Raw genomic sequence first — 57,671 nt, 5'->3', positions numbered from 1 at the left:
GTACTACTGCTGATTGAATCTGTGCTGCCTTTTGTTTAGAAACAGCGTAGATAACTGCTAAAACAATCAGCGCTAGACTTAAAACAACCCATAAGCTGCTTGACATTTTATTTAAAAATGCCGCTTGGTAAAATACTGCCCCGATTGATCCGCCTACTAAAGGACCCACTACTGGCACCCAAGCATATTTCCAGTTCGAGTTGCCTTTGCCAGGTATGGGCAAGATAGCATGAGCAATACGAGGTCCTAAATCACGAGCAGGGTTGATGGCATAGCCTGTTGTTCCTCCTAATGATAAACCAATACTTACGATTAAAAATCCTACTACTAAAGGATTTAATCCATCTGTAAATTTATTTGCTCCAATTGCTAAGATTCCTACTACTAATACAAACGTTCCAATCGCCTCACTTAAAACGTTTGCAAATGGGTTAGCAATTGCTGGCCCCGTTGCGAATACGCCTAATTTTGTACCAGCATCTTTTGTTTCTTTCCAGTGTGGAAGATAGTGTAAATAAACAACTGTTGCACCAAGAATGGCTCCAATAAACTGAGCTAAGATGTACATCGGTACTTGTGACCATGGAAAATCACCTGTAATAGCAAGCGCTACGGTTAACGCTGGATTTAAGTGTGCCCCACTCATATTACCAACCGCATATGCTGCCATCGCTACTGCCATTCCCCATCCCATTGTGATAACGATCCATCCCGAATTAGCAGCAAACGATTTTTTTAAATTGACGCCCGCACATACACCAGCGCCAAGGATAATTAAAATCATTGTTCCAATTATTTCTCCTAAGAATGCTTGCATATAAATAACCTCCCCTTTGTATGAAAACGATTAAAATGACAAGAAAATAAGAAAATCCACAATACATCCCCCTAATAAAATCATTAAAAGGCTATACCGTGGATCTCCTATTCTCCCTCACATCTATTAACTTATCTAGAAGTTTACTAGATGATGAAAGCGTTGTCAAACAGTTTTTTTAAGTTGAAATACTCCACAGTTCTCTATTTGATGTTGTAACAGCAGAAGCCCCGGCTTCTAAAGCATTATGAACTTCTTCTGCCGTTCGTATTAAGCCTCCAGCTAACACCGGAATGCCCGTTTCAGCTTTAACTTCTTGGATTAAAGTGGGCACAATTCCAGGAAGAAGCTCAATATAATCCGGTTTTACTTTCTTCATTAACTCATAGCTTTTCTTCAAAGCTGTGCTGTCCAATAAAAAGACCCGTTGAATGGCATAAATCCCTCTTTGTTTAGCTTTTAAAATAACGTTTGTTCTTGTCGAAATAATTCCCGCAGGCTTAAACTCCTGACACAAAAAATCAACCGCATACTCATCGTGCTTTAAGCCATGAATTAAATCTAAATGAATGATTAGCTTCTTTTCATGCTTATGGACCTCTTTCATAATTCCTTTTAGCATGCCCACTTGATTGTCTAAAAGAACTCCGTACTCATAATTACTTACTAAAAATTTTTCCAATTGCTTCATATCTCGAACAGCGGGTAATACCGATTGTCCATGAAAACTCATGTTTTCCCCTCTTTTCCATGGTTAGTCCACAAAATTCATTGTAATAGTTTTTATTATGGCAAAAGTTGAAATAAAAAACACCATGCATTTGCATGATGTTTTTAGAAACTGCGTTATTTTTTATATTTAATATTGTAAACGTCATGGCGTCGGTCTTTTAATTGACGAACCGTTCCCGATTGACGCTGGCGACGAAGAATTTCTAAATCTACATCTCCAATAACTACCATTTCAATATTAGGATTACATTCTCCTACAATACCGTCTCGTGCAAATTCAAAGTCAGACGGTGCAAAAATAGCAGACTGAGCATACTGAATATCCATGTTTTCTGTTTCAGGCAAGTTTCCAACTGTACCTGCGATAACCGTATAAATTTGGTTTTCGATCGCGCGCGCCTGAGAGCAGTATCTTACGCGCAGATAACCTTGACGGTCTTCCGTACAGAATGGTGTAAAAATAATATTTGCACCTTTATCGGTAGCAATACGGGCAAGCTCCGGAAATTCAATGTCATAGCAAATTTGGATCGCAATTTTACCGCAATCTGTATCAAACACTTCAACTTTATCTCCTGGGCTAATTCCCCACCATTTTCTTTCATTAGGTGTAATATGCACTTTGTACTGCTTTTCAATTGTTCCATCTCGGCGGAATAGATAGGCAATATTAAAGATATCTCCATTATCTTCTTCGACAAAGTGGGATCCTCCAATAATATTTACGTTATATTTAACCGCTAAGTTAGTAAATAGCTCAATGTACTCTTCCGTATATTCTGCTACGCGCTGAACCGCTTTGCTTGGGATCTTTTCATTCAAGAAAGACATTAGCTGAGTTGTGAAAATTTCCGGGAATACGCAGAAGTCGGCTTTTGCATCATAAGCAACATCTGTATAATATTCTACCTGTGTTGCAAACTCTTCAAATGAATTGATCTGTTTCATCATATACTGAACAACACAAATACGCACTGGGAATGATGTTTTAAAATGGCGTTTTGAACGGCGAACGTAATCTACGTTGTTCCATTCCATCAACGTTGCATACTTATTAGAAGCTAGATCATCCGGAAGATAACCAGGGTTTATACGCATAAGCGTAAATCCGTTCATTAGCTGAAAAGATAGCACTGGATCATAAATTTTATGATGAATAACTTGCTCTACATATTCTCTAGGCGACATTTCAGCTGAATGCTTATGGTAATTAGGAATTCTTCCTCCAATGATGATACTTTTCAGGTTCAATTCACGTGCTAAATCTTTACGCGCTTCATATAAGCGGCGTCCTATTTTCATGCCGCGATACTTTGGATGAACCATTACTTCAATTCCATACAGATTGTAGCCTTCCGGGTTATGATTTGTAATGTATCCTTCGTCTGTAATATCGTCCCACGTATGCTGATCATCGTACTCATCAAAGTTCACAATCAAGCTTGAACAAGATCCGATAATTTCCCCGTCGTACTCTGCACATATTTGTCCTTCTGGAAAAATGGCCAGGTGACTTTCAAGCTGTTCTTTTTTCCACGGATCCATTCCCGGGAATGATAGCTTTTGAAGTGCTAAAATTTCATCTATATCGTCCGGTTTGATGTTACGAATAATCATTTTTTTCTCGAATTTTGATAAATCTATTGTAGACATACGCTCAAACAACCCTTTCTCTCTCTTCATTAGGCAATTAGTTTCCCTGTTTTTTATTATAATAAACATTATTAAAAATTCAAAAAATACCGTTCATATAGTCAGCTATATGAACGGTATTTTCTATTTGCAAATATCTAATTTTATGGATGTTTTTTTATTAGGATAATTTTCAATAAATCCTGGCCCTAAAGAGACTTTAATGCCATCTATTTTATATACATTATAGCGTTCACCGCGATTTAACGTACGAATCTTTACCCATTTTCCTTTTTCTTCCTTCAATAAAATCATCGGTGATTGAATCGTTACAAAACCAATTTGGCCTTTTGAGAGCTTTTTCGTTTTACAAAGATTCTGGGCGACTGAAGCACTGCTTACTTTGTATTTGTTTTTAACAGCGATTGAATCAAAACTTTGAGAATGGAATTGACCAATAACCACTTTTGTACCGGTTTGAACACGGTCAAACAGCCAGCGTACCTCTTCATCATACATACGAATGCACCCAGAACTTGCGTAAGTCCCGATAGAACTTGGATTATTATTTCCATGAATAGCATACGTCGTTCCATATGTTCCGCGCGCATTTAATCCTAGCCAGCGATCACCTAGCGGATTCCTAGGATCTCCTCCCCGAATGTTGTCTTTATAATAAGGCCGGTTTTTAATTTTATTCACAATGCTAAAGGTACCCTCTGGTGTATAACTCATCTGCCTCCCCGTCGCAACTTTGAACGTCCTTACTAATTTTCCTCTATCATAAAAAGCAAGGGTGTTAGTAGATTTGTTAATAATAATAAGTTGATTTGACGCCGCAGACGCATTGCCTGTCAGACCCATCCCCGCGAGTAAAAAAACAAGCCCAACAAAAAAAACAGCCACCTTTTTCATTTATCGACTCCCCCAATTTCTCTTATATCTATATAAGAAAAGTATAGGATGAAAGGCAAACCATCAGAACACTTTTTACCTTATAAGTCAAAATACAATAAAATCTTTCACGCACCCCTTTTTACTGACAAGAAACAATAAATGTACATAACAAAAAAACGGCCCTTTAAAGAGCCGTTTCATTTGTATTTAAAGCTTCACTTCAACTTTTGCATTTTTCTTAAGTTCTTCAACTTTTTTCTCCAATGCTTCTTGTTTCTTTTGTTGTTCAAGCTGCTGCTTAATTTGTGGCTTTACGTCTTCAAGCTTTGGCATTTGAGATTGTTCTTTACCGCCGCTTGCTTGACTTTGGCTTTGTTTTGCAAATTGATCGTAATAATCTTGAATTTCTTTATCTGTTACTTCTGGTGTTTGGATGTCTTTATCTACGTACTGCTGATATTTAATGCTGTCAGCCAGCTCAGACTTTAATTGTGATTGAGTTAGTCCTGCATCTTTTAAAGCCGCTTTAAACTGTTTATCTGTTTTGAACTGCTTTTTCGTTTCTTTTAACTTTTTATTTACTTCTTCATCAGTTGCTTTATAGCCTTTGTTTTCAGCTTCTTGCAATAGCAGCGTTTGACCCACTAAATTGTCAATTGTTTGCTGCTTTACTTGTTTAGCTGCTTCTTTAGATGTTGGGTCTTGTCCCATTTGTTGATATTGGGCTTGTGATGAAGATAATGCAGCATTATATTCTTCACCAGAAACTTTTTTACCGTTTACAACCGCTACGGTTTTCTTCTCATCTACTTTTTGTTTATCTAATTTCTTCTGCATTTCTTTTGCTTGCTTTTCCTGCTTTTCCTGAGCCTCTTTTTGCTTCTCAGTTTGTGCAGTTTTCTGATCATCACTTTTTGATTGCTTTGCATCATCGTTTGAACCGCATGCTGTTAAAGCTGCAGCAATTAACCCAATGAGCAATGTATACATCAGTTTTTTCATGATTAATCTCCTTTCATAATCCCAAACGATTATTAGCTATTCGAAAAAATCATCTAGGGGGCATTGTATATGATATAGGCGTAAAAAGAAACCATTTAGGCTAATTTTAAACATATGTAATAAGATTGAAACGTTTTGTAATCTTATGAAAGATAAATGCTCTTCTTTATACGGCCTGTCTAATCATAACATTATTTAGTATGATTTACATAATTTACAGTTCGTTATACATCTGTATTATTTCAATTTATTTGTTATATGAAAAACGATAGTATTTGATTTCATATTTCTATAAGAACTTTATACGAGCTTAACGATATCACAAGTTCTTTTTTTATCCAATTGAAAGCCGAAATTCATAAAAAAAAAAGAAAAAAGCATGGGATAATCATGCTTTTTTCTTTTCAATTTATGTATGAATTATAAAACGATTCATACGAATACGTAATCAAATTGTTTTCTTTTGCAAAACACTCAATGGAAACAGGAAATAAGAACCCGTATTTTTTTAAAATTGAAATATTTTTTTCGAATTGCTCGCAGTCGCTTTCTTCAATCGGCCGATGTTGAATCGCTTCAATCACGGCAATTATTGTCTGAAGGCTACTAATGACTTGCAATGCTTCATCGAGTAAGCCATTATATAAATGGTCTGTACAATAATCTGGGTTTAATAATTCATCAGGATTAAGCTTATCTACAGATACATACCGAGGTAACAAGTCATAGCGAAGCTGTTCAGTCAACTCTTCTATGTAATTCTCCATTTCTGGCGGAGCTGCTTGGGCAATTTTCATGGTTACCCCCCCTTTTTTCTCTTAACTTATGTCTCTTTATTTAGCATAACATAAACATAAAACGAGAACTTCAGGTAGTTATTTCCTCCTAATTATTTACAAGTTCTTTTAAAAGATTAAAGGATATTTACTAGTATGTAAGGAAGGGATTAAATATGAGTATACACGGCCAATGGCTAGAAGATAAAATCGCAAAAAATGATGCAGGGCAAACAATTGAAGATTATTTAAAAACGAAATGGCGTATTCCTAAAAAAACGTTGCATCAGTTTCGGATGAATAAAAATGTCCTTATAAACGGTGAGCCTTTACCATGGAGAAACACGCTTAAGGAACATGATAAAATGTCACTCCCTTTTTTTGAAGCAGAGCCTAATGAAATAACACCTTACAATGTTGATATAGAGATTTTGTTTGAAGATGAGCACGTACTAATCGTAAACAAACCAATAAACCTAGATACTCATCCTTCATCAGAGCAAGACCAAAAAACTCTTTTAAATGCTGTAGCTGCTTATTTTCAAAAAATAGGCCTCAAAACAAAGCCTAGACACGTTCACCGTTTGGACAGCGATACATCAGGTGCTATCTTATTCACGAAGCATTTTGTAGCAAGCTCTGTGTTTGATCAGCTGCTGGCTGAACGTAAAATTAATCGGACTTATATTGCCCTCGTCCAAGGAATCATAAAAAAAGAGGACGGCATCATCAATGAACCCGTTGGACGCGATCGTCATCACGCTACAAGAAGAAGAGTATCTAGAACGGGACAAGCTGCCAAAACACGTTATCGGGTGTTAAAACGAAATACGGCAAAAAACGAAACGCTTATTGAACTTTCGCTCGAAACCGGACGCACTCACCAAATTCGTGTTCATATGAGTCACATCGGCTATCCATTACTTGGCGATACGCTTTATGGAGGAAAGAGATTAAAAGAGCAGCAGCAAGCTTTACATGCCATTAAGCTTTCTTTTATACACCCGTTTACACATCAGCGTGTGTCAGCTGTTGCACATCCAACTCAGCAAGTCTTTTTGCCTTACAGCAAGTTGTTTTCCTATTAAACATAAAAGAGAGATTAAGACACAACCAGCTAAAGGCAAACAAATAGGAGAAATATGCTCATATGGATCGCTTGAGACACCGCTGCTGATTTCCGTGCAAGACTTCGCTTTCCGCGGGCGGCCGGAGTCTTCGTCTTGCCCTCCAATCACCAGCTAGAAGCAGCAACATACATGAAACCTGCGTTCACCATATCAATAAAAAAATCCGAACGAGTTGAATTCTTTATCAAGAATCTCAATTCACCGTTCGGATTTTCCTTTAACTAAAATACTTTTGTCCTAGCCTCTTTTTTTCTATTGAATTTTAAATTGACGAATCAAGTTAGCTAATTCTTCACTAATCTCTTGCAGATGTTCAGCTGATTGAGAAACAGTAGAAATAGCTCTAATTTGTTCTTCTGTAGAAGCGGTAATTTCTTCAGTTCCCGCTGCTGATTGCTGTGCAATAGCTGCTATGCTTTGAATTGCCGCTACCACGTCTTCCTTATGCTCATCGATACTGTCCATGCTGCTTGTCACATGTTCGACAGCCGCTGCTACTTGTTCAATCGTAGTTGCAATTTCATGAAAAGCTCGTTCTGTATCTCCTACCACAAAGTCTTGAGACTTTGAAAGCTCTTCTGTACGGTTGCATTCTTCACGCGCAGCAGCGACTTCCCCTTGAATCGCTCCGATCGTATGGCGAACTTGTTCAGTGGCCTGAGAGGACTGTTCAGCAAGTTTCCGCACTTCTTCAGCTACTACCGCAAATCCTTTGCCATGTTCTCCTGCACGAGCTGCTTCAATACTAGCATTTAATGCAAGTAAATTTGTCTGATCTGAAATACTATTAATCGTGAAAATAATAGATTCAATTTTTTTCATCTTATTTGTTAATTCTTCCATTACAGCTTGAACAGCGTGAATCGTTTGAGACGATTCAGTGGTTTGGTTGCGAAGGAGCTGCATCTGTTTTAAACCTTTTTCATTGATGCTTACAGCTTCAATCGTCATTTTATTAATCTGTGCGTTTTGTTCAATGACTTCTTCAATTTGCGAAGATAAACTCATCGTTTTATGATTAGTAGAGTCAGCATCCGAAGCTTGCTGCGTGGCACCGCTCGCAATCTCATGGATAGCCCGGCCAATTTCCTCACTGGATGCAGTTGCTTCTTCAGATACGGCGCTCAAGTCTTCAACAGACGTTTTCACTGTCTCAACAGACGTCTGAACCGTGCCGATCAATGTTTTCATTTTGGCTACCATATCATTAAATAAATGAGTAAGCTCACCAATTTCATCTTTTGACTTCGTCTTCACCTGAACCGTTAAATCGCCAGCTGTTACTTTGGCTACTTCATTTTTCAAGCGACGAATCGGATTAGTAATGATTCTTGAGAAAAAGATGGTCAACACCACTGATAATAAGATGCCAATTAACGCAATCCAGACAATAACAGTCAGTAAATGATGAGCGCTTGAGAGCATTTCATTATAAATAAAGGCATTTCCTATCTTCCAATTCGTCCCTTCGAGAGTATCATATGCCATCACTCTCTCTTCACCTTGAAAGGTATACTTCATGAAATCTCTATTCCGGTCTGCTTCGTACATTTTTTTCATAAATGGCTGATTCATTAAATTTTTCCCAGCTTCTGTTGGATGAACGAGCGCTGTGCCATTTTGATCAAATAAAAATGCATACCCACCGTGATTTACTTCTGCTTTACCTACAATGTTTTTTAATGCATCTAAGTCTAAATCAGTAGCTATAACGCCCAGCACATTTTTAGTATCTGGATCTAAAATAGCCTTTGCAATTGTCACGACCGTCTTTTTTGTTGCTGCATCTTCATATGGATCCGTATAAATAACCTCTTCAGGTGATTCTACTGCTTGTTTGTACCATACCCTTGAAGTCGGATCATAGTTTGAACCAAACTCTTGTTTAGGAACAGAATACATTCCTTTATTTTTAGTGCCTATGTATTCAAGTGCTAGGTTTGGATACTTTTCTTTAAACTGTGTAAACTCTTTTTGAACTGTGTTCCATGTAAAATACGGATTTTTCTCTTGGTTTGTTTGATCTCCTTCCTGCTTAACAAAATTAACAATTACATCGTTTTCACTATACGTCAGCAAAGAACGACTATACATGTCTAAGTACGTATGAATCGTTTCTTTTAACTCTTTCACTTGACTTTGAGACTGTACTTCTACATCTTTTTCTATTTGCGTTTTGGTAAATTGATAAACAGCCCCTGAAACAACTAATAATAAAATAGCTATAAAAATACTAAAAAATACTACGAGCTTTGCACTTAACCTCTTCATTCCCTCACCCTTCTACAAAAATCTTTATATTACTAATAACGGCTTTTCATTTTCATTTTTGAAGAAGTTTTTGTGATTTATTTCAAATTCCCGCAAAATAAAACCAGCGCATCCTTTCATAACGAAAGAACGTGCTGGTCTTATTTTTGCTTTTCGTATGCATCAGGTTCAATATGAACAAGCGTATCTTTAATTTGATGCTCATCGTTCATCATATGTTCAATTTGATCAGCAATTTCATGGCTTTTGATAACATTTAAATGGGGATCTACTTTAACAGTTACATCAATCACGACTTGATTACCAAGCTTGCGCGCTTTCACATCTTCTACTTCTTTTACACCTTCTACAAGCTCGATGCTTTCTTTGTAGTGCCCTAACTTCTCTTCGTCGAATCCGTCTGTTAAGGAATGAGCCGCTTCTTTAAAAATCTCGATGGCTGTTTTACAAATAATAATTCCCACAGCAAAAGCAGCTACCACGTCCAGCCAGGGCAGGCCGAACTGTGAGCCGAAAATTCCCACAACAGCCCCTATACTCACAAGTGCATCGGACAAATTATCTTTAGCAACCGCATATAAGGACTGGCTATCAAGTTTTTTAGCAAGCTTAATATTATATCGGTAGACACCACCCATAACAGCAGCCGCTCCAAGACCTACCCAAGCAGCCAGTAAATTAGGCGCTTCAGATTTGTCCATAAATAATGACTGACCCGCATCGACCAATACTTCTAGTCCGATGACCATCATGATAAAAGAAGCAATAAGTGAAGAGATATGTTCCGCTCTGGAATGTCCATAGGGATGATCATTATCACGAGGTTTTTTAGAGATTTTTAAGCCGACTAAGACGGCAATTGATGCAATAATATCTGTAACATTATTAAGACCGTCGGCTTTTAATGCAGAGGAAGCGGTGACACCCGCAATGATAAGTTTACATGCTGATAAAAAGATATATGATAAGATACTAACCCAAGCACCTTTTTGGGCTTGCTCATAGTAGTTCTCCATCCTTTCCACTCCTTTATTCAAAATAAGCAAACTTAGTGTAACAAATGGATTTCGTGTGGGTCTATAGAAACATTATTGGCTGCTAACATACAAATAGAGAATGTTAAACTCTTTAGCTTTCTGCAAAACAAGTTGCCTTTACTCAACACTTTAAACGTTTAAGATCTTTCTAAATGTGGCACTTCATGTAGAAGGACATTTTTTTAAATCACCCTGTAAAATTGTTTACTATTTTTTAAAGGGTGTGATTTTTATCACAGCTGAAGCTATTTATTCTTGTTACACTAACATTGTGAAAAACATCACAAAATAAAATTCAAAGGATGATACAAATGAAAACACAATTTACACCAAAAACACGAAAAGTTGCCGTTATCGGAACTGGTTTTGTTGGCTCAAGCTACGCTTTTTCAATGGTGAATCAAGGTATTGCCAATGAATTAGTGTTAATCGATATGAACAAAGAAAAAGCAGAAGGTGAAGCACGTGATATCAATCATGGAATGCCATTTGCCACACCGATGAAAATCTGGGCTGGAGATTATAAAGACTGTGCTGACGCTGATTTAGCAGTTATTACAGCGGGCGCTAATCAAGCTCCAGGGGAAACACGCTTAGATCTAGTTGAAAAAAACGTTAAAATTTTCGAATGCATTGTAAAAGATATTATGAACAGCGGATTTGACGGCATCATTTTAGTGGCAACAAATCCAGTTGATATTCTCGCACACGTTACACAAAAAGTATCAGGATTACCAAACGAACGGGTAATTGGTTCAGGAACGATTCTTGACACAGCTCGCTTCCGCTACTTGTTAAGCGACTATTTCGAAGTAGATTCTCGCAACGTCCACGCTTATATTATGGGGGAACATGGAGATACGGAATTTCCTGTTTGGAGCCACGCGCAAATTGGCGGTGTGAAGCTCGAACATTTTATCAATACTGCCGCTATTGAAAAAGAACCGGATATGCAGCATCTATTCGAACAAACCCGCGATGCGGCTTACCATATTATTAATCGAAAAGGAGCGACTTATTACGGAATTGCAATGGGGCTTGTACGCATTACCAAGGCTATTTTAGATGATGAAAACTCTATTTTAACAGTATCTGCTTTATTAGAAGGACAATACGGTATTTCTGATGTGTATATCGGCGTACCAGCTATCATTAATAAAAACGGCGTGCGTCAAATTATTGAATTGAATTTAACTCCTCACGAACAGCAGCAGCTCGAGCACTCTGCTAGCATTCTTAAACAAACTCGCGACAGAGCTTTTGTGTAACATCTAAAGATTTTTGCGGGGGACTCCCCCGCTACCTTGTTTTAAATATGTAGTAGAGGTGTATGAATATGACGTGGACTCAGGTATATAATCCGTTAGATAATATTTGGCTTTCTGCACTAATTGCACTCATTCCCATTATCTTTTTCTTTATTGCTTTAACTCTTTTGAAATTAAAAGGACACATTGCTGCCGGTGTTACGGTGCTTCTTTCTATGATTATTGCTATTTATTTTTATGATATGCCTGCCTCAATGGTTTTAGGAGCCACAGGCTATGGGTTTCTGTATGCACTTTGGCCCATCAGCTATATTATTATCGGAGCAGTGTTCTTATATAAGCTAACTGTCAAAAGCGGACAGTTTACTACCATCAGACAATCTATTATTTCAATAACCGATGACCCCCGCTTGCAAATGCTGCTTGTTGCTTTTTCTTTTAATGCTTTTTTAGAAGGGGCAGCGGGATTTGGAGCTCCAATTGCCATTACAGCAGCGCTTCTAGTTGGACTTGGGTTCAAACCGTTAAAAGCAGCGGCGCTATGTTTAATTGCTAATACAGCTTCAGGAGCGTTTGGCGCCATGGGGATTCCTGTCATTGTTGCAGGACAAGTATCTGGCATAGATCCAAAAGAAATTGCTCATTTTCTTGGCACGCAGCTTCCGATTATTTCTTTTCTTATCCCTTTTTTACTTGTCTTTATTATGGATGGGATAAAAGGATTAAAAGACGTATGGAAAGCAACGAGCATCACAGCCGTTTCCTATGCACTGACACAGTATTTAACTGTTACATACATCGGCCCTGAACTTCCAAATATCACATCTTCTATTGTGAGTTTGCTTGCTCTTGCTTTTTATATTAAACGAACAAGCCCGGCAGCAGCTAAAAGCTTCAGCCTGTCACCAAAACAGATTTTAAAAGCTTGGTCTCCTTTTATTCTATTAACGATACTCGTTACGGCTTGGAGCATTTCTTTTGTCAAAACGATGCTTGAACATATGAACCTGCTTATTAACGTCCCATTTTTACACAATCACGTAATTAAAGCAGCACCTTTAGTAAAAGATCCTACGCCTTACGCTGCTGTCTTAAAAATAGACGTATTTGCAGCAACAGGTACAGCAATTCTTATTGCTTGTATCCTTTCAGTTTTCTTGCTTAACGTATCGCCAAAAGTGGCATGGACCACTCTTTTAGAAACCGTAAAAGAATTATCAAGACCTATTATTACTATTATGATGGTCATTGCTTTTGCTTTTATTTCAAATTATTCAGGACAGTCTTCTACACTTGGATTAGCGCTCGCTACATCAGCTGCTTATTTTCCATTTTTATCTCCATTTCTTGGCTGGATCGGCGTATTTCTAACGGGGTCTGTCGTATCAAATAATGCGCTGTTCGGCAACTTGCAGCTAACTACAGCTCAGCAAATTAATGTTTTGCCAATTATTCTTGTAGCGGCCAATACTGCCGGCGGAGTGATGGCTAAAATGCTTTCTCCTCAATCAATTGCCGTCGCTGCCGGAGCAGTGGGACTGGCTGGAAAAGAAAGTGAACTGTTCAAATACACGCTCAAATACAGCATGGGATTTTTGATACTAGGGGGATTTGTTACCTTTTTGTTAGCTTGGTGGTTATGATAAAAAACTGCTAAAAATCCTGTTATTACCTTGTTTCTTTCATTTAAACAAACGTTTGATTATATAAAAAGGTCCCCAGTTAGCGCTGGGGACCTTTTTATTCTGAAATAAGTAAACCTATATTGCCAAATTGTTTTCCTTTATCTAATCGTTCGCAAGCTGCAACTGCCTCTGACAACGGATAGAATCGATCGACGATTGGTTTAATTTGATGTTTCTCTATAAAATCCATCATGTCCACAAATTCTTCCTGACTTCCCATAGACGTGCCAAGTATATTGAATTGAGGATAAAAAATAGTTCTTAGAGGCAATTCAACTTCATTTCCAGAACTCGCCCCAAAATTAACAATTCTTCCATTTGGCTTTAATATTTCAAAATAAGTAGGAAATAAAGCTGCCCCCACACTATCAAGTATGATATCTACTTTTCTATTGTTGATTTCTTCTTTTAGACTGCTTCCGCTATCTAAAGCATAATCCGCTCCATGCTTTAGAGCTTGCTTTCTTTTTTCATCACTTCTAGAAGTGACTGTTACGTTAGCTCCGATAGCTTTTGCGAATAACAATCCATAGGTCGCGACTCCGCTTCCTATACCGGGAATAAGGAGGTGCTCTCCTTTTTTTAACTGCCCTTTTGTAAATAGAGCTCTATAGGCAGTTAAAGCGGATAATGAAAGAACCCCCGCCTGTTTCCAAGATAGATAAGATGGCTTTTGCACAACATTATCCGCTTTTATGATTACATACTCTGCAAATGTTCCATTCGATGGACCACCTAAAATTTTAGGTGTAAACGGAATGTCCTCTACACGATCCCACTCCAGACTTGGATTAATGATCACTTCTATTCCAGTTTTTAAACCTTTTACGCCTTCTCCCACTTCTTCTATAATACCTGCACCGTCTGAACCGGGAATAAACGGCTTATCTCCTTTACCTCGATTTTTCATAACGAACAAGTCTCTCCGGTTTAAACCTGCTGTTTTTAACCTTATTTTTATTTCTCCTCTTTGAGGTTGCATCTCCTGAAGATCTCTGTAATTCATGCCTGCTATTCCACTTTTTTCACTATGTATAATGCCTTTCATCATTTCCCCTCCTCTTAATCTACCCTACTAAAAAGCTGAAAATGGTAAAAGAAATATGCCTAAAAAAGGAAAAAAACAGTTTTCATATTCACTTTTTCACCGTTTTATCTTTATTTTTCTGTATCGTAAAGGTATTAAGCTTCTTTTATTACAGTTTTGTTACAAACAATATTTTTGTAACAAAAAGATTAAAAAGTAGAAAGAAACGCCTGAAAACGTTGATAAATCAACATTTAACTGGTAATTCCCTTACTATATCTATTTTAGAAACTAGTAAAAAACTAAAAAAATTTAAGAAAAAAAAGACAAAACACTTTCTTTTGTTACAGATTTATTGTAATATAAATGTAACAAAAGAAATATAAAAAACATAATTGTTACATAAATAAGGTTAATTAATTAGGAGTGAGTTAGAAATGAAAAAAATTGGACTAGTTTTATCATCAATCGCTATTTTCTTTACACTAAGCACTGGAGTTACAGCACAAACAACATCTACAACACTAACGGATGCAAATGCTGTCAAAATTGCAGCTAGTGCCAGCAATCATTTCTGGAGTGCTCTGCACGGTTATAAAAACAAACCATGTACAGAACGTACATTTGAATATAAAGGAACTGAGTACGTGTATCTTTGCCCTGAATTTGATACAAAAGCTGAGCTATCAAGCTACTTATCTGAGACATTTACAAATAGTGCAGTAGAAAAAGGATTAACAAATTACGGCTATATCACATATAACGGCAAACTTGCACATCCAATCGGTGACGGATTCAGCATGTTAGAGTGGTCAAAAGCAAAAACAAAGCTTGTGTATCAAACAGCAACAGTTCGCTCTTATGAATTCACAGTTCCAACTGTAGATGGCGGCAGCGTAAAACGCACTGTCACATTCTATAAATCTAATTCTCAGTGGAAAGTAAATAAATTTGACGCTGTTCAATAATAAAAAAAGCAGGCCTGCTTGAGCAGACCTGCTTTTTTCTTTTTTATCGATAACATAAATAAAACTTCTACTTACAGCGCTCTAATAGCTGTAAATAGAAGTTGAGATCACAAGTTTAAGTAAATCAAATTTTGTCGAATCCTGTAGAAACAGTGATAAGTTACGTTTTATATTACAGGCTAAATTGCTTATTGTCAACATAATTCAGCAAAAAGATAGGGCAATATATTCAGAGCATAATAAAGATATTAACTTGGATTTTGTTCATGTTCCTCTGGGTTATCATGTACAGGATGCGCGCCTGGAAATAATCTTTGCGCTTTTTCATGAAGATTTTTGTTTTCATAATTAAATGCGCTATACGTTCGCTGCCCTTCTTCCCATGAAGTAGATTTCCCAAGTTTTTGATTAACAGGAGAGCCGAAAGGACCGTCTGGAAATTCTTCAGCGGTTATATACTCGTGGCTTTTTTCTACTGTAGAGAAATCATCATACGGTTTGTGTTCTTTCAATGATTTCACCCCTTCTTTCTAGAAGATTTTCTACTAGTATGCACACTTCTTTGTAAAAAACCCTCTTAAATTAGTCTAAATCAGGGTATGATAACTATACATTTATTTTTTAAAGGAGTTGAACAGCTTGGAACCTAGACCTCAGAAAGGAACTTTTTTCCGAGAAAAAATCTTAAATAATAAATTTGTTGTATATACAATTATTATTTTTATTCTCAGCATGACTATTTTTTCGTTATCAAAAATCGGATTTATTTTAATTCCTATCTCTATTTTTATTAAAACAATCGCCCTGCCGATTATCTTAGCAGGAATTTGCTTTTATTTATTTAATCCGCTTGTTGACTTTTTAGAACGAAAAGGTGTAAAACGAATTATTTCCATTCTTGTTTTATACATAGTGATTATCGGCGCATTAGCCATTATTATTTCATCGGTTATTCCGCCTCTAAAAAATCAAGTTGACCGTCTTATTGATAATATCCCAGAGCTGACGCATGACGTTCAGCATGCGGTGACGAATCTTTCAAATAACCGATATGTCGAGCAGGGTCTTCAGTCGGCCAACACGGACCTAGACAAGCTTTCAAAAGATGCTTCCAAACACTTGAGTAAATATGTTTCTGGATTTTCAAGCGGTATCGTTAATTTTGTCGGAACCATCACAGAAATAATATTATCGGTTGCCGTTTTACCCTTTATTCTTTTTTACTTGTTGAAAGATGGAAAAAATCTTCCTAATTACATTGTGAAGCTGCTTCCAAATCGTTCTCGTTCTGAGGCTAAGTTTATTTTAGCCGATATGAATCATGCACTAAGCGCATATATTCGCGGGCAAATTTTCGTTGCAATTTGTATAGGTGTACTGCTTTTCATTGGCTATCTGATTATTGGATTAGACTATGCATTACTTTTAGCGATTATCGCCATGGTAACCAATGTTGTGCCTTACCTTGGTCCTATTATCGCCATCATACCAGCAATTATTATTGCGTTTATTACCTCTCCTTTCATGCTTGTAAAACTAGCCATTGTCTGGGCAGTTGTTCAATTGCTTGAAGGTAAAGTAATATCTCCGCAAATTATGGGAAGAAGCCTAGACATTCACCCGATTACAGTCATTTTTGTCATTCTAACCGCCGGAAACTTATTCGGAATCATCGGTATTATTTTAGCCGTCCCTGGATATGCCGTTTTAAAAGTTATTATTACGCATATTTATCAATTCATCCGTTTGAATTCTACTATGTATCCAGATAAAAAAGCATAATAAAAAGCCCATCGATTTTCGATGGGCTTAACTTTTTACTTTTGTTCTTCTTCATCTTCACGATCAAACCAAAGGAGCTCTTGATCATCTTCATCTCCATTATAGTTGATGAGAATTTCTTCTCCTGCTTGGATATCCGTATATGCATAAAAATCAAAGGTATGATTGTCAAAATTAATTTCATACGTAGCATTGGGTGTATACGAGTGATTAAACAGCATACCGTATCCCAAAAGAATAGCCGTATGATTCACTCCATATTCAAAAGCATAATCCGCTAGTGTTGTTTTCTCAATAAAATCATGCTCTTTATTAGGATAAGCGATAACAGGAGCTTCGTGAATAAGCGTTCCTTTTTTAATATCTTGCTTAGCAAATACACCTCTATTAAATTCTCCGTCGCTTATCGCAGACACTTTTATTTCGATCATATTCGTCACCTATATATTCTTTCCTCTAAGATTTTTTTCTTCCTTAAGCTTGACAGTTTCTAATGGGGAAATCAACTGTTTTTCATAACCACTTGAATATAAGCTGAAGGAGCGCTTATCATGCACACTTGTGTAAGCACTTACCTTGTTAGAAACATGCAATTTGATTTTATTTTAGACATGGAAAAGCAATGACCTTGCGCATAGCGCTTTTTTGAGCCATTCAACATGTGAAGAATCGTTTTTCTCTGTGATATAATCGTTTATGCTGTTTTTTTATGTTAATCTATCACTCTTACTACCAAATTTATCTCATGTTAGAAAGAAGGTTTTAAATGAACTTAAATCATGACAAAGATGGTGTAACGTATGCAGTCCTTTCTTATCTTATGTGGGGGCTTACGCCAATTTATTGGAAGCTGGTTCACCACGTAGCACCAGGGGAGCTTTTAGCTCAGCGCGTTTTTTGGTCTTTTATTTTTATGCTTATTCTTTTATTGATAACAAAGAAATGGCGTACATACATTACGTTTGTAAAAGAAATAATGAAAAAACCATCCTTATTCTGGTCCCTTTTTACTGCGTCTGTACTTATTAGTGCAAATTGGGGCATTTTTATGTGGGCTGTCATTGATGGAAAAATAGTAGAAGCGAGCCTTGGACAATATATTAATCCCCTAACAAGTGTTTTATTAGGTGTTATTGTCTTAAAAGAGAGATTAAGCGGAGCTCAAATTTTTGCATTTATACTAGCAGGGATCGGCGTATTAACACTCAGTCTTCATTATGGTGTTGTTCCTTGGATTTCGCTTAGTTTAGCTCTTACTTTCGGATTATATGGTTTGGCAAAGAAAAAGATTAAAGCTGATTCGACAATCGGATTAACTCTTGAAACGATGGTCATCTCCCCTATTTCATTAGCATACATAGGCTACCTCAAGTTTCAATCACACTTGCAGTTTTTTGATTCTTTTTCAACAAGTCTTTTATTAATGGGAAGTGGAATGGTCACAGCTCTACCACTCTTATTATTCACAAAAAGTGCTAAAAAAGTATCATTATCAATGCTTGGTATTCTTCAATATATTTCACCAACCTTATCTCTGCTAGCAGGAGTAATTCTATACCATGAATCGCTAACAAAAGCTCATGTTATTGCTTTTAGTTTTATTTGGTTAGCTCTTATTGTTTATACGTTTTCATCTATTACTAAATGGGGGAATAAAAAACACATAAAAAATAAAATGGAAGCCTAACAGAAGCATACATTTTCTTACGTATTATTTCTAAACAAATTGGGCTGAAAGGAGCGATACTTATGAAACAAATCATTGACGCTCATATTCACCTTGATCAATATGAACCGAAAAGCTGGAAGGACATAATAGAGAAGGATCCTTCGTTACAAGCGCTTATTTCTGTATCTTCCACATTACAGTCTTGCCAACTTAATCAAAAAATCAGCCAATTGTATTCCTGTGTGAAACCCGCCTACGGATTTCATCCTGAACAAATACTGCCTTCTTCAAATGAATTAGCGGAGCTGTTTGCCTGGATTGATCAAAACAATGAAGAAATGATAGCTGTTGGTGAGGTTGGTCTACCTTATTACTTAAATCAGACCTATACTCTTTCTCTAGAGCCCTATTTGGAGCTGCTTGAAGCTTTTATTATTCATTCAAAAAAGTGGGGAAAACCGTTAATTCTTCACGCTGTATATGAAGACGCTGAAATTGTGTGTGACTTACTAGAAAAACATTCCGTGTCTAAAGCTCACTTCCACTGGTTCAAAGGAGCTAAAAAAACCGTTGAACGAATGAAAAACAACGGTTACTATATTTCAGTTACACCTGATATTGTATATAAGCCTAAAATCCAAGCGCTTGCCATGGAATACCCTCTTGACTACTTGATGGTCGAAACAGATGGTCCGTGGCCATTTGAAGGACCTTTTCAAAACCAGACAACGGTTCCATCAATGATACATCAGTCCGTTGAGGAAATAGCACGTCTCAAAGGAGTTTCTGGAACGGAAGCATATGATTTTTTATATCAAAATACGTCTTGTTTTTATAATCTCTCCACATAAAAGGCCTTTCCCTAAGGAAAGGCCTTTTATATCTAAATTCGTTTCACAAGTTTTACGATTAGCACAATCACTGCAATGACAAGAAGAATGTGAATGATGCCGCCGCCAATATGAAAAACTAATCCTAATAACCAAAAAATAAATAAAAGTCCAATAATCGTCCACAACATAATTTTTTCTCCTTTTTTATATGTAGTATTTGTTATAATTCTATATTTCCCTAAATGTGCATAAATAAACGCATTTCATATACATCTTTTCACTAAGGAAGGTTCACATAATGTACAAAAAGTACTCATGTTCTCTGTGGTAAAATAAGTATGTAATCTTATTTCATTTAAACTATAGCGGAGATGATTAACTATGACGTGGATTGTATTACTTTCCATCATTCTTGTAAGTGCACTCAAAATATTAGTAACGTGTCTTCCAACTCCAGTGGTCAAATGGCTTATGACTAAATTTCAATTACACCCAACACTTGATGATCAAAACGTTACTGTCACAGTTGATGGGAAACATTTAGAAGGCAAAGACAAAATGCAAGTGATTGATTATTTTAATAAAGCAACATTTTTAAAACAATATTATGTCCATGAAGGAAATAAGGACTATTATAAACACCTAGAAGACAGTGAAACTCCACTGGTTATCGATACGAAAAAAGGAAAAAAAGATGTTCGATTATGCGTATACAGTTATGATGATCATGTCGATGTCGTAAAACAGTATAAAAAGAAAATTATTGCTTACAGCCTGCTGTCTGATCACCTTCAAAAGCAGTCCATAACAGCTGACCTAGCTTAAACCAGTCGCCTATAAGGCGGCTTTTTTAGTTTTAGGTTGAAGCTATCTTATTTAAAAATTCCAAACTTTAACATTAATTCTAATGCTATAATATAAATTAATTGGTTGAAGTAGATTTCGGCGAGCATCAAAAGTTTCTTTTCAAGTGGGCCTTTGGGACAACTATTGTCATGACAATTACAGCCATTTTAACAAATGCTATTTCCCTTTAGAGTCCTACCATAAAAAAGGAAGCCGACTACCATAAGGCAATCGGCTCACACATGTAGGATATTGATTTAACACTAACAAAGTACAACACAACACTAGTAATTATATAATATATTTCATTATTTTGAAAGCGATTTCATATATATTTTCAAAAATATTTTGTTATTTGTTTTTCATAGAAAAAAACCACGTTTCAGCCAATTCGAAACGTGGTTCTTTTCTGTAAGGACTTGCCCTACAGGCTATAAATGTAAGTACGTTCATTATAGCATGAGCTCTTATCTAGATTCCATGGTAATTACTGTATAATATCGTTACATTACGACCGGTTGTATTTTTCTGTCCATATGCAGCGTATTCCATGGCTCATCCTGTTCAGCAAGCCTTTCGATAAAACCTTGTGAAATCCAGAATGGGATAGCCCCCGGTAAAAAAGGATGAGTATGCAGATACAACGTGTCATAAAAATGATTTTGAGCAAATTGTTCCACTGCCTTTAACAGCTGCTGTCCAATGCCTAGACGCCAGTATGCTGGATCGACATAGCATTTTACAATCTCGGCTGCAGTTTTATGTTCATATCGTTTTTTTAATGCATGAAACCTTCCATCGTAAGCGTATAAACCAATTGTTCCAATTACTTGTTGATTTTCCGTGACAGCTGCAAAAAAAGCAGCGCCTTTCGCTTGAACATAATGTTCATTAAAATGAAGCAAATCCACAGAAAGCTGATTTTTTTCCAGCATAGGAAATAGCTCATTCCGCATATTCATGACAAACTGAATCACTTCAGCATCCTTTTCTTTTACTTCTTTAATTTGATACATTTGTACTTCTTGCACGTTTACTGTCACATCCTTTTATCTATCATTGTATCCTTTCTCTTTTTCCTATAGGAACAACAATATTGACTATGGCGTTACGTCTAAATGCTGAGTCAGCATATAATACTCGCTTGGATTTGTTGTCCAGTTTTTCACTTTTTGATTATAAGCAACAACAATGTTTGGATGTACAATCGATGACGTCAGCATTTCCCCATTAATCAAAGCGGTTGCTTGCTTGGCTAGCTGATCTCGTTTTGCGTCATCTACTGTTGAAGTTAACTGTTCTATCATTTTTGTTAGCGTATCGTCATTAATCCGGCTGGCATTTAAACCACCGCCCGGCAAATAGTTCGTGCTTAAATAATAGCTGGCATCCCCTCTAGGTGCTGTGATAAGGCTGTACAATGCTAAGTCCCAATCATCTTTTGCCATTACATATTCATCGCTGTCTTCAACTAGGTGAATCTTAATATTAATTCCTAACTCTTTCGCATTAGACTGTATAAGCTGAGCAATCAAAGGAAGTTCTGGCAATGAGCTGTATGTGACAAGAGAGAGGGATAATGGCTTTCCATTTTTGATTACTTTGCCATTTTTGAGTTGATAGCCTGCTTTCTCTAAATATTTTTTAGCATATGCTATTCCTTTTGTCTCACTAGCAGTATTATCAGCAAAAGGAAATTGGGGTAAAAATGGACCTCGAGCCGCTGCCGCTTGATTGTTCATTATGCTGCTGACAATTTCTTTCCGGTTCAGTAAGGTATCGATAGCTTTTCTTACAGTTTCGTCTTTTAATGCGTCATTGGTTTGATTATAAAGCAATAAATGAGTACGCACACTAGGTACTCCACTTACTTTGAAAGACGAATTCGCTTGTAAAGTGCTCAAGCTTTCTAAAGGCGGGCGATAAATAATATCGGCTGTCCCGGACTGAAGAGCCGCAACTCGCGCATTAGCATCTTCGTTAAATGCAAAGATCGCATTTTTCAATTTTACTTTCCCATTCCAATAATGTTCATATCTTTCTAACTTCACTTGATTTCCTTGATCGAAAGTCAAAACGTGAAATGGCCCTGTGCCAATGGGCTTCTTAGCTATACTAGAAACATCAACATCTATAATAGCTGTGTTTGGATGCACTAACTCAGAAGGAAATTTAGGCATTGGTTCTTTTAATGTAATTGTCAGCGCATGACCGTTCGCTTTCATTTCTTTAATATTTAAAGCGTTTTTCATCGCATAGCTTTGATCTATCGTTCTTTGAAGAGAAGACTTAACGGCATTTGCATCTAGCGCTTTGCCATTTTGAAACGTAATGTTCTTTCTTATCGTAAATGTCCACGTAAGACCGTTATCTTTCGTTTCCCACTTTTCAGCAAGCCAGGGCTTTATTTTTAAATCATTGCTGATTTTAACAAGCGTCTCCCCTACTCCCGCACGAACTGCTGTATAATTATCATCCGTATGAGGATCAAGCGTTGCAGATGTAAAATTAAATAAAAACGTCACACTTTTATCCGTTTTCTTTCTTTCTTTTATACTTATGCTCTCTTCATTAGGAGCGCAAGCAGTGAGGCAAAGTAACACAAGAAATATCATAGATACGAGTTTTTTATTATTTATCATTGATTTTTCCACCTTCTATTTTAATACACAAAAAAGCACTTCTAAAAAGAAGTGCTTGTCTTCACAACAAATTCAGATAAACGTATCCCTTGTTTATCCTATTTTTGGTTCTGCCAAAACACCTCCCTATCCTCGTAGGTTATTGTGTGCTGCGATTTATGGCAGGTCTCCTGGCTTCAAGTCACTGCCTTATACCGCCTTCCCGTCTCTAAATAGACAGTGGCTTTTTTGACATAAGGCTCCTTGTTACAGTGGCGGGACCGCTCCGGATTTGCACCGGATTCCCTTTTAAGGCAATTGAAAAACAATTGCCACCATAAAAGCTGGTTATTTAATTTAGTAGCGTGCTCTTGAAACTCTAGAAGTAGAAGCTGATGGTGAAACATCTTCATCATCAAATCCAGTGGCAATAACGGTTACCATCATTTCGTCCTTTAAATCTTCATTGATCACGGACCCAAAAATCATATTTAAGTCCTGATCAGAAGCAGACGTGACAATATCTGCTGCTTCCTGTACTTCGTAAAGACTCAAGCTGCTGCCGCTCGTAATGTTCAACAGCACGCCTCTTGCTCCATCAATCGATGCATCTAGCAGCGGACTAGAAATCGCTTTTTTCGCTGCTTCAATTGCCCGGTCTGATCCGGAAGCTCGTCCGATACCCATAAGCGCAAATCCTTGATTAGACATGATGGTTTTTACATCAGCAAAGTCAAGGTTAATCAGCCCCGGAACAGCGATTAAATCTGAAATACCTTGAATACCTTGGCGAAGAACATTATCTGCTTCACGGAATGCTTCAAGCATAGGCGTCTTTTTATCGACAATTTCAAGCAAGCGGTCGTTTGGAATCACAATAAGGGTATCTACCGATTCATTCATCGCAGTAATACCGCCTACTGCTTGCTTCGTACGTTTATTTCCTTCAAACTTGAACGGGCGAGTGACTACTCCAATTGTTAAAGCATTTAGTTCACGGGCAATTTGGGCAATAACCGGAGCTGCTCCAGTACCGGTTCCTCCGCCCATACCAGCTGTTACGAATACCATATCTGCGCCTTGCAGTACTTCTTGAATTTGTTCTCTGCTTTCTTCAGCTGCTTCTCTTCCCACTTCTGGATTAGCTCCTGCACCTAATCCTCGCGTTAAGGCCGCACCAATCTGCATTTTCACATCTGCTTTAGATAAGTTAAGCGCCTGAGCATCCGTATTAACGGCGATAAATTCTACTCCTTGTACACCGTGTTCAATCATACGGTTAACGGTGTTATTTCCTCCACCGCCGACCCCAATTACTTTAATTCGCACTAGTGGCGATACATCTGCATCAAATCCAAACATTCTAAGTTCCTCCTCAATGATCAAAATTACTTTCTCTTATTATCCGAAAAAACACGTGAAGAACCTTTTACTCCTATGTTTAACGCGTAACTGTTCTTTTGTTTTACAGATTTTATACACTTCTCTTTTAACCTTTAAATCTTTACATCTTTATGTAAATTTATTGTTGTTCTAAAATTAGTACGCCGAACTCTTTTATGGTTTTTCCACTCAAAATGGCATATAAGCTTATTGTATCATTCATTTGACAGATGTCTGTATTTAATTTTGAGTAAGATGTGACTAAGAGAATAATATTTTTATAGACAAAATGAGAAAAAGCCCTTAGAAATAAGGGCTTCTCTAGATAATAAACCGTTTTATAATTTCCCAGTTAAGAATTGAGCTTCTCCCATGCCAAAGCTCCAGTCAGCATTACCGTTTTCAACAATCGAAATCATAATGTCGTTTGGCTGAATGCCGCAGCTCTCTCCAAGCTCTTTTACAATTAATCTGTAAAGAGCTTGCTTTTGCTCTTCTGTCCGCTGTTTACTCGTTACACTTATAATAACCAAATCCTTGCTTCTCTCAAAGCCAAGACCTGTATCTTCAATAATCATTTCATGAGCAGGATGCTGATGTACAATTTGATAACGGTCGCGCTCCGGGACGCCAAAGGCTTCTAGCATCGCTCGGTGAGCAGCGTCTAGTAATGTTTTTAACTCTTTTTCATCTCTTCCTTCTATTACATCAAATCTAAGTAATGGCATACTAAGTAACCTCCAGCTTTTTGTCTAATGTATTATTGCTTCATCATATCACAACTATCATTTGTTAAAAAAAGATATGCTATTCACAATGTGCTCTCTAGTGAAAGAGACCTCAAACGCTTCAATAAAAGCTGAACCTAATAAAAAGAAATGAGCAGCATAACGGCTCATTTCATTAGTACAAAAATATTTATAATAAGAGCTAAAATACATACAGATACAATGGCAATGAGTACGTTCATCACAAGGTTTTGCGAGGATGTTTTGGCTTGTTTTTTCATATCAGCCCGACTCATCTGTTGCTTTTCATGATCACTTTTAGACATCACGTAGCCTCTCCTATTCATCAAAATGTCAGCAGTGTGTAAATGATTTTTGAGAAACCTTGATCCAGTTCTTTTGTATAGACAGTAGCACATGCAGGTTATCACCAGTTATTTTAGCATGTTTTGTCAAATAAGTGGACTATGTAGCGCTTCAATTTAGTATTCACGGGCAAATATATTTAAATTCGTTGCTTTTCTCTTCTTTTCTCGCTATTGTTTGAGAAGAAGGATAATTAGATACGATAAAGGATGATACGATATTGAATAACCATACGCAGCTGCCTCAGTATATCTACACATACGCATGCAGCGAAGAGGAACTCTCACTATGTCAATTAGAGAGACGCTCTCTTTTTGAAATTGAAACTGAGAAACCTATCATAAAAAGTGCCGTTAAAATTGATCCAAGCAGAAGCCCTTTTATCAAAGAGCGATTAGATATTATGTATGAATCAGATGACCTTGCAGATATTTGTAAACAAGTAGAAGATATTGACCTTGGAGACAAAACATTTAAACTCATTTTCATGAAAATTAATGACTTGGAAAAAGATCAAAAAATAAGTTATAAAGGTCAGCGTGCTATTGAACGTGATGTGGGTTGGCATTTTGTAGCAGAAGCAGACTTGCATAACCCTGACCATTTGTTTGGCATTGTTCCATTTGAAGGACGCTGGTATTTTGGGAAATATCAAAAAAGCGAAGCGGTATGGCTGCATCATTTGAAGAAACCGCGTGAATACTCTACAGCACTCAGTACCCGCCTTGCAAGAGCTGTAGCTAACATTGCCGTTCCAAACCCTGAAGGAATCAAAGCGATTGATCCATGCTGCGGTATCGGTACAGTCCTTGTAGAAGCCCTTTCAATGGGCATTGATATTGTAGGACGCGATATCAATCCACTTGTGACCGACGGATCTCGTGAAAATATTGCACATTTCGGCTTAAGCGGTGATGTTAAAACTGGACCGATTTCAGATGTTACAACTCACTATGATGTAGCTATCATCGACATGCCTTACAATCTCTACACCCACGCGACGCCTGAAGATCAGCTTTCTATTTTAAAACACGCTCGCCGCTTTGCGGATAAAGTAGTCGTGATTACAGTAGATACGATCGACCATATGATTCATGAAGCTGGCTTTTCTATTTCAGATCGCTGCGTAGCGCGCAAAAGCGTATTTTCTAGACAAGTAGTTGTATGCGAATAAAAAAGACACCAGTCTAACAGGCTGGTGTCTTTTTATTTACCACTCTTTAGGTTCATAGTCTAATTCTTTGAATAGCTGCGTACGCTCTTTTTTCGTTAAATCTCTCCATTGCCCAACAGGTAAGTTGTTTAAATGGATATTCATAATACGCGTGCGCTGAAGGCGGTATACTTCATATCCGAGCACTTCACACATACGGCGAATTTGACGATTTAAACCCTGTGTTAAAATAATTTGAAACTCATACTTAGACAGCTGTGTCACTTCACAAGGAAGCGTTTTTGTGCCTAAAATTTTTACTCCCTCAGACATGTTTTTGATAAACTCTGGTGTAATTGGCTTATCTACTGCAACAATATATTCTTTTTCATGCTTGTTTTCTGCACGTAAAATTTCATTAATAATATCGCCGTCATTTGTAAGTAAAATTAAGCCGTCTGAATCCTTATCAAGTCGTCCAACGTGGTGAATACGCAAAGGGTGATTGACTAAATCAATGATGTTTCCCTTTACTTTTTTTTCACTCGTACTTGTAATGCCGACTGGTTTATTAAGCGCAATATATACATTATTTCGAGCAATCCGAAGCTGTTGGCCGCTTACTCGAATATCATCGCCAGGCTTAACTTGATCTCCGACTTTTGCAACCTTTCCATTAACGGTTACTCTTCCTTCACTAATTAACTTATCTGCCCCGCGTCTTGACGCCTTTCCAGATTCGCTAATAAATTTATTCAGTCTCAGGTGAATCACAACCTTACATTTAAAAATTTTAAAATTTGTCTCTTCTATTAGAAACAGACATATGCCAATTTCTATACCGTCCCTATCGTAACATGCTATACGCTTCTCGTCTGCTTTTAATTTCATTACTTAATCATATTTTTTTAACAGTAATAGAAGTATAGCTCCAAAATACTTTGTAACCTTATTCTTAACATTTCAATCAATGCTTACACCTGTGAAGCTTGCATCAATCTTCACTTATATACAAGACCTAGACGTCTGGATTGACTGATCAGTATAGAGTTGCTACTATTATACTGACCGATCAACTAGTAATTATATCAGGGAGCTGTTTTCATGGAACCAACCAATTCAAAAGAAAAAATTTTAAGCGCAGCTGCTAAACTTTTTCGCAAAAAAGGCTATCACGCCACCAGTCTAAGTCAAATTACAAAAGAAAGCAGCGCTCCGAGAGGATCTATTTATTATTATTTTCCGGATGGAAAACAACAGTTAGCAAAAGAAGCTATTCAAAAAACGGGAGAAAGAGTCAAAGCTTATATCGAAAAATCCCTCGCTTCTCATGAAGATGCCGCGGCAGCTATTCAATATCATATAAAAATGATGGCTGATCGAATGTTTGAACAAGTGGAAAATGAAGCGGATATCTCTCTCGCTGCTATGTCGAGTGAAGTATGGTCATCAAACGAAACGCTTCGTATGGCCTGTGAAGACGTGTATAACGAGTGGGAGCAAGTTTATGCAGATAAGTTAGTTTGTTCAGGTTATGAACAAGAGGAAGCAAGACAGCTAGGTTCAGCTATACAGTCTTGGATTGAAGGTGCTTATACTCTTTCATTAACTAAAAATAGTACAGTCCCTATGCAAATTGCAGCTGACCAAATTGGTAAGCTGTTTGCAAACAAAAATTAATTTAGTAAAAGGAGGTCACTTATGACACAAACAGAAGAAAAAATGAGTACACAAAGTAAGCTTATCCTTTTCATTTTGATTCTAGGAAATTTTTTATGCTTAATTAGTGAAACGGTAATGAACGTGGCCTTGCCAAGTATCATTTCAGATTTTCACATTAGAACGAGCTCAGCTCAGTGGTTAACTACCGGATATATGCTTGTAATCGGCATCTCTGTTCCTGTGTCTGCTTTCTTAACTCAACGATTCACATTAAGACAGCTGTTTGTGACGGCTATGAGCTTTTACTTAATTGGGTCCTTCATTGGATTTATCACTCCATGGTTTTCTCTGCTTTTTGTGGGCCGTATGATTCAAGCATTAGGGACAGGCATTATTTTACCTCTTGTGATGAGCACAATGTTAACACTCGTGCCTGTTAGCAAACGCGGCACCGTAATGGGGATTTTTAGCGTAGCTATTTTATTTGCACCGGCAATAGGACCGGTTCTTTCAGGATTAATTATTCAATATTATTCGTGGCGAATTATATTTCTAGGTCTTTTAATTGCAGCGGCGCTTATTTTCCTATTTGCTCTTTTCAAGCTCAGTAACGTTTCTGAAACATCTAAACCAACAATTCATATCCCATCTGTGATTCTTTCTACAATTGGGTTTGGAGGAGTTGTTTATGGATTTAGCGCAGCTGGTGAAGAGACGGGATGGAGTAATCCTATCGTATGGCTTACCCTCATAATTGGCGTCATAGCTCTTGCTTTATTTGTCAGACAGCAAAGCAAGCTGAATTCTCCTATGATTAATATGAAGCCTTTTAGATCGTCTGTGTTTTCAAGATCGATTTTCTTAATGTTTCTTATTATGATGATTCAGTTTTCAATGATGTTAATTTTGCCGCTATATTTCCAAACGGCTGCGGGACTGTCTCCTTTGCAAACAGGGTTTCTTATGCTTCCAGGCGGCGTAACGCTGGCTCTAACAGCTATGGTGGGAGGACGTTTGTTTGACAAAATTGGATTTAAACCGCTGCTTTTAACGGGCTTAGTCCTTTTAACAATTATCTTAAGTTTGTTCACTACTATTTCAAGCGGAACAAACACGAAGACTGCAGCCATCTTATACGCAGCCTTTACAATTGGCGTAGGTTTAAGCATCGGGCCCGTGATGACGCTTGCTTTAAATCAAGTACCAAAACCGCTTCATGCTCACGGTTCAGCTATTTCAAATACGATTAACCAAGTTTCAGGCGCGATTGGACCCGCTTTGTATACAAGTATTATGACCATGGCTTCTCAGCACTTTATTCAACAATCAAATGAAACGAATAAAACGCTGTTACAAATAAAAAGTATGACAAGCGGGGTTCATACCGTCTATTATGTAGCCATCGCTTTCGCCGTCGTTTCGTTCCTGCTCGCTCTTACGTTAAAGAAAAAAGACCAGCAGCTTGAAACACAATAAGTAAGAAACTGATAAGAGCTGCTCACAATTTGAGCAGCTTTTGTTACATGCAGAATTTATATTATAAATGTAAGAGCAATCATAGATACTATTAAAACAAGGATAACAATACTTTTCTTTCTATCTTCCATGCTTCAATAGCGCCCACGACACCACCAATGACTAAAACAAAAGTACCTATAACGTGCAGAGGCAGCAGAGATAACAGCTTGCAGCTTGCCTAAACTCGCTATAACTCCTCCGGTCAATATAAATCCTGTTGTTACAATAGATTTTACAGATGTTAAGTCTCTTATAGCTTCTTTTTTTCAGTTTTACTCAGTTTAAAGTAATCTACTATACTAAAAACAGCGGGTGTTCCCTATAAAATAAAGAAGCTAATCAATCTATCGGTGTCTACACTCACTGTTCATTCACCACCTTTATCAATCCCTTACGCTCAGTTCCACCATTTAACAAATAGTTATATATTATTCTTGCTTCAAGGATCCTCCAAAAGAAAATTGATGGTAGTCATCAAGCTTATTCCAATACCCTATGCACTTTACGTCAGGCTCATCAATAGCTAACGCTGCTTTATTAGTTCCTTTATAAGGAAGAAATGCCGTTAACTTAACCTTTTGTTTTGGCTTGATATTTAATTTATTTCCTTCTGCTAACACCTTAAATTTATTATCAGAATAACCGTTTTTCATTTTTAAAGGATACGATAAAAATACATTATTTTGTTTGATGGTCAAATCGCTCTTGTTTACTAATTCCATTTCATATGAAATCCCTTGCTTCATTTTTTGTTCTTTGATTACGTTAATACTTATCTTTTCTAGTTCTCTTAAAGGAACGTTGTCTTCTTCTTTTGAACACCCGGCAAATAAGATGACTAACGCTAATAAAACAAGAATTCCTAACTTTCTATTCAAAAAACAATCCCCTCTCTAGTAACAAAGGTTATTTTACAATCATAACTCAAAAAAGTTATTTAATGGTAAAAATACAATTAAAAAGCAAACCGTCATCGGTCTGCTTTTTTAATTGCTACGCATAGGTAATGTGTTGTTGTGCGAAAAACTTTTCGATAAGGAGTTTGCCAACTATATGTATATCGTAACAAAAGAAAAAAGAATGCGCTGTGAGATTTGTCACTCCTTGTTTCAAAATAATCTAACCGGATACTTCCTATTGTCTTAAGCAAAAAGAGCAGAACGCAAACGCGATCTGCTCTTTTTACATGCTAGATATGGGTAATTTGTCCATGCGTGAAAAGCTCTTCAATAAATAAGGGGTTTATCACTACACCTATAGAATAACAAAGAAAAAAAGATGTGGCTGTGAGATTTATCACAGCCGCATCTTTTTTATTCAACTAGCTTGTTAAATTGTACACGTTTATTAATTGCCGCCATAATTGGTGCTCCTACAAGCATAACAATGAACTCACCAACAGCCGTTGTTAACCATGTAAAGAAAAATGGTAAATCAAATGCTAAGCGCAGTTCAAACGCAATAATAAACATCGTGAACGTAAATACAAGTGTATTAACAAGCATACGAGCCCACATATTTTTAATGTAGCGCATAGAAAAAATGGTAATGAGTAATGATAGCACGGATTGTCCTACCCCAAACACCAGATCATAAGCGACCATTGGTGAAAAAAACAAATTCGTCAGAAATACTCCTAGCACAATGCCGTACACGTACTTTTTATTAAACACAATTAAGTGATTGAACATTTCCGATATACGAAATTGGATATTGGTGAAGCCAAACGGCTGAATTAACATGCTGACAGCAATATACATAGCAGCTAAAAGACCGTTGACGCAAAGTGTTCTTATATTCATCTTACTATTCTCTCCTTAGTTTTTTAACGTGGGATGGTTACGAACCACGTAAACACTCAAAGAATCATACAGCAAGCTTAAGCTTTCGTCAATCTAGCTGTTTACAAACTACTGCCGGTTTCTATATCTTGCATATTGACTGCTCTTTTTTCTTACTTTTCTTTAGTATAAAATAAAAGACGTATCAGTATACATAGGTGACATCAAGTAGTTAACCCTTTTGATTTGAAATACGAAAGGATTTGTAGCGATGTTAGACAATACAGATAAGCGCATACTAGAAGAGCTATCAAAAAATGGACGTATAAAGATGAAAGAATTAGGAGAAAAAGTGCATTTAACCGGACAAGCCGCTTCTGCTAGAGTATTAAAGTTAGAAGATGAAGGCATTATCAAAGACTATACAATTAACATTGATGAACGAAAACTCGGCTACATCATCCATGCATTTTTAAATATCTATACGCAGAGCATTCATCATCACCCCTACCTTACATTTTTAGAAAGTCAGCAGGAGTACGTTATCAACAACTTTAAAATCAGCGGCGATGGCTGCTACTTATTAGAATGCAAATTTCATTCAAATGAAGAACTAAATGATTTTTTGACAGAGCTAAATCAGCATGTGAATTACAAACTTTCAATCGTCATTAACAAATAAATTTTTTTAAAAAATAAAGGTATATTAATTTATGAAAATGGTAATCCTAATAACGTATTCCCCCTATTCCAATAAATTTGAAAATCCTTTGCGCCATTGCAAAGGATTCTTTTTTTATGTAGGAAACCGCCTTCTTTTTTTTGAAAAGTTGAACATCTCTCACAGCGTTGACATAGCGGTCAGAGGTTTATATAATCGGTGACATCGAAGCATAGAAAAGCAGGATCAAGACCTATACACGTATCGTAATTCTTCGTCTTAGAAGTTGATCAGTTTTATAACTAGACAATTTCTAAGACGTTTTTTATTTCATTATTTGTGAAACACTAGTAAAAACAAGATTCCACGTGAAAATATCCTAATAATCAAGGAGGTTTGTATATTGAAAACAATCTATAAAGACATCATCTTAATTATTGTTGGAGCACTTTTAGTTGCTGCATCCATTGATTTTTTCGTCATTCCAAATAAATTAGGTGACGGCAGTACAGTTGGTATTGCTCTTGTTTTATATTATTTATTTCATATCCCTACAAGTATCAGCACATTTCTTGTAAACCTTATATTTATTGCCTTAGCCTATAAATTTCTAACCAAAAAAACGATTCTTTATACGATTCTAGGAGCCGTCATGACGTCCGTTTTCCTCGGTCTAGTCAGCTATATTCCTTTTCACGTTCACGACATGATTTTAGGAATTGTATTCGGGGCTTTACTAATGGGAACAGGACTTGCTCTCATTTTTATCGCAGATGGATCTACCGGTGGAACAACTCTTTTAGCTTATTTATTAAACTATACAAAAGGCTATAATATTTCTAAAAGCATGTTCTATATGGACAGCGTCATTATTTTAGCATCGGTTTTTGCTATTGGCGTCAACAACACACTCTATACTTTTATATTCGTCTATCTTTGTGCCAAAATCGTAGATGTCGTTATTGAAGGTTTCCACAACAAAAAAGCAATGACGATTATGTCTGATCAATACAAAGACATAGCACAAGTCATCACCAGTGAATTTGGAAATGCAGCTACCATCTTTTACGGATATGGCTACTACGCCAACAAAGATAAACGTATTATTTACGTTGTTATTAAAAAGAACGAGTTATTAAAAATTAAAAAGAAAATCCAGCAAATTGACCCGAATTCTTTTATTGTCATCCACGAAGTAAAAGAAGTTGTCGGCGGAAAATTTGGATTTATCGGCAATTCGCCTCATGAAACAAAAGCCGCTGCTAAATAAAAAAATCCACCTCTTGGTGGATTTTTTTATGAAAAAACCGTTAAGAAAAACGAAAAGATACCTGCTAAAAAGTAAACAGACCCTAACGCAATTGCTCCTGTAACGACCGTAAATACACTTAATCCTATAGCCACCTTCATTTTCATCCACATCCCTTTTTAGATTAGTAGTATAAGTATGTCCAAGGATAGGAGATTTATAACTATGCCATCCTATTTATTTCATATATCGATGCAACAATTGTCTATTCAATGTGTTCTAAAACCACCCCTGACGACATAATGTATAGGAAGGATTTCATATACACATCTTTGTATCACACATATCATATGAAATTAGGTGAGATAAAATGGTGGCTGTCCACTTTTTTGAAAACAGAAAGCTTCTATTAAGCCAGCTGAGGGAAAACATTCCTTCTACGGGTGATGATTTAAAGATTAAAGGACGAAAAGGAACCGTCTTGCTTGTGAATGACATCGATGAAAAAAATGTTCACGTGGAAGTTGCTTTAGAAAAAGTAGTGAAAAAGAACTTAGCGTTAGATAACGCTAAAAAGAAAAGGAGATAAGCGGCTTACGCTTATCTCCTTTTCCTTTTAATTTATATACGAATCGTCTGTATCTTTTGCTTCAGTTTCCAAAAAAAAGAGACTCCTAAAAAGGAATCTGCAGCAAAGAGCGATATCATCGCCTGAATATTAATACAAGCTACATTTTAACATATAAAAACATATTTTACAAAAATAAACTATTATTTTACGCATAATTATTTTTCATTCGAGGTTTTTCAACATTTGAAACCCATTTCGTATAAAGATCTTTATTTATTTTTCAGGCCAAATTTTTGCATCCGGCTCTAATAACCACTTATGCTCTTCTTCCATAATACGGTCTGTCCACGGATTATTGTCGAGATGGCGAATCATCCAGCAGAAGTACATCGCATAGCCAGGAGCCGTTGCTTGAGGATGATCCAATTCACCAGGAATTGTAATAAAACTATTATCAACTACACGGTACGCATCTTCTCCAACCATTGCGCAGCCAAATCCTTGGGGCTTGTCAAAACGATAGTAATACACTTCGGGCTGGTCATGATGATGAGGCGGATAACTCGACCATCTTCCTGGATAAGAAATAACTTCTCCAATAACAAGGTTAGAGTAAGGAGCGTTATTGTAGTCAAAAATTGTTCGAATTACACGCTGAGCAGTACCTTCCCATACTCCTTCACCAGCCACTGTGTTTTGACAATCTTCAGGCGTATATAATTTTGATGAAAACTCTTTTTCATTATCCGTTTTTTGAATTAGCACTTCACTATCGGCAAGCCCGGTAATTTTAACCTCCACATTTTTTGAAACGTGCAAACACCAAGGCTCTTCTTCAAATAGGGACTGGCGCTGAATTTCTTTCGAATGGCCTTCCCACTCTAGCTTTACCTTTCCTTCTAGTAAAAGAATAGCCGTTTCACTGCTACTGTCTAGTAAAGTTTCCTCTTTTCCTTGGGCCATTTTATAAATCCCAATATCCATCAGCATATCTTTGTGCTGACCGGTCATTTCTGTAAGTACGTTGTATCCTTTATTTAATTCACCTAATTTACCTAACATGCTTAAATTCCTCCTTTATGTAGTAGCGCAATAAGAATTTACTAATTACTCATTTTTTCTTCATAGACTCTCTAAATTCTTTTGAATATGTGACTATGAGGATTTTTTATTAACGGCAATATTCTTGATTGTGTTCAATTATTTGTAGATGCTGTGGCTTCCCTTCGTAACGGAGCCGTTGATTTCCGAACAATCAATTTTGGCTCAAGAAGCAAATGTTCTTTATGCATCGCTGGATATTTCATTTCTCTAACCAGCAAATCCACTACGTTTACAGCCATTTCTTTTGTCGGCTGTGCTACCGTTGTCAACATGGGCGTGATGGTAGTAGAAAGAACCGTATTATCAAAGCCAATCACTGATAAGTCTTGCGGCACATCAATTTTGAGTTCCTTTGCGGCTTGCATAACGCCGATAGCCAGTAAATCGTTACAAGCAAAAATAGCCGTCACTTTCTCCTTCATTGAAAAAATTTGCTTAGCACTTTCATATCCTTTTTGAATACTTGCTTCGGTCGTAATAACGTGCTGAGGCGGCACGATGATTCCATTTTCTTGCATAACTTCTCGAAAAGCATCTAAACGGGCGTGATTACTTTTTGCATTTTCTGTAATAATCGCAATTTTTTTATGATGCAAAGACAGCAAATAATCAGTCGCTAAATAGCTCCCTTTGTAGTCATCCACTGTCACTGTATTAACGGATATGTGAGGAATTTCTGAAGCAATAACGCTAATCGGTATATCTTGCTTAAGCATATTTTTTAAAAGATTAGCATTGCGAAAAGCAGAAGCTACAATTAAACCGTCGATTCTCTGACGTATTAACAGCGATAGATATTTTTTCTCTTTTTCCGCATCGTTATCGGTATTGCACATTACAACATGGAAACCTCGCTCATGACTTCGGTCTTCTATGCTTCTTGCCAAATCGGCAAAAAAAGGGTTGGAGATGTCAGGTACGAGAAGCCCAATCGTTTTAGTGGGTTTTCCTGTTAAAGCAGATGCTACGACGCTTGGATGGTAATTCAACTGCGCCATAACCTCAATTACTTTTTGTCTTGTTCTTTCACTAATATGACCGGTTTGATTGATGACTTTTGATACGGTAGAAATTGATACACCTGCTTCTTCAGCCACACTATAAATGGTTGGCTTCATTTCCTCTCCTCCTTTCCTTTCATACACACATAAAAGGGGTAAAATCTTTTACAATGGAAATTAAAGACCGCTTTTTTCTTTAATAAAGTTTCTTGCTTTTAAAGCATATTCAAAAGGATTAGCAAGGGCTGGATCCTGTTCTGCTTCTACGACAAACCATCCGCTATAATCCGAAGTGGCAAGCGTAGTAAATACCTCATCAAATTCAATAGCTCCGTCACCTGGAACAGTAAAGGCTCCTTCTTTTACCGCTTGCAAGAAGCTCAAGTCTTGTTCTTTGACTCGATCAACTACCTCTTGACGAATATCCTTTAAATGAACATGCTTAATACGGTGCAGATATTTTTTTAAGATATAAAGAGGTTCTTCTCCTGAAAAGACAAGATGACCAGTATCAAATAGCAGCGAAACAAGCTCCGGATTGGTAAGCTCCATTAGCTGCTCAATTTCTTCTGTTGTTTGTACACCTGTGCCCATATGGTGATGATAGACAATATGCATATCTTTCTCTCGTGCCAGTTTCCCAAGATGGTGCAGGCCTTCTGCAAGTCTGTTCCACTCTTGCGATGTGAACACAGGCTTTTCTTTAAATAAAGGAACATCCAGCAGCCCTTGAATGCTGTGCCCTTGTTCAGACACAACAATTACTTTTGCTCCCATTTCGTATAAAAAATCGCGATGTTCAATAAATGGCGTCACCGTTTCTTCCAGCGGCTTTGTTGTTAAAAATGTACTAAACCAGGCACTTGCAATTTCCAAATTTCGAAGCGATAATGCCTTTTTTAAGATTGAAACATTTCGCGGATATTTATTTCCTACCTCACTTCCTTTAAAACCAGTTAAGGCCATCTCACTGATACACTGTTCAAATGTATTTTCAGCTCCTAGCTCAGGCATATCATCGTTTGTCCAACCAATTGGAGCAATCCCCAGTTTGACCGTATTTTCCTTGAACATCTCTTCCTCTCCCTTATATAAAATTAAAACCTCTTTTATATTTATCGAATGTTTCTCTTCAACAACCTCATTTTCTCCTACTCCTTAATAAACTCTTGCCATTTCAAGGTTTTTCACCTTATCTTCATAAGCTTCCTGTACATGCTGATTTTTAGATACCTCTGCTACTCCTACATGCCACCATGATTCATAACCGTTCGTCATAGTTTTTGGCAGCACTTTAATATCAATTAGCGTAGAAACCTCTTGTTTTTGTGCATCTTCTATCGCCGTTTTTAATTCTTCAAGAGAACTTACGCGATACGTTTTTACACCGTAGCCTGCGGCGCTGGCTGCAAAATCAATTTTCATCACGTTTCCGTTTAGTTTTCCTGTTTCATCGTTTCGATAACGAAACTCTGTGCCAAAGCTACCCATACCGTTTGACATTTGAAGGTTATTAATGCACCCGAAGCCTGAGTTATCAAACAGTAAAATGTTTATCTTCTTTCTTTCTTGAAGGCTTGTAATAAGCTCTGAATGAAGCATTTGATAGCTTCCATCTCCAACCATCGCATACACTTCTTTAGCTGGTTCTGCCAGCTTAACTCCAAGTGCGCCTGATACTTCATATCCCATACATGAATATCCATATTCCATATGATAGGTATTAGGTTTAGTAGACTTCCACATTCTCTGTAAGTCGCCTGGAAGACTTCCTGCTGCACCAACAATGACGGAGTTGTCATCAAGGAGCTTATTCACCGCTCCAATTACTTCTGTTTGCGTTAATTGGGTACCAAGTGATTCTACATATTCAGCTAAGCTTTCATCTAAATGACCTTGTATTTCCGGAACAAAATCTGCACCAGTAAAACGTATGCTATGTAGACGCTCTAATTCTGTATCCCATGCGTCTTTAGCACTTGTAATTTCTGTTGTATAAACAGACTGATAGCCAATTGATTTTAGCTCTTCCCTAAGAGCAAGCAACCCTTCTTTTGCATCAGCTACAAATTTCACGGCATCAAGTTTATTTGCATGAAATTCAGACGTGTTAATGGTAAGAAATTGCACGTTGGGATGTTGAAAAAGCTGTTTAGATGCTGTTGTAAAATCAGTAAATCGAGTGCCTACTCCAATTACTAAATCTGCTTCTTTAGCGATTGTATTAGCAGCTGAGTTCCCTGTTACACCTATTCCGCCCAGATTATAGCGATAGTCACTTTCAACGGCACTTTTCCCTGCTTGAGTTTCTCCAAATGGAATATGGAACTCACTAGCAAATTGTTTTAACTCTTTTGCAGCTTCTGAATAGCGAACGCCTCCTCCGCAAATGATGATTGGCTTTTTCTTTGTTTTCATTAATTGAATTGCATCTGCTAGACTGTCCCTAGTCGGAAGGCGGCGCTCAATGCGGTGAACGCGCTTTTGGAAGAAATAAACTGGAAAATCCCATGCTTCTCCCTGCACATCTTGAGGCAAACAAATAGTTACAGCTCCCGTATCTGCAGGATTCGTTAACACACGTATCGCATTAATCATAGCTGTCATCAATTGTTCAGGGCGGCTTACGCGATCCCAGTACTTACTCACTGGTCGAAAAGCATCGTTTGTAGAAATAGATAAATCATATGACTGTTCAATTTGCTGCAAAACGGGATCCGGCTGCCTAGTTGCAAATACATCACCAGGAAGCAGCAAAACTGGAATATTATTAGCTGAAGCAGTGGCTGCCGTTGTAACCATATTTGCTGAACCCGGCCCCACTGAAGATGTGCAAGCCATAATCTGCTTTCGATGTTTTTGTTTTGCAAAAGCCATCGCTGCATTGGCCATTCCTTGTTCATTACGTCCTTGATATACATCTAGATTTCCTGGGTCTTCTTCCAAAGCTTGCCCAAGACCTACCACATTTCCGTGCCCGAAAATTGTAAAAATCCCTTTAATAAACTGATGCTGCTTTCCATCAAATTCAACATACTGCTGATTTAAAAACTTCACTAATGCTTGTGCCGTCGTCATTCTAACTGTTTCCATGCTTCTTTCTCCCTTCTAGTACTAGATTGCGATTTTAAAAAAGGAAGCATAAGGAATATCTTTAATTCCTGATACTTCCTTTTTAAATGAGATGCGATTTTTAACGAATCACTTACCAGCGCGTTGTTACCATTTTCTTTCTTGTATAAAACTCCACGCCGTCCGTACCATTTGCATGAAGATCACCATAAAAAGAGTCTTTCCAGCCAGAGAATGGGAAGAATGCCATAGGTGCCGGTACCCCTACATTTACTCCTAACATACCAGATTCAATATTTTCACGGAATTCACGTACGCTTGCGCCGCTATCTGTATAAATACAAGCACCGTTTGCAAATCGAGAGTTATTAGCTACTTCAACAGCTTCTTCTAATGTTTTCACACGTACAATGGACAGCACAGGTGCAAAAATTTCATCTTGCCAAATTTTCATTTCTTGCGTAACATGATCAAAAATCGTTGGTCCGACAAAGTAGCCATTGCCATTTACTGCTGCATCTGTGCGACCGTCACGAATAAGCTCTGCTCCTTCTTGCACGCCTGATTCAATATAGCTGAGCGTACGCTCTTTATGATTTTCACGAATAACTGGTCCTAAGAAGACATTTTCTTCTAAGCCGTCGCCAATTACAATATCATTTGCTTCCTCTACTAATCTTTCAATTAGCTGATCCGCAATTTCTTCTTGTACAGTAACAACAGATGCTGCCATACAACGTTCACCAGCTGAACCAAAAGCGGCTCCGATAATTTGTTTTGTTGCTACGTTCAAATCTGCATCATTTAATACGATCGAGTGGTTTTTAGCACCAGCTAAAGCTTGAACACGTTTTAAGTTTTCCGTACCTTTTTTATACACGTACTCAGCTACAGGCTGTGAACCAACGAACGAAATCGCTTTTACGAGCTTATGTTCAAGAAGGCCATTCACTACGTCATGAGCACCATTTACAATGTTTAGCACGCCTTTTGGCAAGCCAGCTTCTTCAAACAGCTCAGCTAATCTTGCAGCTAAAAGCGGTGTACGCTCAGACGGCTTTAACACAAATGTATTGCCGCAAGCAATCGCAAGCGGGAACATCCAGCAAGGAACCATCATTGGAAAATTAAACGGCGTAATTCCTCCAATTACACCAATTGGATAGCGGTACATGCCAGACTCAATGTCTGTTGCAATATCAGGAAGCTGTTTCCCCATCATTAACGTAGGAGCACCCGCCGCAAATTCTACACATTCAATACCACGCTGCACTTCGCCTCGCGCTTCGTTAAAGCTTTTTCCGTTTTCAACCGTCACTAACTTTGCTAATTCATCCCAGTTATCTACTAATAGCTGCTGATACTTGAACAAAATTCGTGCGCGTTTAGGCACGGCTGTTTTTGCCCACCCTTTGAAAGCTTCATTTGCTGCTTGCACCGCTTGATCCACATCTTCTTTTGTAGAAAGAGGCACCTGTGCGATTAATTCACCTGTCGCTGGGTTATACACAGGTTCCGTTTTTGATGTAGCTGATTCAATCCATTGTCCACCAATATAGTTTTTTACTGTTTTTACTGCTGTTTGTGTCATAGAATATCTCTCCCTTTATCTGATTTTAATAAACTTCTATTCCTTTAATCTCTCAAGATTTTCCCTTTGTTTATTAAGCTTCCTGCAAAACTTCCGTTGCTGTCTCCATAAAGTTGAAGAGCTCAACGCTTGTCGGCATAGCATCTGAACAGCTGTGTTTTGAAATTACAATCGAAGCTGAGGCACCTCCCAATCGCATTGCCTGCGGAATTTCAAGCCCTTGCATCAATCCGTAAATAAAGGCTGAAGCATAAGAATCACCAGCGCCAAACGTTTTCAGAACTTTTGTTTTAAATATTCCTCCACGGTGAGAATCGCCGTCTCTTGTATAGGCAATAGATCCTTCTCCACCGTGCTTAATCACGACGATTTGAGCATGGTAAGAAAACCAGCGCTCTGCTGTTACTTGGTCATTAGATTCTTTATAATTTAAAAGTTTTTCCATCATATCAAACTCTTCTCGCGTACCAATAATCACATCTGATTTTTCAGCGGCTAAATTAAAGTAGACTGCCGTTTCAGCTTCTGATTCCCATGTATATGGACGATAGTCGATATCAAAAAACACTACAACTTCATGCTTGCGTGCGTGTTCTAGTGCTAAAAACACGGCTTCACGAGAAGGACTTTGGGCAAGAGCGGTTCCAGATATTAAAAGAGCCTTTGACTTCTTAATATATTCTTCTGATACTTCTGTAGGATCTAGTTTTAAATCCGCTACATTATCTCGATACATTAAGATGCTGCAATCTGTAGGGCTTTTGATTTCCGTAAAAGCTAACCCCGTTACGGCCCCCGTTTTATCAACAGCAATGCCATCTGTATTAATCTTATTTTTTTGAAGATAGCCAGTAATGAAGCGGCCCATTTGATCATCTGATACTTTTCCGATAAAGCCGGTTTTTAAGCCTAGCCTTGCTGCTCCAATCGCAATATTAGCCGGAGAGCCTCCTACATATTTAGTAAATGTTTTAGTCTCTTCCATTGGACGCTGCGTTTCATTTGCATTTAAATCAATACATAAACGGCCAACAGCGATGAAATCTAACCCACGATTTTCTTTAAAAACAAGCGGATTCATCTTTATTCCTCCTTAGTTAAGCGCTTTCCTAAAAGGGTAGAAAGACCAATTTCTTTCATCCCCACGTTTACCGTCATTAATTCACTGCGTATTTTTTATGTTCAATCTTTACTGGCTGCCCGGATAGTAAAGATTCTTTTGCTGCTTTAGCAATTCGTTCTGCTTGTAACCCATCGTTCCCTGTACAAATAACGCTTTGATTTTCCATAATTGCTCTTGCAAACTGTGTCACTTCCGCTATGTACGCTTGTGTATAGCGCTCAAGAAAGAAATACAGCGGCTTCTCTTTAACTACATTTTCGCCTGTTGATATTTCCACTGTAGTAGGACGGCAATTGTCAGCGGCAGCTGCACCTTTTTCACCAAAAACTTCAAGGCGCTGATCGTAACCGTAGACAGCTTGACGACTGTTATCGATTACACCTAAAGCTCCATTTGCAAATTTTAATGACACAATGGCTGTATCTATATCTCCCGCTTCTTCAATAGCAGGATCGATGAGCGTCGTGCCGTAAGCCGATACTTCTATTACTTCGCTTCCCATTACATAACGAGCCATATCAAAATCATGAATCATCATATCCATGAACAATCCTCCTGAAGCGCGAACATATTCCGGACTCGGCGGCTGAGGATCTCTAGACGTAATTTTTAGAATGTGCGGCTGTCCTACTTCTCCTTGCTGTACAAGATCATGCACTTTTTTAAAGTTGGGATCAAAGCGTCGGTTAAAGCCAACTTGAAGCTGTACGCCATGTTCTTTTACTACTTCTAACGCTTGGATTGTTTCTTCTACTGAAAAACTAACGGGCTTTTCACAGAAAATATGTTTTTTCGCTCGAGCAGCTTCTTTAATAATCGATGCGTGCGTATTCGTTGGCGAACAAATGAAAACGGCATCAACTTCTGGATCAGCTAATAAATCTTGATAATTTGTTGTTAACGTCGAAATTTCTTTACTTGCAGCCCATTCATGCAAATGATCTACTACCACATCTGAAACCGCTTTAATTTTTATTTGCGGCATTAATTTTAAATTATCAGCATGTAATTTCCCTATGCGTCCAGCACCAATTATTCCAATTGTAAGAATCCCCATCTTATTTTCCCCTTTAATTAAAAGTTAAGAAAACATTCGCTCAAACCTTTACATAAGTTAAGCGCTTTCCTAATCCCAATTATACATAACGTTTTCTGAAATGCAAACTTTTTTTATAGATTATTTAGAATATTTGTTTTTTAACAATCTAAACGTATACGATAAAAAAACTATTTTTATCTATTTATCAATGAAATATAAAGAAATTCTTTATATTTCAGTATTTTTATCATGAATTCAGTGATTATTGCCTTACGTACTAATATTTTTATGATTAAAATAATTTAATTGAAAATTATATATATTTAAAATTTTAATTGACGTTCAAAAAATGTAAGCGTATACTTTTTATCAAATAGATTAAGCGCTTAACCAAATTAGTTTGATGTTTTACACAAAATAATCGATCTGGTGGTGTGGAAAATGAATGAATTTATTTCCAGAAAAACGGCTTTAGACAGGATTGGGATCCCTTCTCATTTAACGTGGGGATACATAGGTATTATTGTTTTTATGATTGGTGATGGTTTAGAACAAGGATGGTTATCTCCTTATCTTGTAGAACGAGGTTTAACCATTGAACATGCTGCTTTACTGTTTACTGTTTACGGCATTACGGTCTCTGTTTCTTCCTGGTTCTCCGGCGTACTGGTTCAGCTGTGGGGTCCTAGAAAAGCAATGGCATTCGGCTTGATATCCTTTATTATTGGTTCAATTGGATTTATAGGTTTAGGACTTCATATTATGAATTACACAATTATACTAATTTGTTATGCTCTTAGAGGATTTGGTTACCCTTTATTTGCCTACTCATTTTTGGTCTGGGTGTCTTACCGCACGCCCCAGGAAATGCTTTCAAAAGCAGTAGGCTGGTTTTGGTTTGTCTTCCAGCTTGGATTAAGCGTAATCGGAGCCTTTTATTCAAGTTATATGGTTCCAAAAATTGGCGAAATCGCTACCTTGTGGAGTGGTTTACTTTTTGTTTTGATCGGTGGAATCTTTTCGATTATTATGAATAAAGACAAGTTTACCGTTCAAAAAGTAAACGATAATAAAACAAAAGAATTAATGAAAGGGATTACAATCGCATTTGAGAACCCTAAAGTAGGCATCGGAGGCATCGTAAAGATTATTAACTCTGCTGCTCAATTTGGATTTGTTGTTTTTTTGCCAACATATATGATGAAACATGATTTTACGATGAGTGAATGGTTGCAAATCTGGGGTACATTGTTTTTTGTGAATATGGCTTTTAATATTATTTTTGGTATTGTTGGAGATAAGTTTGGCTGGGTAAATACAATCAAATGGTTTGGCGGAGTTGGATGCGGAATTGTAACACTTGCTCTCTACTATGTACCGCAATTCGTCGGACATAATTATTGGGTGATGATGATTGTCGCATGCTGTTACGGTGCAACACTAGCAGGATATGTTCCTCTTACAGCGTTAGTGCCTTCTTTAGCTCCTGAGAATAAAGGAGCGGCAATGTCTGTGTTGAACTTAGGATCTGGACTTTCTGCTTTTGTAGGTCCTTTAATTGTGACCGTTTTTATTGGTCTTTTGGGCACGGGCGGCGTGATTTGGATCTTTGCTTGCTTATACTTCTTTGGTGCTTTTCTAACTGGTTTCCTTACGATTCCAACAGAGACAACTATCAAAGGCGAAACAATAAACGAAGTCAAAAGTCCAGTCTCTCTATAAATATGCTTAAGCAGAAAAAGCTGCGGGTGCCTCAACACCTGCAGCTTTTTTATTTTCTCTCCTTTATAACTTTTTTACCGACGCACGTTCTACTAGTTCGGGAATAATCGTTACTCTCTGTTTCGCATGCTCTTCTTTTTTCATAGACTTTAACAGCTGTTCAAACGTACTAGTAGCCATCTGAGAAATAGGTTGTTCAATCGTTGTCAAACCCGGCTCAGCAATATCGGCATATATCGTATTATCAAATCCAATTACCGACAGATCTCCAGGGATCGAAAGCCCCTGCTTCCTTGCCTCGTTTATGAGCGATACCCCAATTAGATCTGTACATGCAAAGACTGCTGTTGGCCTATTAGGCAAGGAAAGCAGCTGTTTACTTGCTCTCCTGCTATCTTCTACTGTTGAATAACAGCTGATAATGGACTGATTTTCTAGTGATAAATTTGCTTCTGTGAGCGCTTGTTTAAATCCCGCTAATCGCCCCTCACTGCTTTTTCTATCTTTTTCAGTCATAATCGTTACCGATTGATGACCTTTTTCTATTAAATACGTACCCGCAATATATCCTCCGCGAACGTTATCAATTGTCACTACATGCGTTGAGATAGAAGGATGGTCAACTGAAAACAATACAAGCGGTACATCATGCTTCACAATTTTCTTTACGAGCTTCGTATCATTTAGTTCGGTTGCGATAATGATTCCATCTACTTGTTTTTTAAATAAAAGATCTATATATTCATGTTCGCGCGCAGTTTGATGATCTGTACTGCATAAAAAAAGCGTGTATCCGGCTGCTCTAGCACTATTCTCAAAAGCTCTTGCTACCTCTGCAAAAAAAGGATTCGAGATATCAGGAACTAGAACACCAATCGTGTACGTCTTTTTTCCTGTTAACGCCGCTGCGACACTGCTAGGCTGATAATCTAATTCCATCATTACTTCATTCACTTTTTTTATCGTTTTTTCACTAATACGGCCTGTTTGATTGATTACTTTGGATACAGTGGCTATCGATACCCCTGCTTTTTTCGCAACATCGTAAATGGTTGGTTTCACTTTCACTGTTCCTTTCTTCGTGATCTCTTCCTTTATTTTATCACGAAAGTATTCAATCGTTTTATATATTACCATAAGCATATTCTATAAGTCCCTGAAAAATTTTTTTTATTTTATGTATAAAAACTATCTATTAATCAAATCATAATCTTAACCTTATAAAAGGAGTTGATTATGATGGCAAACAGCAGAAATAAGAGCAGCAATGAATTAGCAGTACACGGTGCTCAACAAGCAATCGATCAAATGAAATATGAGATCGCTAGCGAATTTGGCGTAACTCTTGGTCCTGACACAACTGCACGCGCAAACGGCTCAGTAGGCGGCGAAATCACAAAACGCCTTGTGCAAATGGCTGAACAGCAACTTGGCGGCGGACGTTTCTAAATCACTATCATAAGCAATACGGCTGGAGGAAGAGCGAATGACCGTTCTTCCTTTTCCAATTTTTACATAATCTCTTATCGCGTTTCTTCTACTCTATATGTATCTAAAACAAAACCACTACCCCATAACGTTCACATCCCGTTATATAAGGTTCTCTTTCTCTCACAATAGAGTGTTTATGATAAAACATAAAAAGAAGTTCCTTTTATAGGAACTTCTTTTATCTCACTTTATAAATGTGCAAGCTCTTTAGATATCTTTTCGGTCTTTGCTTTTAGCTGTTCTTGCTGACCTTCTAAGTCAGCAAGAACAGCTAACACTTCCGTATTCTCTGGTTCTTCTTCATACTGTTTTAACGTAGCAACAAGAGACTGTGAAACTTTGATGAGCTCTTGATTAACTTCTTGCTGCTGTTTTAAATAGTCAAGTTCATATTCGGTTTTTTCTAGATTTCTCATCGGTCCCCTTCCTTTCGTTAACTAGCTTTTATTTAAGAACGCAGTCTTTTATTATCTCATTTAGTTACTTCAACATTACCTTATTTTATTTTCGTGATTGCCGTATAACATTTTTTCATTCATCGGGTCAGCTGATTTTTCAGCAGGTGTCACTGTTTGCCCTAGAGATGAATTGTGTTTATCATGCTCAACTGCGTCTACCATCAGCAAAACTTTTCCTTTTTTAAGATCAGATACATATGAGGAAGCTTCTGCAGCAGGTACACCATATTCGGTTAATTGATTTTCGATTCGATTAACATCTTGATCCATTTTTTCTTCAGACGGCGTAAAAGCATTTTTTATTTTCTCCATAAAGGATTGATGGTGCTTTGAGTGTTGATCTGTATCAACTGTTTGCACATCAATTCCTGCAGAATGCTCAATCGCTTCTGTATTTTCATGATGGGAACCACTGTTTGTCAAAACAGAAAGTGCACTGTCCGGATATCCCTGTGTTTTTAAATTTCGAATCGCTGTAATAACGGCTGCCTCTGAATCATACGTACCTACTACATTTTTTGTCATTTTCTATTCCTCCTAGGTATTATCATTTTTTAGCTTGTTATAGTATTAATACCCTTGGATTTTTTGGTAAAACTTTTTAACTTTATCTCTAGCTCTCCTTACAAGGAGAAACCAATAAAATAACAGACTTGAATCTAAAAATTCAAGTCTGTTTCATGATATCAATGATTTGTATTATAAAATTGGGGACAGTAAGCGAGATACCGCTTCTTTAAATTTTATAAGAAGAGAGCGCTCTTTATATCGTTCGAGCGTTAATTTTGAACTGCACTGCACATCTTCAAGAAACAGGTTCTTTAATTTTTTGGCAATAGGCTGGTCATATACAACTGCATTCACTTCAAAATTAAGGCTGAAACTTCGTGGATCAATATTCGTCGTTCCTACAGAAGACACTTCACTATCTACTACAATTGTTTTAGCATGTAAAAAGCCTTTTTCATAGAGATAAATATTCGCACCATACGTCAGCAGTTCACCTACGTGAGACCACGTAGCCCAATAAACAAAAGGATGATCGGGTTTGTTTGGAATCATAATATGAATCTCTACTCCAGATAATAAAGCAATTTTACAAGCATCCATAAAACTTGCGTCAGGAATAAAGTAAGGCGTTTGAAGGTACACGCTTTCTTTGGCCGACATAATCAATGAGATATACATGTTTTTCAGATGCTGGGTAGTCGAGTTTGGCCCGCTTGCTACAATTTGTACAGGAACCGTTCCAGAATGAGTTTCTGTACGATGCAAAAATTGTTCCAGTTCAATTGGCTGCTTTGTTGCTTGATGCCAATCTAAAATGAATCTCCCTTGAATATCGTTCACTGACTCTCCTTTAATGCGAAAATGAGTGTCTCTCCAATAACCCATTTTTGGATCTAACCCTAAATATTCATCTCCTACGTTAAATCCTCCTATGTATGCTACTTCACCATCAATAATACAAAGCTTTCGATGATTTCGATTGTTAATCCGAAAATTAATTAAGCGAAGAATTGAAGGGAAAAATGCCTGTGCTTCGCCGCCATATGAAATAAGCTCCTTAAAAAATGATGGCGTCATTTTTCTAGATCCTACTTCATCATAAAGAACGCGAACCTTTATGCCTTCTTTTGCTTTTTTTGTTAGCTCATCTCTTAATTTTTTCCCAAGATTATCTCGTTGAATAATATAATATTGAATATTAATTTCTTTTTTAGCATTTCGAATGTCCTCAAACAATGCATCAAATTTCTGATTACCATCACTAAAGATATCAATTTCATTGTCGGTGCGCACGAGTGACTTAGAAGAATTTAAATTAGTGAACAGCAGTTTATTATGTTGAATTAATAAATCATTTCGATATTCATGGGTAGCTTTAAGTTCTTTTAATTGTTCATCTACTGAAGATCTTAAATATTCCCGCTCATCAGATGATAACTTATAAAAGTTCTTCTGTTTTAGCTGTCTTCCAAAGAATAGATATACAATAAAGCCGACAATCGGTATAAAAAATAAAATAAGAAGCCACGCCCATGTAGATCCTATATCTCTTCGTTCGATGAAAATAAGAATACCGGCTAATAAAATATTAATAGCTGTTACAACAGATACACTTAGTGTAAAGATATGGGCAAATTCCATCCTTTTACTCCTTTCTTTCTACTGCATTGCTTTATTAACTCATTCCCGTTTTTAACGTTCTCATTCACTTTACTATACATAACACAGATCGCTTCCTTTTTCATCTTTAGTATCCAAATTTTATTGTTTTTTATTTTTGGCCAAACTAAAAATGTAAAATATTCACTTTTATTGTGTATTAAAAACAAGGGGGAAATAATTTGTTTTTTTCTTTTATTTTTCTTAGCCTCATCAATGTATTTATCAGTATTAGCCTGGGGCATACGGCTTATCAATTATTTAGAAAAGCATTTATTGGAGGTATTCTTACGTGTATCCTTGCTTGCAGCGCTCCTATCATGTTTGTATGGCCTTTCCTGTTTTTATCAACGGGCATATCACTTTTTCTCTACTTTCTCATTATTTACTCAAAAAAGCACATATCATCTAATATGTAAATAAAAAACACGAAAATCTAAGATTTCCGTGTTTTTTATTTACAAGCTGTATACGTAATAATCCTGCACGTGATATGAATTGAAACCGCATGTTTCGTAGAGTTGCAAAGCGCGTTTGTTTTTCGCTTCAACCTCAAGAAATATATCATATCCTAGCCGAAGCTGCTTTAAAACAACTTGTTTTAAAGCAGCTTTTCCTATTCCCAATTTTTGATAAGAAGGTAAAATACCAAATCCATAAATCCATGCCTCGCTTTTATCATAAGATACCCTTAACTTTCCAACCGCTTGACTATTGTACTCTACGATAAAATGATTTTGCTGTTCTTCCGTTTTCGTTTGTTCATAATAAGCAGCTGCTTCTGTTAAAGACATACCAAAGCATTCCACATCAACTTGTATTTCCATTTTCATATCGGTATCTGATTGGGAAGAGCGAAGTGCAACAAAGGGATTATCATCTTCCAATTCTTTTTGTGTCCACTTCATTTGATATTCTGAAAAAGTAAATGAACATGGAATTTGCTTTAAGAACTCCCTGCCTGAAACCGAATCGCCAGGAGCATTTAATAAAATCTCTGTATACCCACGCTTCTTACATATATGTAAAGCTTGAGAAAACAGCTTTGAAAAAATCCTTTTTCGGCGATAGCTAGGAGCGACCATTCCGCATATTTCTACTGTATTCCCAAACCCATAAAGACCAATAAACCCAACAAGCTGATTATCTTCATAATGAAAAAAATCGTTAACTTCATTTTGTTTTCGACTTCGTAGCATATCAAAATTCAGCTTCAGCTCTATGTGCTCTTCTTGTTCGCAAATAGACTGTAGCTTTTGTATATCTTCTAACACATGTTGTTCTAACATAAAACGCCCCCTGCATTCTTCTTTTTATTATAAGTTCGGCTTTATTTAACTTTTTCCTTTCATCTTTAGCGCAACAGTCGAATAATTATAGGGTAAAAGCAAGATCAAAAAGCATATAGAGTAATCAAACTAAATAGGCGGGGTGCTTATGAAAAAGACCATTTTAATAAGTTTTATTGCACTAGTTGCTTTAACCATTATTTATTGCCTGCAGAAAGAATTTATTTTCGCTTTAGCTTTGTGGAGCATTTATGGAACAGTATTATCTGTTTTTGTATATTTTTCTTTTTACAAATCAACGGAAGATCGCGAGGAACAGTAACGATAATGCTATTAAAAGGTCTGTAAAATAAACCTTTTTACAGACCTTTTATAAATTTACAACTGGGATATATGTTGGTAACAATTTAGAAACAAGTATTCCTTATTCTTAGTGTTATAGAAAAGTTATTACCTATTTCACTAAGGAGTTGGATATTTGTATGAAGACAATTACAAAATCTATATCGGTTTTAGCATTAGCAGCAGGCTTTACTTTTTCATCTCTATCTGGAACACTGCCATTCACTCACGAGCAAACAGCAAGTGCAGCAGAAAAAATAAACGCACCGTTCAGCGTATATGAAGTGACCGCAAACGTACTCAATATACGTTCAAAACCTAGCACTCAGGGAAAGATTCTTGATACATTAAGAAAAAAAGATCAAATTGAAGTAGTCAAGTTTGTAAATGCAGATTGGGCTGCTATTAAAATAATTGGCGGCACCGGATATATCAGTACTTCCTATTTAATGAAAGTCCCTTCTACTGTTCATACAGCTGCTAACCTTAATTTACGTACAGGACCTAGCACAAGCAACAAAGTTGTAACAACTATTCCTAAAGGAAAAAGCGTCAGCTTCTTAGCTTGGGGCTACTCAAAAGATAACAAGCTTTCATTTGATTGGGCTTTTGTAGAATACAACGGCTTTAAAGGATATGTAAGCACTTCGTACTTACAGTTACCTACTTATAGATAAAAACAGATAACTCCCTTGAATTATTTCAAGGGAGCTTATTTATGGACACCGTATTAATAGTGCCCTGCCCATGAAGCACCAATGATAATTAGTAAAATAAATAGCACAACGATTAACGCAAAGCTACTTCCGTGACCTGCTCCGTATCCGTACCCATAACCATAACCTCCGTAAAAACTCATTTTCTTTCACCTCCTTTTTTGTAGAATATGTGAAGGAAAATGAAAACGAACATGAGTATTCTTTATCACAAAATTCATTATAATTTATAAACGTTAACTCTTTTACTAGTAAGGCATAGGATATAGCATCCCGTGGTTCATCTCTACATCTTTCCCTCGTTCCCCCTTTTAAAGTAAGGGTATATTCGAGCAATACAAAAAAGAAGAGTTTATATAACTCTTCTTTTTTATTGAACTGGATTATCAACTTGCATGTAGTCATTATAATATTCTTCTAACGTAATTCCTTTCTTAGACACTTTAGAGGCGAGTTCTTTCCCGACAAATCGTATATGCCACGGCTCATATTTATAACCTGTAATCTGCTGCTTTCCTTCTGGATAGCGAACAATGTATCCGTATTTATATGAATTTGCTTCAATCCATTTGGCTTCAGGAGTATCTTTAAAACAATCTTGAGCTGCACACTTACCGGTGCTGCTTGATACATCTATACTTAAACCAGTCTGATGTTCACTGCTGCCTGGATGAGCGCTGTAATGATTAGCTGCCGCTTCTCCATCTTGTTTTATATACGCTTGATAAAGAGATTCTTGACGGCTTTGAGAACGATAGGCAGAAACACCGGCTAGGTAAATTCCTTCTCGTTCAGCAGCTGAAAACATCCTTTCTAACGCTTTTGCTGCTTCTGTACGCATTTGGCGCTTTTCAATTTTTTCTTTAAATATAAACCGAACGTCTGGGTATACAAGGTCAGTGGGTTCATAGTGATCAGGAAGAAGATTTTGTTTATTTACTAACACAGCAATGGATTCTGGGTTCCCTACAATTTCTATACTATTCTGCTTCTGTTTAGAAGAAGATAAAGGATTATGATCAGACGTATTCAAATGATCGTCGTGCTGAAATAATCCCTGATAGCCTAGATACGAGAATCCTGCAATAACACCCAGCACTATTAGTAAAGCCATTTTTTTATAAAGTTTCATATTTCTATACTCCTGACATATTTTCAGCTTTTTAGGACACTCAAACATTGTATATAAATCAAGAAATAATTACTAATATAACAAACTAATTCCTACTATAAATTTTAGTATGCCCGGACCTAATTTTTTCAAACGTTCATTTTAAGCATAAAAAAAAGAGATGTCTCCTAAAAGACATCTCTCTTTACTTCTATTCTATAAGACTAGTATTAGTCGATAACTGTAATTTTAACTGATCTTCTGCCCCAGTCTTGTGCAGCACTATCTGAAGAAACGAATACATCAATTCGATTTCCTTTAATTGCGCCACCTGTATCTGCTGCTACAGCTTGACCATAACCTTCAACGTATACTTTTGAACCTAATGGAATAACGCTAGGATCAACCGCAATTACTCGTTGATTTGGATTTGATTTTAAATTTACTCCAGTAGCTGTTGTACCACTGCATCCAGCACAGTTAGCTGTATAAGCTGTTGCTTCAACAGTCATAGACTTGCCGCTAGCTTGCTGTTGAGACTGCTGTTGCTGCTGTTGAGCTGCTTGTTGCTGTTGCTGAGCTGCTTGTTCTTTTTGTGCTTGCTCTTGTGCTGCTGCTTGAGCTTGCTCTTGTTCTTTTTGTGCTTGCTCTTGTGCTGCCTGTGCTTGTGCTACTGCTTGAGCTTGCTCTTTTTGTGCTTGCTCTTGTGCTACCTGTGCTTGTGCTGCTTGAGCTTGCTCTTGTTCTTTTTGTGCTTGCTCTTGTGCTGCCTGTGCTTGTGCTGCTGCTTGAGCTTGCTCTTGTTCTTTTTGTGCTTGCTCTTGTGCTACCTGTGCTTGTGCTGCTTGAGCTTGCTCTTGTTCTTTTTGTGCTTGCTCTTGTGCTGCTACTTGAGCTTGTTCTTGTTCTTTTTGTGTTTGCTCTTGTGCTGCTACTTGAGCTTGTTCTTGTTCTTTTTGTGCTTGCTCTTGTGCTACCTGTGCTTGTGCTGCTTGAGCTTGCTCTTGTTCTTTTTGTGCTTGCTCTTGTTCTTTTTGTGTTTGTTCTTGTGCTGCTTGTTCTTGCTGAGCTTGTGCCGTTTGAGGCTGCTGCGCTTGTGGAGCTGCCTTTGCTACTGGCGCACTAGCTGTTTGAGATTGAGCTGCTTGTGCCGTTTTAATTTTAAATTGTTCTCCAGGGAAAACTAAGTCTGATGTTAAACCGTTCCATTCTTTAATTTCTTCTACTGTTACGCCATAATGTTGACCGATTGACCACAAAGTGTCACCACGTTTTACAGTATGTACGATTTCTTTTATGCTAGATAAGTTTAGTGTCTGATTTGGATAAATTAGTGTTGATGTTAAGTTATTAGCATCTTTTAGCTCGTCTACGCTCACATTATGATTTTGAGCGATTTTCCATAAAGTGTCACCTTTTTGTACTTCATACGTTCCGCTTGTAGAGGCAGATGCTGCACCCACAAATCCTGCTGAAAGAATTGCCGTTGTCCCTAGAGTAAATACAAATTTCTTCATTTTCCGAATACCTCCTTATTTACTCAATGACTGAATGATACCACCTGTTCATTTCACTTCCATTACAGGAATATTTTACTTTTATTACGGATTTAATTAATTTTAAACATTTTCTTGTAATATTTCTGACAATTCATTTTTGAATAATGATTAAATTTCATCAAAATCATGTCAAAATTTGAAGAAAACTCTATAAAAAGTTGGAGTTGTATTCGGTGATAAAAGTAACTTATCAGCAAAAAAAACCTTCTAAAAGCAGTTAGCTTTTAGAAGGTTTTTTTACTGATATGAAACAGTTAAAGTTGGAGCATATGCAGGACTGTCGCCCCCATAAATTTCAACTACGTCACTTAAAAAGTCCGCTGGACCTGAGCTTGACAAGCGAAATTGAGTTTTGCCGGTCCTATTCATATATCCCCAAAGTGAGGAAGGAAGTTGAATAGTTGTATATCCATTATTGAGTGAAGGCACTGACATTTGGAAGCCCGCTGAAATAGATGGTGAAGCCTGATAATCTATTTGTTCTAAAGCACTGCTAGTTCCAAATACACCGCTTTTAATATCGCCTTTCAAAGATGAAATATTACCAGTTGAAGATTTGCGATAAATTTTTAAAGATACATCCGTAATGATTGCATCATCAGGTAAAGAACTTGTGTCAAAAGATAAAATGGTTCGGTATGTGTCGGTATTGTACATTCCTTTATCCCCAATTTTATGAATAGAACTACTCATACCGTCAGCTGATAAGTTTCCGATAAATCCATCTTCAGCAGCAAGCGAAGAAAATACTGAAGGTTTCTCTGAAGTTCCAGAAATTTGATAAACTTCCGTCTTTACTTCCTCTTGGTTGCCTGCTGCGTCTACACTAAAAAACTTTACTGTTTTGCTAGAGTTGATGGTAATAGGCTCAGAGTACTTTAGAGAATTAACAGTTGGTATGCTTCCATCTAATGTATAGTAAGTGATGGCAGGTTCATTGGTTGATAATGAAACAGAAACAGAACTTCCATACGTTCCTCCCGCTGGTGAAGCAGCTGTAACCGGTGGGGATATATCTCCTGAATTAGGAGCATCACCATTTTTCGGATGGCTTTTAAAAAAGTTCCAGCTTAATTTAGTTGCATTTGGTCCTTTAGGATCTGTATAAGAACCGGATGTACTTCCCCCTGACCAAGCATGTCCCATTCCTTCTATCATGTACTTTTCCATTACTGTTTTTCCAGCTGTATCTTTGTAAATATATTGCGTATAGCTTCTTCCACCAGATACTGTACCTGTTGCAGTTTGATCTGCCGTATCATCAATATTGTTATTATCCAGCCCATCAGACGCTCTATCATTTGTTTGAGCCCATTGCGATAATATTTGATGCGCATTTATAGGCGCAACAGTGTAGTCGGCCGTCCCATGAAACAAAATAACTGGAACCACTCGTTTATGATCTCCCATGGCTGAATAGGCTAAATCTCCTTGTTGGATAGGATTAGGACCTCCACTGCTCATTGCTGTATAAGCACCTGTCACATTAGTCGCTGCTTTATATTCTAAGCCAGCTCCAACGCTAATAGCTGCAAATATGTCTGGATAAGTAGCTCCCATAATAACACTCATAGCTGCACCAGCAGATAGCCCTCCAACAAAGACTTGGTCGGCATCTATTGAATAACTGCTTTTTATTTGATTGACCATTCCAGCAATTAACGCTGGTTCACCGCTTCCCCTTGATTGATGAGCCGTATCAAACCAGTTCCAACACTTATTTGAATTAGCAGAAGAAGGTTGTTCTGGATAAAGAAGAAGAAACTTCTCTGTCTCCGCCAGTTCATTCATTTGTGTTCCTGCTGCAAATTGATCAGGGTCTTGAGTACAGCCATGTAGCATAACTACTAGAGGTAAGGCAGCACCTCTCTGATAACTGCTAGGTACGTACAGTTTGTATGTCCTTCCATTATATGTTTTAGAGGTAAAACTTCCTGCGGCTGAAGAAGATACAGCACCTAAAGATAAAAAAAGTATAAAAATCATCCCTGCTATAAATAATCGTTTCATCTTCCTGCTTCCTCCCTATATTGATATGGTTATACTTGGTAGCAAACGTACATATCGGTATGGTAGGGAAATGAATAAGAGTTACTAGTAAGATGATAGCAAGGTTTTATGTAATAAAATTTATATTAACTGCACGATTTGCCTACGCTTATGAGGAAGAATAAAATCATTCATCTTCCAAATGAAGAAAACGCTTACATAAAATTGTAAACGATTGTGCCGATAAATACTATAAAAAAGACATACCTTTTAAAAATAGGCCGGTATGTCTTCTATGGATTGCTTACTTAAGTATTCATATTGTGACTCGCTGCAATTTACCATAGCAATGGATTGAGGATAACGTTGTAAATGAGAAGGGAGCTCCTTAAACCCAAACTGATGATAATATTCAGGAAGAATATCGCTATACAGCATAAAAATAGCGCTGCGCTTCTCTATCTTCATCTTTTTAAAAAAGTCTTCAAGCATATCACGGCCATACCCCATTCGTTGATAAAGCTGGTGTACAACAACGGATCCAATACCATGCAAAGCAAACTTTAATCGAGGAGTTTGTAAAAGAAGCAAAATAAATGAACCAATAATTTGATTCTCTTCATTTACGTATACATACCGAATTCCATATGTTTCTTCTTTTTGATTATCTCTCACATACTCTTTGTACGTCCTGCCTTTAGGCCATGCGGCATATCCCATTTGATAGACTTCTGCCAATTCTTCAGACTTTATTTTTCTTAATAACATGAACATCCCCTCTTTATTTATAATCCCATACGTCAGCAGACATTTTTTATAAAGTTAAAAATAGTTCCTGTATGTATATATTATACTTCATCCTACGGAAGCTTTCTTGCTCTGAGTGCTATTAACAGCTAATAGTGAGCTACTTTCTCAAAAAACTAGAAAGATTCCTGATAGTTGTTCCTTACCCATAGCAGTCATATATATAAAGATACTCTTTATCATTCCATAAAAGCATAGAGATGTAAATGTATTTCCAGCTTCATTTAGCATTCATTACGTATTACTCATCAAAAAAAGCATAGAAACTACGTTCTATGCTTTACAGTGAAAGTACTCATCATTTCTTAAGCTTTTTCGTTCTCTACATACTCCACTAGATGAAAGAAAAAACGATATGTAAGAACAAGAGCTTCACCTATCGACATTTTTTCATTAAACTCTTTTATAGCATCTAACTCAATATTCACATCCCATAATCCATCTTTATCATTAAATAAAAGCTGGACGCTTGTTAGGCTTTCATTAAGTTCTTTAGCAAAAAATTGTTTTAGTAAAGAACCGAATTTTTTTTGCATATGTAACCCCGTTAATACTTTATATGTGCCAAACACATCATCCACTTCAAAAGAACATCCATCAAGCTTAATAAATTCGAACCATTTTGATTCTACATATAGAAATTCACTTCTGTGTTCTTTCAAATAAGAAATAGGAGTATCTAAAAATGAAAGAGGAGATTCTTCTGTGATCAGCTCGTCCGTTTCTTTCTCTACTCTTTCGATATAAGAATCTTTAAAACGTAAAGATGCCTCTTTTTCTTCTATCATCAGGTTTTGCGGTACCAACTCTTTTTGCAACGCATATTCCTTTTCTTCCTGGTATAGAGATAAAGATTGACCTTGAACGTTCATTTCTTTTTCAATATAAGTTTGAATATTACTTTGTAACATGAAAAAACCTCCTGATTAATCTGCATCACTATCTTATATCATAACCTAAACAAGTGTTTATAAATATAACCAAACAAAAAATCCTTAGGCATAGCCTAAGGATAATAATAAT

Annotated in this window: 56 protein-coding genes and 2 riboswitches (1 of these 58 running past the window's edge); of the genes, 18 read left to right on the top strand and 38 right to left on the bottom strand. The window is 37.1% G+C overall.

All coding sequences use genetic code 11. From position 1 onward, the window contains the following. From JNUCC25_RS02705 to JNUCC25_RS02680, 6 genes are all read right to left on the bottom strand, one after another. Window positions 1-817: the 5' portion of an MIP/aquaporin family protein gene (locus tag JNUCC25_RS02705; RefSeq protein ID WP_029320725.1), read on the bottom strand. Its footprint begins 11 nt before the window's first position; only the first 817 of its 828 coding nucleotides appear in the window; its start codon is at window positions 815-817; its stop codon lies beyond the left edge, outside the window. 178 nt (window positions 818-995) lie between these two features. After that, window positions 996-1,550, bottom strand: a complete 555-nt coding sequence (locus tag JNUCC25_RS02700; RefSeq protein WP_013055261.1) for a glycerol-3-phosphate responsive antiterminator — start codon at window positions 1,548-1,550, stop codon at window positions 996-998. A 113-nt stretch (window positions 1,551-1,663) separates the two neighbouring features. Beyond that, entirely contained in the window at window positions 1,664-3,202 is a 1,539-nt protein-coding gene (locus JNUCC25_RS02695; protein WP_013055260.1) for a carbon-nitrogen hydrolase family protein, read from the bottom strand. A gap of 123 nt (window positions 3,203-3,325) precedes the next feature. Then, a complete protein-coding gene (locus JNUCC25_RS02690; protein WP_029320722.1) occupies window positions 3,326-4,096 on the bottom strand; it encodes a L,D-transpeptidase in 771 nt (256 codons plus the stop codon). A 189-nt stretch (window positions 4,097-4,285) separates the two neighbouring features. Continuing rightward, entirely contained in the window at window positions 4,286-5,080 is a 795-nt protein-coding gene (locus JNUCC25_RS02685; protein WP_013055258.1) for a SurA N-terminal domain-containing protein, read from the bottom strand. Window positions 5,081-5,484: 404 nt separating this feature from the next. After that, complete coding sequence (locus JNUCC25_RS02680) at window positions 5,485-5,877, bottom strand: YhcU family protein (RefSeq protein WP_013055257.1); 393 nt, start codon at window positions 5,875-5,877, stop codon at window positions 5,485-5,487. Between the two features lie 155 nt (window positions 5,878-6,032). Here JNUCC25_RS02680 and JNUCC25_RS02675 point away from each other — a divergent pair, with 155 nt between their 5' ends. Next, window positions 6,033-6,944: an RluA family pseudouridine synthase gene (locus tag JNUCC25_RS02675; protein WP_078081443.1), complete on the top strand. Its 912-nt coding sequence runs from the start codon at window positions 6,033-6,035 to the stop codon at window positions 6,942-6,944. A gap of 294 nt (window positions 6,945-7,238) precedes the next feature. Here JNUCC25_RS02675 and JNUCC25_RS02670 read toward each other — a convergent pair whose 3' ends face one another. Further along, complete coding sequence (locus JNUCC25_RS02670) at window positions 7,239-9,257, bottom strand: methyl-accepting chemotaxis protein (protein WP_061859884.1); 2,019 nt, start codon at window positions 9,255-9,257, stop codon at window positions 7,239-7,241. Window positions 9,258-9,397: 140 nt separating this feature from the next. Then, window positions 9,398-10,273, bottom strand: a complete 876-nt coding sequence (locus JNUCC25_RS02665; RefSeq protein ID WP_013055254.1) for a cation diffusion facilitator family transporter — start codon at window positions 10,271-10,273, stop codon at window positions 9,398-9,400. Window positions 10,274-10,605: 332 nt separating this feature from the next. Between JNUCC25_RS02665 and JNUCC25_RS02660 the strand changes: the two genes are divergently transcribed. Together JNUCC25_RS02660 and JNUCC25_RS02655 are read left to right on the top strand one after the other, a co-directional pair. Further along, window positions 10,606-11,562: an L-lactate dehydrogenase gene (locus JNUCC25_RS02660; RefSeq protein WP_013055253.1), complete on the top strand. Its 957-nt coding sequence runs from the start codon at window positions 10,606-10,608 to the stop codon at window positions 11,560-11,562. 62 nt (window positions 11,563-11,624) lie between these two features. Continuing rightward, window positions 11,625-13,205 (top strand): lactate permease LctP family transporter, encoded by a 1,581-nt coding sequence (locus JNUCC25_RS02655; RefSeq protein WP_029320712.1) that lies wholly within the window; start codon window positions 11,625-11,627, stop codon window positions 13,203-13,205. Window positions 13,206-13,302: 97 nt separating this feature from the next. Here JNUCC25_RS02655 and JNUCC25_RS02650 read toward each other — a convergent pair whose 3' ends face one another. Continuing rightward, entirely contained in the window at window positions 13,303-14,295 is a 993-nt protein-coding gene (locus tag JNUCC25_RS02650; protein WP_013055251.1) for a zinc-binding dehydrogenase, read from the bottom strand. A gap of 416 nt (window positions 14,296-14,711) precedes the next feature. On the opposite strand from JNUCC25_RS02650, the gene JNUCC25_RS02645 reads away from it, so the two are divergent. Then, a complete protein-coding gene (locus JNUCC25_RS02645) occupies window positions 14,712-15,242 on the top strand; it encodes an IseA DL-endopeptidase inhibitor family protein (protein ID WP_013055250.1) in 531 nt (176 codons plus the stop codon). A gap of 248 nt (window positions 15,243-15,490) precedes the next feature. On the opposite strand, the gene JNUCC25_RS02640 is transcribed toward JNUCC25_RS02645, so the two are convergent. Beyond that, window positions 15,491-15,754: a hypothetical protein gene (locus tag JNUCC25_RS02640; protein WP_013055249.1), complete on the bottom strand. Its 264-nt coding sequence runs from the start codon at window positions 15,752-15,754 to the stop codon at window positions 15,491-15,493. A 127-nt stretch (window positions 15,755-15,881) separates the two neighbouring features. On the opposite strand from JNUCC25_RS02640, the gene JNUCC25_RS02635 reads away from it, so the two are divergent. Next, window positions 15,882-17,024, top strand: coding sequence for an AI-2E family transporter (locus JNUCC25_RS02635; RefSeq protein WP_013055248.1), 1,143 nt, complete (start codon window positions 15,882-15,884; stop codon window positions 17,022-17,024). Between the two features lie 35 nt (window positions 17,025-17,059). Here JNUCC25_RS02635 and JNUCC25_RS02630 read toward each other — a convergent pair whose 3' ends face one another. Further along, window positions 17,060-17,455 carry an SET domain-containing protein gene (locus JNUCC25_RS02630; RefSeq protein ID WP_013055247.1) on the bottom strand — a complete coding sequence of 132 codons (396 nt, stop codon included), beginning with the start codon at window positions 17,453-17,455 and terminating at the stop codon, window positions 17,060-17,062. Between the two features lie 335 nt (window positions 17,456-17,790). On the opposite strand from JNUCC25_RS02630, the gene rarD reads away from it, so the two are divergent. Then, a complete protein-coding gene (gene rarD, locus JNUCC25_RS02625; protein ID WP_454222731.1) occupies window positions 17,791-18,711 on the top strand; it encodes an EamA family transporter RarD in 921 nt (306 codons plus the stop codon). A gap of 62 nt (window positions 18,712-18,773) precedes the next feature. Continuing rightward, window positions 18,774-19,544 (top strand): TatD family hydrolase, encoded by a 771-nt coding sequence (locus JNUCC25_RS02620; RefSeq protein WP_013055245.1) that lies wholly within the window; start codon window positions 18,774-18,776, stop codon window positions 19,542-19,544. A gap of 32 nt (window positions 19,545-19,576) precedes the next feature. On the opposite strand, the gene JNUCC25_RS02615 is transcribed toward JNUCC25_RS02620, so the two are convergent. Further along, complete coding sequence (locus JNUCC25_RS02615; RefSeq protein ID WP_013055244.1) at window positions 19,577-19,714, bottom strand: lmo0937 family membrane protein; 138 nt, start codon at window positions 19,712-19,714, stop codon at window positions 19,577-19,579. A 193-nt stretch (window positions 19,715-19,907) separates the two neighbouring features. On the opposite strand from JNUCC25_RS02615, the gene JNUCC25_RS02610 reads away from it, so the two are divergent. After that, entirely contained in the window at window positions 19,908-20,351 is a 444-nt protein-coding gene (locus JNUCC25_RS02610; protein ID WP_013055243.1) for a YfmQ family protein, read from the top strand. A gap of 524 nt (window positions 20,352-20,875) precedes the next feature. On the opposite strand, the gene JNUCC25_RS02605 is transcribed toward JNUCC25_RS02610, so the two are convergent. The 5 genes from JNUCC25_RS02605 to JNUCC25_RS02585 all read right to left on the bottom strand — a co-directional run bounded on the left by JNUCC25_RS02605 (window position 20,876) and on the right by JNUCC25_RS02585 (window position 25,430). Next, window positions 20,876-21,403: a GNAT family N-acetyltransferase gene (locus JNUCC25_RS02605; RefSeq protein WP_029320707.1), complete on the bottom strand. Its 528-nt coding sequence runs from the start codon at window positions 21,401-21,403 to the stop codon at window positions 20,876-20,878. Between the two features lie 69 nt (window positions 21,404-21,472). Further along, window positions 21,473-23,014: a nickel ABC transporter substrate-binding protein gene (nikA, locus tag JNUCC25_RS02600; protein ID WP_029320705.1), complete on the bottom strand. Its 1,542-nt coding sequence runs from the start codon at window positions 23,012-23,014 to the stop codon at window positions 21,473-21,475. Between the two features lie 142 nt (window positions 23,015-23,156). Next, window positions 23,157-23,348: riboswitch (cobalamin riboswitch) on the bottom strand. Window positions 23,349-23,350: 2 nt separating this feature from the next. Continuing rightward, entirely contained in the window at window positions 23,351-24,355 is a 1,005-nt protein-coding gene (ftsZ, locus tag JNUCC25_RS02595; protein ID WP_013055240.1) for a cell division protein FtsZ, read from the bottom strand. A gap of 359 nt (window positions 24,356-24,714) precedes the next feature. Then, window positions 24,715-25,104, bottom strand: a complete 390-nt coding sequence (locus tag JNUCC25_RS02590) for a tautomerase family protein (protein WP_013055239.1) — start codon at window positions 25,102-25,104, stop codon at window positions 24,715-24,717. Between the two features lie 167 nt (window positions 25,105-25,271). Then, complete coding sequence (locus JNUCC25_RS02585) at window positions 25,272-25,430, bottom strand: hypothetical protein (protein ID WP_013081614.1); 159 nt, start codon at window positions 25,428-25,430, stop codon at window positions 25,272-25,274. A 260-nt stretch (window positions 25,431-25,690) separates the two neighbouring features. On the opposite strand from JNUCC25_RS02585, the gene JNUCC25_RS02580 reads away from it, so the two are divergent. Then, window positions 25,691-26,644, top strand: a complete 954-nt coding sequence (locus JNUCC25_RS02580) for a TRM11 family SAM-dependent methyltransferase (protein ID WP_013055237.1) — start codon at window positions 25,691-25,693, stop codon at window positions 26,642-26,644. Window positions 26,645-26,680: 36 nt separating this feature from the next. Here JNUCC25_RS02580 and rluF read toward each other — a convergent pair whose 3' ends face one another. Continuing rightward, window positions 26,681-27,388 (bottom strand): 23S rRNA pseudouridine(2604) synthase RluF, encoded by a 708-nt coding sequence (gene rluF / locus JNUCC25_RS02575; protein WP_025601719.1) that lies wholly within the window; start codon window positions 27,386-27,388, stop codon window positions 26,681-26,683. A 339-nt stretch (window positions 27,389-27,727) separates the two neighbouring features. Here rluF and JNUCC25_RS02570 point away from each other — a divergent pair, with 339 nt between their 5' ends. Both JNUCC25_RS02570 and JNUCC25_RS02565 read left to right on the top strand, forming a co-directional pair. Continuing rightward, window positions 27,728-28,303 carry a TetR/AcrR family transcriptional regulator gene (locus tag JNUCC25_RS02570; protein ID WP_013055235.1) on the top strand — a complete coding sequence of 192 codons (576 nt, stop codon included), beginning with the start codon at window positions 27,728-27,730 and terminating at the stop codon, window positions 28,301-28,303. A gap of 21 nt (window positions 28,304-28,324) precedes the next feature. Continuing rightward, the gene (locus JNUCC25_RS02565) at window positions 28,325-29,761 is read left to right on the top strand and encodes a DHA2 family efflux MFS transporter permease subunit (RefSeq protein ID WP_025601721.1); all 1,437 of its coding nucleotides are present in this window, start codon (window positions 28,325-28,327) and stop codon (window positions 29,759-29,761) included. 470 nt (window positions 29,762-30,231) lie between these two features. Here the strand turns inward: JNUCC25_RS02565 and JNUCC25_RS02560 are convergent, their stop codons facing one another. Continuing rightward, the gene (locus JNUCC25_RS02560) at window positions 30,232-30,681 is read right to left on the bottom strand and encodes a hypothetical protein (protein WP_025601723.1); all 450 of its coding nucleotides are present in this window, start codon (window positions 30,679-30,681) and stop codon (window positions 30,232-30,234) included. A gap of 435 nt (window positions 30,682-31,116) precedes the next feature. Next, on the bottom strand, window positions 31,117-31,605 hold the full coding sequence (locus JNUCC25_RS02555) for a QueT transporter family protein (RefSeq protein WP_064471283.1): 489 nt from the start codon (window positions 31,603-31,605) through the stop codon (window positions 31,117-31,119). Window positions 31,606-31,614: 9 nt separating this feature from the next. Next, a riboswitch (PreQ1 riboswitch) is annotated at window positions 31,615-31,659 on the bottom strand. A 196-nt stretch (window positions 31,660-31,855) separates the two neighbouring features. Between JNUCC25_RS02555 and JNUCC25_RS02550 the strand changes: the two genes are divergently transcribed. The 3 genes from JNUCC25_RS02550 to JNUCC25_RS02540 all read left to right on the top strand — a co-directional run bounded on the left by JNUCC25_RS02550 (window position 31,856) and on the right by JNUCC25_RS02540 (window position 34,083). Further along, window positions 31,856-32,266, top strand: a complete 411-nt coding sequence (locus JNUCC25_RS02550; protein ID WP_013055230.1) for an Lrp/AsnC family transcriptional regulator — start codon at window positions 31,856-31,858, stop codon at window positions 32,264-32,266. A 382-nt stretch (window positions 32,267-32,648) separates the two neighbouring features. Further along, window positions 32,649-33,515 (top strand): YitT family protein, encoded by an 867-nt coding sequence (locus JNUCC25_RS02545; RefSeq protein ID WP_013055229.1) that lies wholly within the window; start codon window positions 32,649-32,651, stop codon window positions 33,513-33,515. Between the two features lie 349 nt (window positions 33,516-33,864). Next, window positions 33,865-34,083 carry a hypothetical protein gene (locus JNUCC25_RS02540; protein ID WP_153252546.1) on the top strand — a complete coding sequence of 73 codons (219 nt, stop codon included), beginning with the start codon at window positions 33,865-33,867 and terminating at the stop codon, window positions 34,081-34,083. Window positions 34,084-34,338: 255 nt separating this feature from the next. Here the strand turns inward: JNUCC25_RS02540 and JNUCC25_RS02535 are convergent, their stop codons facing one another. From JNUCC25_RS02535 to iolG, 7 genes are all read right to left on the bottom strand, one after another. Next, window positions 34,339-35,127 carry a 5-deoxy-glucuronate isomerase gene (locus JNUCC25_RS02535; protein ID WP_013055226.1) on the bottom strand — a complete coding sequence of 263 codons (789 nt, stop codon included), beginning with the start codon at window positions 35,125-35,127 and terminating at the stop codon, window positions 34,339-34,341. 134 nt (window positions 35,128-35,261) lie between these two features. Then, window positions 35,262-36,287, bottom strand: a complete 1,026-nt coding sequence (locus JNUCC25_RS02530) for a LacI family DNA-binding transcriptional regulator (protein ID WP_013055225.1) — start codon at window positions 36,285-36,287, stop codon at window positions 35,262-35,264. A gap of 60 nt (window positions 36,288-36,347) precedes the next feature. Beyond that, window positions 36,348-37,244 carry a myo-inosose-2 dehydratase gene (gene iolE, locus JNUCC25_RS02525; protein ID WP_013055224.1) on the bottom strand — a complete coding sequence of 299 codons (897 nt, stop codon included), beginning with the start codon at window positions 37,242-37,244 and terminating at the stop codon, window positions 36,348-36,350. Between the two features lie 84 nt (window positions 37,245-37,328). Next, window positions 37,329-39,263 carry a 3D-(3,5/4)-trihydroxycyclohexane-1,2-dione acylhydrolase (decyclizing) gene (gene iolD, locus JNUCC25_RS02520; protein ID WP_025601324.1) on the bottom strand — a complete coding sequence of 645 codons (1,935 nt, stop codon included), beginning with the start codon at window positions 39,261-39,263 and terminating at the stop codon, window positions 37,329-37,331. 112 nt (window positions 39,264-39,375) lie between these two features. After that, window positions 39,376-40,833, bottom strand: a complete 1,458-nt coding sequence (locus JNUCC25_RS02515) for a CoA-acylating methylmalonate-semialdehyde dehydrogenase (protein WP_454222725.1) — start codon at window positions 40,831-40,833, stop codon at window positions 39,376-39,378. A 73-nt stretch (window positions 40,834-40,906) separates the two neighbouring features. Next, entirely contained in the window at window positions 40,907-41,914 is a 1,008-nt protein-coding gene (iolC, locus tag JNUCC25_RS02510; protein ID WP_013055221.1) for a 5-dehydro-2-deoxygluconokinase, read from the bottom strand. A gap of 76 nt (window positions 41,915-41,990) precedes the next feature. Next, window positions 41,991-43,013, bottom strand: coding sequence for an inositol 2-dehydrogenase (gene iolG / locus JNUCC25_RS02505; RefSeq protein ID WP_025601329.1), 1,023 nt, complete (start codon window positions 43,011-43,013; stop codon window positions 41,991-41,993). Window positions 43,014-43,436: 423 nt separating this feature from the next. On the opposite strand from iolG, the gene JNUCC25_RS02500 reads away from it, so the two are divergent. Beyond that, window positions 43,437-44,717 carry an MFS transporter gene (locus JNUCC25_RS02500; RefSeq protein WP_013055219.1) on the top strand — a complete coding sequence of 427 codons (1,281 nt, stop codon included), beginning with the start codon at window positions 43,437-43,439 and terminating at the stop codon, window positions 44,715-44,717. Between the two features lie 63 nt (window positions 44,718-44,780). Here JNUCC25_RS02500 and JNUCC25_RS02495 read toward each other — a convergent pair whose 3' ends face one another. Continuing rightward, on the bottom strand, window positions 44,781-45,779 hold the full coding sequence (locus tag JNUCC25_RS02495; RefSeq protein ID WP_013055218.1) for a LacI family DNA-binding transcriptional regulator: 999 nt from the start codon (window positions 45,777-45,779) through the stop codon (window positions 44,781-44,783). 177 nt (window positions 45,780-45,956) lie between these two features. Here JNUCC25_RS02495 and JNUCC25_RS02490 point away from each other — a divergent pair, with 177 nt between their 5' ends. Further along, the gene (locus tag JNUCC25_RS02490; protein WP_016762907.1) at window positions 45,957-46,166 is read left to right on the top strand and encodes an alpha/beta-type small acid-soluble spore protein; all 210 of its coding nucleotides are present in this window, start codon (window positions 45,957-45,959) and stop codon (window positions 46,164-46,166) included. A gap of 230 nt (window positions 46,167-46,396) precedes the next feature. On the opposite strand, the gene JNUCC25_RS02485 is transcribed toward JNUCC25_RS02490, so the two are convergent. The 4 genes from JNUCC25_RS02485 to JNUCC25_RS02470 all read right to left on the bottom strand — a co-directional run bounded on the left by JNUCC25_RS02485 (window position 46,397) and on the right by JNUCC25_RS02470 (window position 50,124). Further along, window positions 46,397-46,624, bottom strand: a complete 228-nt coding sequence (locus tag JNUCC25_RS02485; protein WP_013055216.1) for a hypothetical protein — start codon at window positions 46,622-46,624, stop codon at window positions 46,397-46,399. 75 nt (window positions 46,625-46,699) lie between these two features. Then, window positions 46,700-47,191: a general stress protein gene (locus tag JNUCC25_RS02480; RefSeq protein ID WP_029325269.1), complete on the bottom strand. Its 492-nt coding sequence runs from the start codon at window positions 47,189-47,191 to the stop codon at window positions 46,700-46,702. Between the two features lie 174 nt (window positions 47,192-47,365). Beyond that, window positions 47,366-48,817 carry a cardiolipin synthase gene (gene cls, locus JNUCC25_RS02475; protein ID WP_013055214.1) on the bottom strand — a complete coding sequence of 484 codons (1,452 nt, stop codon included), beginning with the start codon at window positions 48,815-48,817 and terminating at the stop codon, window positions 47,366-47,368. A gap of 476 nt (window positions 48,818-49,293) precedes the next feature. Next, a complete protein-coding gene (locus JNUCC25_RS02470; RefSeq protein ID WP_078081436.1) occupies window positions 49,294-50,124 on the bottom strand; it encodes a GNAT family N-acetyltransferase in 831 nt (276 codons plus the stop codon). A gap of 148 nt (window positions 50,125-50,272) precedes the next feature. Here JNUCC25_RS02470 and JNUCC25_RS02465 point away from each other — a divergent pair, with 148 nt between their 5' ends. Together JNUCC25_RS02465 and JNUCC25_RS02460 are read left to right on the top strand one after the other, a co-directional pair. Then, complete coding sequence (locus JNUCC25_RS02465; protein WP_164796970.1) at window positions 50,273-50,446, top strand: hypothetical protein; 174 nt, start codon at window positions 50,273-50,275, stop codon at window positions 50,444-50,446. A gap of 160 nt (window positions 50,447-50,606) precedes the next feature. After that, window positions 50,607-51,143: an SH3 domain-containing protein gene (locus tag JNUCC25_RS02460; protein ID WP_013055211.1), complete on the top strand. Its 537-nt coding sequence runs from the start codon at window positions 50,607-50,609 to the stop codon at window positions 51,141-51,143. Window positions 51,144-51,196: 53 nt separating this feature from the next. Here JNUCC25_RS02460 and JNUCC25_RS02455 read toward each other — a convergent pair whose 3' ends face one another. The 6 genes from JNUCC25_RS02455 to JNUCC25_RS02430 all read right to left on the bottom strand — a co-directional run bounded on the left by JNUCC25_RS02455 (window position 51,197) and on the right by JNUCC25_RS02430 (window position 57,559). Next, window positions 51,197-51,325 carry a YjcZ family sporulation protein gene (locus JNUCC25_RS02455; protein WP_013055210.1) on the bottom strand — a complete coding sequence of 43 codons (129 nt, stop codon included), beginning with the start codon at window positions 51,323-51,325 and terminating at the stop codon, window positions 51,197-51,199. Between the two features lie 227 nt (window positions 51,326-51,552). Beyond that, on the bottom strand, window positions 51,553-52,314 hold the full coding sequence (locus JNUCC25_RS02450) for a M15 family metallopeptidase (protein ID WP_013055209.1): 762 nt from the start codon (window positions 52,312-52,314) through the stop codon (window positions 51,553-51,555). Window positions 52,315-52,523: 209 nt separating this feature from the next. After that, entirely contained in the window at window positions 52,524-53,810 is a 1,287-nt protein-coding gene (locus JNUCC25_RS02445; protein WP_454222720.1) for a LysM peptidoglycan-binding domain-containing protein, read from the bottom strand. A gap of 279 nt (window positions 53,811-54,089) precedes the next feature. After that, a complete protein-coding gene (locus JNUCC25_RS02440) occupies window positions 54,090-55,862 on the bottom strand; it encodes an extracellular catalytic domain type 1 short-chain-length polyhydroxyalkanoate depolymerase (RefSeq protein ID WP_140456608.1) in 1,773 nt (590 codons plus the stop codon). A gap of 249 nt (window positions 55,863-56,111) precedes the next feature. Then, a complete protein-coding gene (locus JNUCC25_RS02435) occupies window positions 56,112-56,609 on the bottom strand; it encodes a GNAT family N-acetyltransferase (RefSeq protein ID WP_013055206.1) in 498 nt (165 codons plus the stop codon). A gap of 344 nt (window positions 56,610-56,953) precedes the next feature. Next, window positions 56,954-57,559: a hypothetical protein gene (locus JNUCC25_RS02430; protein WP_029325263.1), complete on the bottom strand. Its 606-nt coding sequence runs from the start codon at window positions 57,557-57,559 to the stop codon at window positions 56,954-56,956. Window positions 57,560-57,671 lie beyond the last annotated feature (112 nt).

The sequence above is a fragment of the Priestia sp. JNUCC 25 genome, from assembly GCF_053667915.1.
This window is presented reverse-complemented; position numbering and strand designations above follow the sequence as displayed.

Bases quoted from the DNA above. Each gene is read 5' to 3' on its own strand.
- JNUCC25_RS02485 (WP_013055216.1), bottom strand. From the start codon at position 46,624: ATGAGAAATCTAGAAAAAACCGAATATGAACTTGACTATTTAAAACAG.
- JNUCC25_RS02480 (WP_029325269.1), bottom strand. From the start codon at position 47,191: ATGACAAAAAATGTAGTAGGTACGTATGATTCAGAGGCAGCCGTTATT.
- JNUCC25_RS02630 (WP_013055247.1), bottom strand. From the start codon at position 17,455: ATGATCGAAATAAAAGTGTCTGCGATAAGCGACGGAGAATTTAATAGA.
- JNUCC25_RS02615 (WP_013055244.1), bottom strand. From the start codon at position 19,714: ATGTTGTGGACGATTATTGGACTTTTATTTATTTTTTGGTTATTAGGA.
- JNUCC25_RS02700 (WP_013055261.1), bottom strand. From the start codon at position 1,550: ATGAGTTTTCATGGACAATCGGTATTACCCGCTGTTCGAGATATGAAG.
- iolG (WP_025601329.1), bottom strand. From the start codon at position 43,013: ATGGGGATTCTTACAATTGGAATAATTGGTGCTGGACGCATAGGGAAA.
- JNUCC25_RS02620 (WP_013055245.1), top strand. From the start codon at position 18,774: ATGAAACAAATCATTGACGCTCATATTCACCTTGATCAATATGAACCG.
- JNUCC25_RS02585 (WP_013081614.1), bottom strand. From the start codon at position 25,430: ATGTCTAAAAGTGATCATGAAAAGCAACAGATGAGTCGGGCTGATATG.
- JNUCC25_RS02665 (WP_013055254.1), bottom strand. From the start codon at position 10,273: ATGGAGAACTACTATGAGCAAGCCCAAAAAGGTGCTTGGGTTAGTATC.
- cls (WP_013055214.1), bottom strand. From the start codon at position 48,817: ATGGAATTTGCCCATATCTTTACACTAAGTGTATCTGTTGTAACAGCT.
- JNUCC25_RS02645 (WP_013055250.1), top strand. From the start codon at position 14,712: ATGAAAAAAATTGGACTAGTTTTATCATCAATCGCTATTTTCTTTACA.
- JNUCC25_RS02465 (WP_164796970.1), top strand. From the start codon at position 50,273: ATGAAAAAGACCATTTTAATAAGTTTTATTGCACTAGTTGCTTTAACC.
- JNUCC25_RS02670 (WP_061859884.1), bottom strand. From the start codon at position 9,257: ATGAAGAGGTTAAGTGCAAAGCTCGTAGTATTTTTTAGTATTTTTATA.
- JNUCC25_RS02440 (WP_140456608.1), bottom strand. From the start codon at position 55,862: ATGAAACGATTATTTATAGCAGGGATGATTTTTATACTTTTTTTATCT.
- JNUCC25_RS02685 (WP_013055258.1), bottom strand. From the start codon at position 5,080: ATGAAAAAACTGATGTATACATTGCTCATTGGGTTAATTGCTGCAGCT.
- JNUCC25_RS02470 (WP_078081436.1), bottom strand. From the start codon at position 50,124: ATGTTAGAACAACATGTGTTAGAAGATATACAAAAGCTACAGTCTATT.
- JNUCC25_RS02540 (WP_153252546.1), top strand. From the start codon at position 33,865: ATGGTGGCTGTCCACTTTTTTGAAAACAGAAAGCTTCTATTAAGCCAG.
- JNUCC25_RS02490 (WP_016762907.1), top strand. From the start codon at position 45,957: ATGGCAAACAGCAGAAATAAGAGCAGCAATGAATTAGCAGTACACGGT.
- iolD (WP_025601324.1), bottom strand. From the start codon at position 39,263: ATGGAAACAGTTAGAATGACGACGGCACAAGCATTAGTGAAGTTTTTA.
- JNUCC25_RS02530 (WP_013055225.1), bottom strand. From the start codon at position 36,287: ATGAAGCCAACCATTTATAGTGTGGCTGAAGAAGCAGGTGTATCAATT.
- JNUCC25_RS02655 (WP_029320712.1), top strand. From the start codon at position 11,625: ATGAATATGACGTGGACTCAGGTATATAATCCGTTAGATAATATTTGG.
- iolE (WP_013055224.1), bottom strand. From the start codon at position 37,244: ATGTTCAAGGAAAATACGGTCAAACTGGGGATTGCTCCAATTGGTTGG.
- JNUCC25_RS02650 (WP_013055251.1), bottom strand. From the start codon at position 14,295: ATGAAAGGCATTATACATAGTGAAAAAAGTGGAATAGCAGGCATGAAT.
- JNUCC25_RS02680 (WP_013055257.1), bottom strand. From the start codon at position 5,877: ATGAAAATTGCCCAAGCAGCTCCGCCAGAAATGGAGAATTACATAGAA.
- JNUCC25_RS02445 (WP_454222720.1), bottom strand. From the start codon at position 53,810: ATGAAGAAATTTGTATTTACTCTAGGGACAACGGCAATTCTTTCAGCA.
- JNUCC25_RS02565 (WP_025601721.1), top strand. From the start codon at position 28,325: ATGACACAAACAGAAGAAAAAATGAGTACACAAAGTAAGCTTATCCTT.
- ftsZ (WP_013055240.1), bottom strand. From the start codon at position 24,355: ATGTTTGGATTTGATGCAGATGTATCGCCACTAGTGCGAATTAAAGTA.
- JNUCC25_RS02690 (WP_029320722.1), bottom strand. From the start codon at position 4,096: ATGAAAAAGGTGGCTGTTTTTTTTGTTGGGCTTGTTTTTTTACTCGCG.
- JNUCC25_RS02695 (WP_013055260.1), bottom strand. From the start codon at position 3,202: ATGTCTACAATAGATTTATCAAAATTCGAGAAAAAAATGATTATTCGT.
- JNUCC25_RS02500 (WP_013055219.1), top strand. From the start codon at position 43,437: ATGAATGAATTTATTTCCAGAAAAACGGCTTTAGACAGGATTGGGATC.
- nikA (WP_029320705.1), bottom strand. From the start codon at position 23,014: ATGATAAATAATAAAAAACTCGTATCTATGATATTTCTTGTGTTACTT.
- rarD (WP_454222731.1), top strand. From the start codon at position 17,791: ATGAACTTAAATCATGACAAAGATGGTGTAACGTATGCAGTCCTTTCT.
- JNUCC25_RS02460 (WP_013055211.1), top strand. From the start codon at position 50,607: ATGAAGACAATTACAAAATCTATATCGGTTTTAGCATTAGCAGCAGGC.
- JNUCC25_RS02610 (WP_013055243.1), top strand. From the start codon at position 19,908: ATGACGTGGATTGTATTACTTTCCATCATTCTTGTAAGTGCACTCAAA.
- JNUCC25_RS02555 (WP_064471283.1), bottom strand. From the start codon at position 31,605: ATGAATATAAGAACACTTTGCGTCAACGGTCTTTTAGCTGCTATGTAT.
- JNUCC25_RS02515 (WP_454222725.1), bottom strand. From the start codon at position 40,833: ATGACACAAACAGCAGTAAAAACAGTAAAAAACTATATTGGTGGACAA.
- JNUCC25_RS02435 (WP_013055206.1), bottom strand. From the start codon at position 56,609: ATGTTATTAAGAAAAATAAAGTCTGAAGAATTGGCAGAAGTCTATCAA.
- JNUCC25_RS02535 (WP_013055226.1), bottom strand. From the start codon at position 35,127: ATGTTAGGTAAATTAGGTGAATTAAATAAAGGATACAACGTACTTACA.
- iolC (WP_013055221.1), bottom strand. From the start codon at position 41,914: ATGAATCCGCTTGTTTTTAAAGAAAATCGTGGGTTAGATTTCATCGCT.
- JNUCC25_RS02590 (WP_013055239.1), bottom strand. From the start codon at position 25,104: ATGCCATTACTTAGATTTGATGTAATAGAAGGAAGAGATGAAAAAGAG.
- JNUCC25_RS02430 (WP_029325263.1), bottom strand. From the start codon at position 57,559: ATGTTACAAAGTAATATTCAAACTTATATTGAAAAAGAAATGAACGTT.
- JNUCC25_RS02675 (WP_078081443.1), top strand. From the start codon at position 6,033: ATGAGTATACACGGCCAATGGCTAGAAGATAAAATCGCAAAAAATGAT.
- JNUCC25_RS02550 (WP_013055230.1), top strand. From the start codon at position 31,856: ATGTTAGACAATACAGATAAGCGCATACTAGAAGAGCTATCAAAAAAT.
- JNUCC25_RS02455 (WP_013055210.1), bottom strand. From the start codon at position 51,325: ATGAGTTTTTACGGAGGTTATGGTTATGGGTACGGATACGGAGCAGGT.
- JNUCC25_RS02450 (WP_013055209.1), bottom strand. From the start codon at position 52,314: ATGAAACTTTATAAAAAAATGGCTTTACTAATAGTGCTGGGTGTTATT.
- JNUCC25_RS02570 (WP_013055235.1), top strand. From the start codon at position 27,728: ATGGAACCAACCAATTCAAAAGAAAAAATTTTAAGCGCAGCTGCTAAA.
- JNUCC25_RS02660 (WP_013055253.1), top strand. From the start codon at position 10,606: ATGAAAACACAATTTACACCAAAAACACGAAAAGTTGCCGTTATCGGA.